The following is a 56682-nucleotide window of genomic DNA, read 5'->3' as shown; positions in this document are numbered from 1 at the left end:
CGCAGTAAGGTTAGTCCAATAATCTCTTAATGATTTGCTAAAATTACTAAATGTTATTTTAATGACTGTTATATATAGTACTTTTGTGGCGTTAAAAAAGGAGAATGGAAATAGAAACTACACTTTCTAGCAGCAAAAAAAATAAAGACTTAGCCCAAAAAACGGTCTACTCAATTCTTTTTTCAATCAGTTTTGCGCATTTGCTCAACGATTTAATCCAAGCGATTATTCCCTCGGTTTATCCCATTTTAAAACAAAATTATAATTTATCCTTTTCACAAATCGGTCTGATTACGTTTGCTTTTCAGTTAACCGCTTCTATATTCCAGCCTTTTGTGGGTTATTATACCGACAAACATCCGAAACCTTTTTCGCAGATTTACGGCATGTTGTTTTCCTTGGCGGGAATCATCTCCATTTCGTTTGCCAATAATTTCTATTGGATATTGCTATCGGTTATGCTCATCGGAACCGGTTCGTCTATTTTTCATCCTGAATCGGCACGAATTTCCAATTTGGCAGCCGGTGGCAGAAGAGGTTTGGCGCAATCTATTTTCCAAGTTGGCGGGAATTTCGGAACAGCACTCGGACCTTTATTAGTGGCCTTAATTGTTGTCCCGCATTCTCAAGTGTATATTCTTTGGTTTATCATTGCGGCGACTATCGGATTGGGTATTATCAGTAAAATTGCCTTTTGGTACCGAGACCATTTGATCAATCGCCAACCCAAAAAAGTAGTCTTTGCCGATTTCCAACGCTTGTCAAAAAGCAAAGTAAAATGGGCGATTGCGATACTTTTAATTGTCATTTTCTCCAAGTTTTTCTACTCAGCGAGTTTGTCAACTTATTACACGTTTTATGTAATGGATAAGTTCCATCTTTCCATCAAAGAAGCGCAATTTCATATGTTTATTTACTTGTTTGCTTATGCGGCCGGAACCATTCTTGGCGGACCTTTAGGCGATAAAATTGGAAGAAAATACGTGATATGGTTGTCGGTTTTTGGGGCAACGCCATTTGCATTACTGTTGCCTTATGTCAACTTGTTTTGGACCGATGTGTTGATGATCATCATCGGAATTATCATTTCTTCGGCTTTCCCGGCGATTTTGGTTTATGCCCAAGAATTATTGCCTAGAAAACTCGGCATGATTTCCGGTTTGTTCTACGGATTTGCTTTCGGAATGGGCGCTTTAGGTTCGGCTTTGCTGGGCACTTTGGCCGATTATACTTCAATTCAATATGTGTACCACGTGTGTTCTTTCCTGCCATTGATTGGGATTATTTGTTATTTCCTTCCGAATTTGAAGAAGAAATAGGAGCGAAGGGTTCGGGCATTTTTGGAAACCTTATTCCTGCTGTCCATTCTGCAAGGCGCCATTCCCATCAGGGCTAAATTGGATTTGTCTTTTTCTTTTGGAATCGCTACATTTACTTCTCAATTTTTACACCATGTCACTCCATCCCGAAATAATTCAAAAACTCACCATGATTGTTGGCGAAAACTATATTTACACCGACCAAGAAACCCGAAACCATTACGGTCACGACGAAACGGAAGACTATGTTTTTCCGCCAAGTGTTGTTGTGAAACCAGCGAATGCACAAGAGATTTCCGCTATTTTAAAAGTGGCCAACGATTATAAAATTCCAACTACGCCAATTGGGGCACGAACCGGTTTAAGCGGTGGCGCTTTAAGCATTTACCATGGCATCGGATTGTCCATGGAACGTTTGGATAAAATCATTGACATCGATGAGCAAAACCTACAAGTAACGGTTGAACCGGCTGTAATTACCCAAATTTTACGCGAAGCGGTTTCTGAAAAAGGGTTGTTCTATCCGGTTGACCCAAGTAGTATGGGTAGTTGTTGGATTGGTGGCAATATCGCCGAAAATTCAGGTGGTGCACGAGCTGTGAAATATGGCGTGACGAAAGATTATGTGCTCAATTTAGAAGTGGTTTTGCCCAATGGTGCCATCATTTGGACCGGAGCCAATACCCTAAAAAATTCTACCGGTTATAATTTGACCCAATTAATGGTTGGAAGTGAAGGAACACTTGGCGTAATTACCAAAGCCGTTTTAAAACTTTTACCTAAAAACAATCACAACGTTTTAATGTTGGTGCCGTTTTACAAAGCCAACGAAGCTTGTGAAGCCGTTTCAGCGATTTTCCGCGCCGGAATTGTACCAAGCGCTTTAGAGTTTATGGAACGCGATGCCATTGACTGGACACTGAAATACAATGACAACATCAATGTCAATGTCAATGAACAAGTTCAAGCGCATTTATTGATTGAAGTGGATGGGAATTATCCGGAGATTTTGATGCTGGAAGCCGAGAAGATTTTATCAGTAGTAGAACAATTTGAAATCGATGAAGTTTTATTTGCGGATACCGAAGATGAGAAAAATGCTTTGTGGAAAATGCGTCGTTCCGTGGCGGAAGCGGTGAAAGCCAATTCAGTTTACAAAGAAGAAGATACAGTTGTGCCTAGATTCATGTTGCCTGAGCTTTTATCAGGAATAAAAAAAATAGGCGAGAAGTATGGTTTTAAATCGGTTTGTTATGGCCATGCCGGTGATGGCAATTTACACGTGAACATCATCAAAGGTGATATGACGGATGACAATTGGCAAACACAAGTACCACTTGGAATTCGAGAGATATTTGAATTGACGGTTTCCTTAAAAGGCACTTTATCCGGTGAACACGGTATCGGGTTTGTTCAGAAGAACTTTATGGATATTGCTTTTAGCAGAACACATTTGGAACTAATGGAAAGCATCAAGCGCGTTTTTGATCCGAATAATATATTGAATCCCGGGAAGATTTTTCCGGATGAAGTTTAAGTTTTTGACCACTAAGGTCAATAAGAATACACAAAGAGCACAAGGTTATTGAAACTTTGTGCTCTTTGTGGTTTAAAAACTAATCTCTTTTTGGAGTTTGTTTTTTTACTCTTTTCTCCTCTTTTTTTTCCTTTGCGGTCTTCAGAGGTTCTTTTTTAGCCGCTTTCTGAACGTCTTTTCCTTTTGCCATGGTTATGTAGTTTTTAGTTTGGTATCAATTGATATAAGTAAAGGTAAAACTATTTATTTAATCCCAAAGCCGTTTTTACATTTTCATCAAAAATCGATTGAAAAGCGGTCAATTGTTCGGGATTATCAAAATTGAAAAATTTCCATTCTCCATTGGTAGTTTCATCCCAAACGGCCACATAAGTCGTCATTTTTTTGACATTAAAACTGTTTCTGTTGGGTTCAAAAGTAACGTCTTTAGTACTATTGACTTCCTGCAACCAGACTTTCTTCTCTGCGGCTTGTTCCGAAGTTAATTTGGTTTCAAAAAAGTAACGCTTAGGGATACGAATGCTGATAACACAAAACGATTTGCCGTTGATTTGTTTTATTTGACCATATTGAAGCGGAACACTCTGCAATTGGTACCGCAAACGGTATGTTTCATTTTCGTAATGCAGTTCGGTTTTTTCGAGCATAACTTCCTTGCCAATACTGGATACCATTGACGGATAAGACAATTTGACAATGGCTTCAAAATCCATTAAAAAGTTAGCTTCATAGAGTTTTTGTGCTGATACTTTCAACGTTTCGGTACTTTGCGAAAAGCTGTTAAAAGTGATGAAGAAAAACAGTAATGCGAGACGATTTAGTTTCATATTGGCTTTATCTTTAGTCAAATATAAAAAAATCCCCAACAGTATGAACCGTTGAGGATTGTTATATTATTACAATCTGCTAACTGAGACTGCGACTGTTAACTATTCATTCACCAAAACCCATTCGCCTGAAGCCAACATGCCTTCGGCTTTTTTGTATTTGGTAGTTTCCGTTTTACCACTCATCACGTGTTTGATAGTCACGGTGTCGTTGCGGTTGATTTTCGGAGTTTCTCTTACGATGGTTTCCGTTACTTGCGGACGTTGTTGCGCAGCTTGACTGGCTTCACGATTGCTGCTTTCGCTGCTTTGAATTTCGTCTTTGCTTTCGGTATAATTCTGTTTTTCTCGTACTTGACGCGCTTCCTGAATGTTCTGGTTTTGCTGAGGTAAATCGCCTTTGAACAAGAACGAAATCACTTCTTTATTCACACCATCTAACATCGAGCTAAACAATTTGAACGCTTCCAATTTGTAAATCAGCAACGGATCTTTTTGTTCGTGAACCGCTAATTGTACGGATTGTTTTAACTCGTCCATTTTACGTAAGTGCTTTTTCCAAGCTTCATCCACAATGGCCAAAGTGATATTTTTCTCGAAATCGGCTACCAATTGCGCACCATTAGATTCAAAGGCTTTTTTCAAGTCGGTTACCACATTCAACGTTTTTATTCCGTCTGAAAATGGTACAACGATGCGCTCAAATTTATTGCCTTCTTTTTGGTAAACATCCGCTACAATCGGGAATGCTTCGCGAGCACTTCTTTCTGTTTTTTCATTGTAATAGGCTAAAGCGACTTTATAAACTTTACCCGTAATCTCCATTTCAGATAGTTTCTCAAATTCGTTAGCCGAAATTGGCGACGTAATAGAGAAATAACGAATCAGTTCAAATTCGAAGTTTTTGAAATCATTTCTGCCTTTGTTTTCGCTTACGATTAATTCGCAAGTGTCATACATCATATTGGCGATATCCAGTTTCAAACGCTCTCCGTGCAAAGCATGACGACGACGTTTGTAAACTACTTCACGTTGGGCATTCATGACGTCATCATATTCTAACAAACGCTTACGAGTACCAAAGTTGTTTTCTTCGACTTTTTTCTGAGCGCGTTCAATGGATTTGGTCATCATAGAATGTTGGATTACTTCACCTTCTTTCAATCCCATTCTGTCCATGATTTTAGCTACTCTGTCGGAACCGAATAAACGCATCAAGTTGTCTTCCAAAGACACATAAAACTGTGAACTTCCCGGATCACCTTGACGACCGGCACGACCACGCAACTGACGGTCAACACGACGCGAATCGTGACGTTCCGTACCAATGATGGCTAAACCTCCGGCAGCTTTTACTTCAGGTGTCAGTTTAATATCGGTTCCACGACCGGCCATATTAGTTGCGATAGTTACTACGCCCGGTTTTCCGGCTTCGGCAACGATATCGGCTTCTTTTTTGTGCATTTTAGCATTTAATACGTTGTGTTCAACACCGCGCATTTTCAACATACGGCTCAATAATTCTGAAATCTCTACCGAAGTGGTTCCAATCAATACCGGACGACCGGCTTTTGACAACTCAGTAACATCTTCAATCACCGCGTTGAATTTCTCACGCACCGAACGGTAAATCAAATCTTCTTTGTCTTGACGTGCCATTCCTCTGTTGGTTGGAATTTCAACTACGTCTAATTTATAAATCTGCCATAACTCACCGGCTTCGGTAACGGCTGTTCCGGTCATACCGGCCAGTTTACTGTACATACGGAAATAATTCTGTAGTGTAATCGTAGCAAAGGTTTGTGTTGCGGCTTCAATAGTTACATTTTCTTTGGCTTCGATGGCTTGGTGTAATCCGTCGGAATAACGGCGACCATCCATTATACGACCGGTTTGTTCGTCAACGATAAGGATTTTGTTATCCATGATAACGTATTCGGTATCTTTTTCGAACAAAGTGTAGGCTTTCAACAATTGCGTCAGCGTGTGAATTCTTTCTGATTTTACCCCGAAGTCTTGGAATAATTTCTCTTTGGCTTCCGCTTCTTGGTCTTTTTCCAAGTTTTGTTTTTCGATATTGGCAATTTCAGTTCCGATATCCGGTAATACGAAGAAATCTTCTGAAGTATCTTTGGATAAGAATTTGATTCCGTTATCGGTCAATTCTACTTGGTTGTTTTTTTCTTCGATTACAAAATACATGGCTTCGTCTACTTCCGGCATTCTGCGGTTGTTGTCTGACATGTATTCGTTTTCAGTTTTTTGTAAAAGCGCTTTTATACCTTCTTCACTCAAAAACTTGATTAACGCTTTGTTTTTAGGTAATGAACGGTAAGCTCTCAACAATTGGAAACCACCTTCTTTCGTGTTTCCTTCTTTGATTAAACGTTTGGCTTCTGTTAAAAATCCGTTGGCCAATTGACGTTGTAAATTGTATAAGTTTTCAATTTTTGGTTTCAATTCGTTGAACTCGTGACGGTCACCATCGGGAACCGGACCGGAAATAATCAATGGCGTTCTCGCATCATCAATCAATACCGAATCCACCTCGTCAACAATCGCGTAGTTGTGTTTTCTTTGTACCAAATCTTCGGGAGAATGCGCCATGTTATCACGCAAGTAGTCGAAACCAAATTCGTTATTGGTTCCGTAAGTGATGTCGGCTTCGTAAGCTTTTCTACGAGCATCTGAGTTGGGTGAGTGATTATCAATACAATCTACAGTCAAGCCGTGGAATTCGAATAATGGTGCTTTCCAAGTACTGTCACGTTTGGCCAAATAGTCATTCACGGTTACTAAGTGAACACCGTTTCCGGTCAAAGCGTTTAAGTAGAGTGGAAGCGTCGCCACTAATGTTTTTCCTTCCCCGGTTTGCATCTCGGCAATTTTACCTTCATGTAATACGATACCACCAATTAACTGAACGTCGTAGTGTACCATATCCCAAGTGATTTCTTTTCCGGCAGCATTCCAGGAATTCGCCCAGATGGCTTTGTCACCGTCTAAAGTGATATAGGATTTTGTGGCAGAAAGCTCTCTGTCTTTTGGCGTAGCCGAAACGGTAACCGAAGTATTTTCTTTAAAACGACGTGCGGTTTCTTTGATTACTGCGAAAGCATCAGGAAGGATTTCGCTCAAAACTTTTTCAGTGATTTCGTAAGCTTCTTTTTCCAGAGCGTCGATGGCGATGTAGATATCTTCTCTTTGGTCGATGTCAACGGTATTTTCGGCCTCTATTTTTTTGGCTTCAATCTCGGCGTCTTGTTTGGCGCGAGCTTGTTTTATTTTTTCTTTGAACTCGGTTGTTTTGGCTCTTAGTTCGTCGTTAGACAAAGCAGCTAAAACCGGTTCTAAAGCTTTTATTTTAGTGATATAGGGTTGCGTTGCTTTGACGTCTTTTTGCGATTTGTCGCCTACAAAAGCTTTGATAATGCTATTAATGAAACTCATAATGGGTTTGTATTTTATGTTTTAATCCTTTGTAAAGGAGTGCAAATTTAAACAAAAAAAAAGCCCTAAACGGACTTTTTTCATTGTTGTGATTGTTTATTTTTTTAATATTCATCCTCGTTCCAAAGGTAATCTTCGTCTGTTGGATAATCCGGCCAAATCTCTTCCATTGATTCGTAGATTTCACCTTCGTCTTCTATGGATTGCAAATTCTCAACTACTTCTAGTGGAGCACCTGTTCGTATAGCATAGTCGATAAGTTCATCTTTGGTAGCTGGCCAAGGCGCATCGCTTAAATAGGATGCCAATTCTAATGTCCAATACATCTTCTGTCGATTTTAGTTTATGCAAAAATAAATTTTATACTGAAAAAGTCAAGTTTTTTTTGATTTATTTTTTAGTAAGTTTAAGAACGTCCTGTTTCAGTGCTCAGTCTCAGTCTCAGTTTGCAGAAACTGGCTACTGAACACTGCGACTGTTTACTTTCGCGGTATCCATTTCACTTCCTCCGCTTGAAGGTCAAAGGACAACTTCCGTGCCAAGACAAAAAGGTAGTCAGAAAGTCGGTTTAAGTACTTAATTACTTGCTCATCCGTAGGTTCTAATTCGTGTAAATGGGTAGCCAAACGTTCGGCTCTACGGCAGACACAGCGCGCAATGTGACAATATGACACAGTGGTATGGCCGCCTGGTAAGACAAAGTGTGTCATTTGTGGTAAAGCGGTATCCATGCTGTCAATTTCATTTTCTAAAAAGGCGATATCTTCTTCCGAAATTCGGTTGATGTTTAATCGAGGTTGGCCGTTTTTTAATATTTCTTTTTCGGGTGGTGTGGCTAAAATGGCGCCGACGGTAAAGAGTCGGTCCTGCACTTCAATCAAAACATTTTTGTATAAAACATTAATGTCTTGGTCGCGGATTAATCCGATGTGTGAGTTGAGTTCGTCAACGGTGCCGTAACTTTCGATACGGATATGGTGTTTCGGGACTCGAGTGCCGCCGAAAAGTGCGGTCGTTCCGGTGTCGCCGGTTTTGGTGTAGACTTTCATTTTTAAAGGTGCTAAGGTACTAAGGCGCTAAGGTACTAAGTTTTTGCATTGTTGACAAGGATACAAATGGATTACTCTTTAGCCCTGATGGGAATGGCGCCTTGCAGAATGGACAGCAGGAATATGGATTACCGATAAAGCCCGAGCCTTTCGCTCCTAACTTTACAAATGATCAACGTTTGGACTGTCACTTTCGATGATGCCGTCGCGTAATCGGATGATTCTGTGGGCATATTTGGCGATGTCTTCTTCGTGGGTTACCAAAATTACGGTGTTGCCGTTTTTATGGATGTCGTTGAAGAGGTTCATGATTTCGACAGAGGTTTTACTGTCGAGATTTCCTGTTGGTTCATCGGCTAAAATGATAGACGGCTTGTTGACTAAAGCTCTGGCAATCGCCACACGCTGGCGTTGTCCGCCCGAAAGTTGGTTGGGTTGGTGGTCCATTCTGTCGGCCAAACTTACTTGGGTCAATACTTCCGTGGCGCGCGCATTTCTTTCAGATTTTGAATAACCGGCGTAAATCATGGGCAAAGCTACATTGTCGAGTGCAGTAGTTCTTGGTAAAAGATTGAAGGTTTGGAACACGAATCCGATTTCTTTGTTGCGGATTTCGGCTAAATCGTCGTCGTGCATTTGGCTGACGTCATTTCCGTTTAATATGTAAGTTCCTGAGGTTGCTGAGTCCAAACAGCCTAAAAGGTTCATCAGCGTTGATTTTCCGGAACCTGATGGTCCCATTAGGGCAACATATTCGCCTTTGTTGATTTGTAAATCGATGCCTTTTAAAACGTAGATGGTTTCGCTTCCGAGTTGGAAATTGCGTTTTAAGTCCTTTATATTAATTAACGGATTTGCCATTGAAATGATGAATTACGAATTATGAATTACGAATATAAGTAATCTGCAACAAGGATTTGTTACAAATTTCAGGTGCGAATGACAAAATGTTCTTTCTCTTGTTCGGTTCTAAAGAATACCAATCCCCATTGAAAAGTATCAATTGTTACGGTAACTTTTGGATGGTTTTGGATGATTTCCCAAGCTTCTTCCATGTCTTTGCTCCAATGAATATCGTCGAAAATCCAAACGGTTTCGTTAGTTATTGTCGGAAGTAATAATTCGAAATAGTTTAAAGTAGCTTGTTTGGAATGGTTGCCGTCGAAGTAAATTAATTGATAATTGATAAATGACAATTGATAATTATTTAGATGGCTTGAAAATTCAGTATTGACACATTCAACATTATTGATATTGAATTTTTGCAATTGCCATTGACATTGATTGAGCGTATTTTCACAACCTTCCAAAGTGATAACTTTAGCTTTCGGATTTCCTAAGGCTAAAGCGGAAGTCGCTAAACCTAATGATGTTCCGATTTCCAAGATGTTTTCCGGTTGAAAATACTTCGTGATTCTGAACAATAATTCCGCTCGTTTCAAAGTAATTCCCGCTGTTTTAGCAATTTGGTTTATCGCTCTGGTGTTGCTTTTGAAAACCCTGGAACCGGCACCAAAATCAGTTACTTCGATAGTGTTTTTGTTTTCTAAAAGCGATTTTCTGTACTTTTTTAAAATCGAATATTCGGGATATTGTTGCTTGTCATAAAAACATTTCGTCACCAAATTAAAGACAAATGGTGAATGCACTCCGTGTTCGTTTTTGGAGTTCCAAAGGAAGTTTAAATATGACTTTATTTGCTGTAACATTTATTTTTTGTTACACAGAGATTCACGGAGTTTAAGTTAAGATACACAGAGTTTTTCTCTGTGAGACTCATTTTTTCTCTGTGAATCTCTGTGAAATAATTTACTCCATTTTGCTTGAAAGCTCAAACCAGCGTTCTTCTTTTTCTTCTAACTTTTGAATGATGGCTTGCAGTTCGTTGGCTTTTTTGGTGATGTCAGCATCGGCTACTTTGCCTTCGGCGAATTGGTTTTCGATTTGTTTTTTCTCGTATTCTAAGTCTTTTATTTCGCGTTCGATTTTGCTGAATTCCTTTTGTTCGTTGAAATTCAGTCCTGAAGACGTTGGATTGTTTTGTTTCCAATTCGTCTTTTCGGTGGAAACATTTGATAAAACTTTGGGCTCAGCCGAATCTTCATACGCTCTGAAATCGGAATAATTCCCGGGAAAATCTTCAATCTGTCCTTCGCCTCTGAAGATGAACAAATGGTCCACGATCTTATCCATAAAGTATCTATCGTGAGAAACCACTAATAAACAACCCGGATAATCCAATAAGAAACTTTCCAGTACATTCAACGTCACAATGTCCAAGTCATTCGTAGGCTCATCGAGAATCAGGAAGTTCGGATTCTGAATCAAAACCGTACACAAATACAGTCTTTTCAATTCACCACCGCTTAGTTTTTCTACGAAATCGTATTGTTTTTTGGCATCAAATAAGAAGCGTTCCAACAATTGCGAAGCCGAAATGATTTTTCCTTTCGTCAACGGAATGTATTCGCCGTATTCTTTGATGATGTCGATTACTTTTTGTCCCGGTTTTGGGTTGATACCGCTTTGGGTATAATAGCCAATTTTAATCGTGTCACCAATAATCACTTTGCCCGAATCGGGTGCCATGGTTTTGGTCAATATGTTTAAGAAAGTTGACTTTCCGGTACCGTTTTTACCAATTATTCCAATGCGTTCGCCACGTTGGAAGTCATAAGTAAAATTATCTAATATGGTTTTTTCCTTGAATTTTTTGTTCAGTTTGTACAGCTCAATAATCTTGCTGCCCATGCGTTCCATGTTGATTTCGAGCTCAACTACATTTTCTTTTCTTCGGCTTTCCGCTTTTTCTTTAATTACATAAAAGTCATCTTGGCGCGATTTTGATTTGGTCGTTCTTGCTTTCGGTTGTCTTCGCATCCAGGCCAATTCTTTGACGAAAAGGTTTTGCGCTTTGTCGATAGAAGAATTTTCCATGGCAATTCGCTCTTCCTTTTTCTGCAAATAGTAAGAATAATTGCCTTTGTATTGGTATAACTTTCCGTTGTCGAGTTCGATGATTTCGTTACAAACGCGTTCCAAAAAGAAACGGTCGTGTGTCACCATAAACAGCGTGATATTTTCTTTGGCAAAATAACTTTCCAGCCACTCAATCATCTCTAAATCCAAGTGATTCGTTGGCTCATCCAATATCAGTAAATCAGGACGATTGATTAAAATAATGGCCAATGACAAACGTTTCTTTTGTCCACCCGAAAGCGATTTTACTTTTAGTTTTAAATCGTCCAGTTTTAATTTGGATAGAATTTGTTTGAATTGTGTTTCAAAATCCCAAGCGTTATGGCGGTCCATTTCGTCAAAAGCCAATTGGTATTTTTCCTCGTCTTCCGGGTTTTCCAAGGCTTTTTCGTATTGTTCAATTACATGCAGGATTTCATTATCAGAAGCAAAAATACTTTCCTCAATCGTCAGTTCTTCCTGAAGTTGGTTGTTCTGAGAAAGAAATGCCATTTTCAACCCTTTTCGAATCACGATTTGTCCAGTGTCCGGTTCGTCTTCGCCATTAATCATTTTCATAATTTGGGTTTTTCCCGAACCGTTTTTGGCAATGAAGGCGATTTTTTGGTCTTTGTTGATGCCGAATGAAAGATTGGCAAACAAGGTTCTTTCGCCAAAGGACTTCGATATATTTTCTACTGAAAGGTAATTCACTTTTGAGGTATGAGTTTTAAATTAGGAGTTAGGAGTCAAATGAAAACTATAACTTTTCGGCAAAAGTAACTCAAATTTCTAACAATCTAAAAGCGCAGCCGTATCTAATAATCTAACAATCTATTATATTTGTCCAATGCAACTATCCGTCATCATCCTTAATTATAATGTGCGCTACTTTTTAGAGCAGTGTGTTTTGACTGTACAAAAAGCCATTCAAAACTTGGATGCCGAAATTATTGTCATAGACAACAACTCTTCCGATGATAGTTGCGCCATGATGAAGCAGCGTTTTCCGAATATCAAACTCATCGAGAACAAAGAAAATTCAGGTTTCCCAAAAGGCAATAACATTGCGGTTAAAGAAGCCAAAGGCGAATACATTTGCATCTTAAATCCGGATACGGTTGTAGCGGAAGATACGTTTGAAAAAATACTGAACTCCCAACTCGCAACTCCCAACTCGCAACTCGGTATAATCGGCTGCAAGCTAATAGATGGCACCGGAAACTTTCTACCTGAAAGCAAACGCGGCATTCCAACGCCTTGGGTTGCTTTTACTAAGATATTTGGTTTGTATAAAATCTTTCCAAAGTCAACATGGTTTAATCAATATTATGCCCAACATTTAGCCGAAAACCAAAGCGGGAAAGTCGATATACTCGTAGGTGCTTTTATGGTGATGAAACGCGAATTGTATAATGATTTAGGAGGTTTTGACGAAAACTGTTTTATGTATTCGGATGATATTGACTTGAGTTATAAGGCTTTACAAAAGGGGAAAACCAATTATTATTTCCATGAAACAACTGTAATCCATTACAAAGGAGAAAGTACTGTCCGTGACGGAACTTATATGAAAAGGTTTCAAGAGGCCATGAATTTCTTTTATAAAAAGCACTTTAAAGTGTCCTTTTTCTTTTCGTTGATTATGAAAATTGGTATCGTCTTCTTTTCATTTGTTAAAATGTTTCAAGGAAAATCACAACCAAAACTTACGCCTGAAAACTATCTTTTAGTTTCTGATAATGAAGCGTTAAAGGAAAAATTAGCTTTTAAATTGCAAAAAAGTATCGAAAGAACGCTTTTAGAAAACGGGAAAATAGTAATTTCGCAAACGATTTCGAAGACTAAGAATACTGAGGTCATTTTAGATACCAATTATACCGGTTTTAAAAATGCCATTGCTTTTTTGGAGGACAGCAAGAACAAGTCGTTTACTTTTAAATTGTTACCGGTAGAAAGTAATTTCATCATTGGAAGCAACAGTAGTAACGATAGAGGAGAAGTAATTAATTTATAGAAAAACACGAAAATCGCTTTTTCTTTTATTAATTTTGCAAGCGAAACAACAAAATACAACTTTAGATTATCAATATGGCAAAGTTTGAATTGAAATTGCCCAAAATGGGAGAAAGTGTTGCAGAAGCAACGATTACCAATTGGTTAAAAAACGTAGGCGAAAAAATCGACGCCGATGAAGCTGTTTTGGAAATCGCTACCGATAAAGTAGATAGTGAAGTGCCAAGCGAAGTATCAGGTGTTTTAGCCGAAATTTTATTCCAAGTGAATGATGTGGTAAAAGTGGGCCAAACCATCGCTATTATTGAAACCGAAAGCGGAAGCGTTGAAGCACCGAAAGCTGAGACTGTTGCTGCACCGGTTGCAGAAGTTGAAAAAACGATAGAAGTTGCAACAACTATAGCCGCTCCGGCGGATTTCAAATCGTCTGATAAATTCTTCTCGCCATTGGTAAAAAACATAGCTACCGCGGAAGGCATTTCATTAACTGAATTGGAAAACATGGCAGGTTCCGGAAAAGACGGACGCGTGACTAAAGAAGATATTTTAAAGTATATAGGCAATAGGCAAAAGCCATTAGCCACTAGTCAAACAGTTCAACCGACAACCGACAACCGACAACCGACAACTCAAACAGCTCCGGTTTCAGTAAACGGTGGCGACGAGATTGTGGAAATGGACAGAATGCGAAAGCTGATTTCAGGTTATATGGTCGCTTCGGTGCAAACCTCGGCGCACGTACAATCTTTTATTGAAGTCGATGTGACTAATATTGTAAAATGGAGAGACAGAGTTAAAAATGCATTCGAAAAACGTGAAGGTGAGAAGTTAACTTTCACCCCAATCTTTATGGAAGCCGTGGCGAAAGCGTTGAAAGATTTCCCGGGCATGAACATTTCCGTAGACGGAGATTTTATCATAAAAAGAAAAAATATCAATTTGGGAATGGCGGCTGCGTTACCAAACGGAAACTTAATTGTTCCGGTAATTAAAAATGCAGATCAGTTGAACTTAGTTGGTATGGCTAAAGCCGTAAACGATTTAGGAAACCGAGCCAAAGCCGGGAAACTAAAACCGGACGATACACAAGGCGGAACTTATACGGTAACGAACGTCGGAACTTTTGGTTCTGTATTTGGAACACCAATTATCAACCAACCGCAAGTAGGAATCTTAGCGTTGGGCGCGATTAGAAAAGTGCCTGCCGTTATTGAAACTCCGGAAGGTGATTTTATCGGCATCAGACAAAAAATGTTCTTGTCACACAGTTACGATCACCGAGTTGTAGATGGCGCGCTTGGCGGAAGTTTTGTAAAACGAGTAGCCGAATATCTAGAAGCTTTTGATGCTAATAGAGAATATTAAAAATAGAAAAACCCCGACTAATCAGTCGGGGTTTTTGTTTCTTCTTCTTTGGTTTCTTCAATAGGTTTTTCTTTTACTTCATTTTTTGGTTCTTCTTTGGCTTCCTCTTTCAAAGTAATGACAGTTTTGTCTTTAAAAAAGTATTCCCCTTTCTTATATACTTCTTCGCTAGCTAAAATGATTTCGTAGGTATAAACACCTTTGGGCAACTCATAAAAGCATTCTTTGCTGTCTTTTGGGATAACCAATTCTTTCTTAATTTCTTCACCATCTTCGGTCTGTCGCGTGATGACGATAGTGATTTTTTCAGTCATTTTGTTTTTAATACAAACACTTTCCACAGTCAAGCTGTTGGTGTGTTTCTTAGAAGAAGAAAAAAGGGTTATCAAACCACCTACTAAAATTTCGCCGCCTCTAACTAAAGCCGTAACGTCAGATTGAGCGTTGGATGTCATTGGCAATGCCAATAAAACAGCCACTAGAGTTTTGAGTTTTCCGGATGCTTTACGCTTAACAATTGCATTCATAATAAAGTTGTTTTAGAGATTACGTAAAGCTTTCCATAGTGTTTTTAAGTTTGAAATTAGTAAAGTAAAGTTGTCAATATTCTTGGTTGATTCCTAAAAGAAAACTGCTAATCTCCAAAAGAGAACCCATAATTTCTAAAAGTTTTATTATTACTATAACAAAGTCAATCATACAATAATTCTATAATTATCTCGTTATTAGTGTAGTTGTCTTACGGCGCTCATCATCTCAACCACTTTTAACCACTAACTTTTTTACTATGACCACCGGAACCAAAATCAGAACCCTTAGAGAGCAAAAAAAGATATCACAAGAAGCGTTAGCTTATTCAGTAGGAGTCAGCCAAGTGACTATAGGCAATTGGGAACAAGGTAAAAGTATAAAACACGAGTACATCAAAAGATTAGCCGAGGCGCTAGATATTTCCATCGATTATTTATTCGAAGAAAGTCAAAGCAAGAGTGTTCAAGCTACTTCAAAAGTTGATATTAAAAACGATGGTTTCGAGATAATCATTAAAGCGCCCAATCATTTCTTTGAAGATTTGCATAAAAAGATGGATTTACTGATTAATAAATTGGAGGCACCGAAATAGTTTTTTATTCAAATAATTATATATCAACCCTTTTACTTTTCGAAAGGGTTTTTTTATGGCTAAATCATAAATCTTTATTAAAATATCGATAAACGGTAACATCAATATTTTATATTTGTCTGCAATAAAAAATGACAATGGAATTAAAACTCAACAGACCTATTTGCTTCTTCGACTTAGAAACTACCGGAATTGAAGTAGCCAAAGACCGAATCGTAGAAATTTCGATTTTCAAAGTCTATCCCAACGGAAACAAAGAAAGCAAAACCTGGTTGGTGAATCCAACAATTCCAATTCCGTTTCAAGCGACGGCTATTCACGGTATTTCTAATGAAAAGGTGGCTAATGAACCCACTTTTAAAGAATTGGCCAATCAAATTCACAACATGATTAAGGATGCCGATTTGGCCGGATTCAATTCGGATCGATTCGATATTCCATTGTTGGCAGAAGAACTATTACGCGCCGAAGTCGATTTTGACATGAAAAACCGAGTGTCAGTCGACGTACAAACCATTTTTCACAAAAAAGAAGAGAGAACGTTAAGCGCCGCTTACAAATTTTATTGCAACGGAAGCCTTGAAAATGCGCACAGTGCTGAAGCAGACACGATGGCAACCTATGAAATTCTTAAAGCACAATTAGACCGTTACGAAGATTTAGAAAACGATATGAAAACGCTATCGGAATATACAACCCGTAAAAAATCGGTCGATTTTGCCGGCTTTATTGCGTTGAATGCCGAAGGACAAGAAATATTTACGTTTGGTAAACACAAAGGCGCATTAGTCGATGAGGTTTTAGACAAAGAACCGGGTTATTTCGGTTGGATACAAAATGCCGAATTTCCATTGTACACTAAGAAAGTATTGACCGGAATCAAATTAAGAAAATTAAACACAAAATAAATAAGCTCAGCCACTCAGTTGCTTAGCTACTCAGTTACTTTTAGAGATGAAAATAATCTGTATCGGAAGAAATTATGTCAACCACATTGCGGAGCTCAATAACGAGCGTCCCGATGAACCGGTGATTTTTTTAAAACCGGATACAGCGGTTATCCCCAATAAATCCCCTTTTGTAATACCTGATTTCAGTAATGAAATTCATCATGAAGTGGAGATTTTGGTCAAAATCAATAAAGTCGGTAAATACATTGACGCTAAGTTCGCTCACAAGTATTATGATGAGATAGGGCTAGGGATTGATTTTACGGCGCGAGATGTTCAGAACAAGTTGAAAGATAAGGGTTTACCTTGGGAAAAGGCAAAAGGATTTGACGGTTCAGCGATGATTGGTGCCTTTCTGCCGAAAAATAATTTTATTTCGGTGGAAAATATTACTTTTGAGTTAACTAACAACGGAAAAACCGTTCAAAAAGGAAATACAAGCCACATGTTGTGGAAAATCGATGAAATTATTGCTCACATTTCACAGTATTTCACCCTGAAAAAAGGAGATATTATATTTACAGGAACTCCCGAAGGAGTGGCCAAAGTGGCACCAAACGACATCCTTGAAGGATTCATAGAAGATAAAAAACTACTAAGATTACATATAAAATAATGGCTATAAACTACAACCTAGCGAAAGTTTACGCACTTTCAGACAACGATCCCGAATTCGTTATGCAAATCATCACTTTGTTCGTCACCGAAGTACCCGAAGACATGAAACAAATTGAATTGGGCATCAAAGAAAAAGACCATAAATTGGCTTACGCCTATGCGCACAAGATAAAACCAACGCTTGATTTATTGGGAATGTCTGTCGCCTTTGAAGAAATCCTCCAAGTAGAAGCTTGGACCAAAAGAGAAGGCAAACGCAAAGAAATCAACGACACTTTCGAAAGCATTCAAAGTCAAGTGGACAAAGCAATCAAAGAAATTAAGAAGGATTTCGAAGTATAAAAATCAGAAGCGAATGGTTGGGGAACTATCAGTTATGGCAGTTCCCGTTTTCCGTTTCAATCTCTTCGAGGATTTACACTCCAACCGGGGCTAATTAGTAATCGGTTTGTTTCTTTGTAAACTAAACATAAACCTCAATACCTTAGCGTCTCAAAACCTTAGCGCCTTTAAAATGAAAGCAACCATTGTCACCATCGGCGACGAGATCCTCATCGGCCAAATTGTCGATACCAATTCGGGTTACATCGCCAAAGCATTGGATAAAATTGGGGTACAAACCCAAGAAATGCTATCCATATCCGATGATAAACAGCACATTTTAGACACTTTTGCAGCTTTACAAGATAAAGTCGACTTGGTAATCATAACCGGCGGTTTAGGACCAACCAAAGACGATATCACCAAGCATACTTTTTGCGAGTATTTTGAAGATACTTTAGTTGAAGACAAAGCAGTTTTGGCCCATGTTACTGAAATTATAGAAGGCTTTTACAAACGACCGATTACTCAGTTAAATCGAGACCAAGCTTTAGTGCCTTCCAAATGTGAAGTGCTTTTCAATAAGATGGGAACTGCGCCCGGAATGTGGATGAAAAAAGGAAATACCGTTTACATATCGTTGCCCGGAGTACCATATGAAATGAAGTATTTGGTCGATTTCGAAATTGTTCCGAAAGTGGTTAAAGAATACAAACGACCCTACATTATCCACAAAACCATCATGACTTATGGAGAAGGCGAAAGCAGAATCGCAGAAAAAATTGAAAGCTGGGAAAACAACTTGCCCGAGTTCATCAAATTAGCGTATTTGCCAAGTCCGGGAAAAGTCAGGTTGCGCCTCACAGCACGTGGTTCAGACAAAGAAATATTAGAAAAAAAGATAGCCGAAAATGTAGCGTCATTAACTAAACTCATCAGCGATATTATCGTTGGCTTTGATGAAGACGAAACGATAGAAGTAATCATTGGCAGATTGCTTACCCAGCAAGGCAAAACCATTGCCACAGCCGAAAGTTGTACCGGTGGGAAAATAGCGCAAATGTTGTCTTCTGTTCCCGGAGCTTCACATTACTTTCTCGGAAGTGTGGTCAGTTATTCCAAAGAAACCAAAATAAACGTTTTGGGTATTGATGCTGAGTTGATTAATCAATACGATGTGGTTAGCGCAGAAGTCGCTTCGGCGATGGCGACGAGTATTCAAAAAATGATGAAAACCGATTATGCGTTGGCCACAACAGGCAATGCCGGACCAACTTCTGAACCCGGAAAAGCCGAAGTAGGAGTTGTTTTTATTGCTTTGGCTACGCCAAATGAAGTATTAGTTGCTGAGTTTAATTTTGGTCAACCTCGTGAAAAAGTGATAGATAGAACGGCAAATAAAGCACTGGAAATAGTGCAGAAAGAAATTTTAAAAAATCTGTAGTAATTATTTTGTTTCAATGATTTATTTTGCGTAAGTTTGCACCCTGATTTTGAATAACGATAAAAGAAAAGCATAATGTCAAGAGTTTGTGACCTTACAGGTAAAAGAGCGATGGTAGGAAATAACGTTTCTCACGCTATGAACAAAACTAAGAGAAAATTTTCTGTTAACTTAGTTAAAAAACGTTTCTATCTTGCGGAAGAAGACAGATGGATTACGTTGAGAGTAGCTGCGTCTACAATTAAAACAATCAATAAAAATGGATTGGCTGCTGTTTTGAAAAAAGCAAAAGTTGAAGGATTTATTAAATAATTCTATCCCAATAAAAATAAAGTAAGATGGCAAAGAAAGGTAATAGAATACAAGTTATTTTAGAGTGTACTGAGCACAAAGGAACAGGTTTACCTGGAACTTCTCGTTACATCACCAACAAAAACAAAAAAAACACTCCGGACAGATTAGAGATTAAAAAATTTAATCCAATCTTAAAGAGAATGACTGTTCACAAAGAGATTAAATAATTTAGAGATTTTAAATAGTAAAATTTCATAATAAACAATATAAGTCATGGCAAAGAAAACCGTTGCAACGTTACAAACATCTTCTAAAAGATTAACCAAAGCTATCAAAATGGTTAAATCTCCTAAAACAGGTGCATATACTTTCCAAGAAAGCATTATGACACCGGAAGAAGTTGATAGTTTCCTTAACAAGAAATAATCTAACAAACTCAATATATCAGAGCTACTTTCATTCGGAAGTAGCTTTTTTATTTTTATATTTGCTTCGCCAGTTCGCTTTCGCTCGGGTGTCAAACAAATTCGAATTTTCAATCCGTTTCCAATGAGTTTTTTCAAAAGAATATTTTCCTCAGAAAAAAAAGAGACTTTAGATAAAGGTCTAGAGCAAACCAAAACATCATTTTTTTCTAAATTAACCAAAGCCGTTGCCGGAAAATCTAAAGTAGATGATGAGGTTTTAGATAATTTAGAAGAAGTATTGGTCTCTTCTGATGTTGGTGTAAATACTACTTTAAAAATTATCGAAAGAATTGAAGAAAGAGTTTCCAAAGACAAATATCTTGGAACAGACGAATTGAATCAAATCTTGCGCGAAGAAATAGCCGCACTTTTATCGGAAACCAAATCCGGTGAAGAAACTGAGTTTACGATTCCGGCCAATAAAAAACCGTATGTTTTAATGGTTGTTGGCGTAAATGGCGTTGGCAAAACCACCACCATTGGAAAATTAGCGCACCAATTCAACAAAGCCGGTTACAAAGTAGTTCTTGGTGCAGCCGATACTTTCCGTGCGGCAGCGATTGACCAATTGCAAATTTGGGCCGATAGAGTAGGCGTTCCTTTAGTAAAACAGCAAATGGGAAGTGATCCTGCTTCGGTAGCTTTTGATACTTTACAAAGTGCCGTAACCCAAAATGCGGATGTTGTAATCATTGATACCGCCGGTCGTTTGCATAATAAAGTGAATTTGATGGCCGAATTAACCAAAGTAAAACGCGTGATGCAAAAAGTCGTAGACGATGCGCCACACGACGTTTTATTAGTATTGGATGGTTCTACCGGTCAAAACGCTTTTGAGCAAGCCAAACAGTTTACAGCGGCAACTGAAGTATCTTGTTTAGCCGTAACCAAATTAGACGGAACAGCCAAAGGTGGCGTAGTTATAGGAATTTCAGATCAGTTTCAAATTCCGGTAAAATACATTGGCGTAGGTGAAGGTATTGAAGATTTGCAAGTTTTTAATAAATTTGAATTCGTAGATTCGTTTTTTAAATAATAAATATGAATAAAGTTTTATCTTTCTTTAAAGAAACAGCCCCCATAAAATTAATCGCCATCAGTATTGGTATTGCGGCACTAAGTTATTTTATTGAAAAACCATTACCCAATGTTTTCATGGGATTGCGCTTAATCGCTTTCCTTTTATTTGTGTATGGCACTATTCGCCTGTTAAACAGAAAATAAATTATTCGTATAAATCATTGATTTTATCCCATAAATCATTATCAAATCCTGATAAAGCAAAGGTGGGATTGTCAGGGTTGGCAACGTCTCCCATCCTAATAATGACCATTTTCATACTGGGTACCACATAAATTTTTTGGTCATTTTTGCCCAAAGCTGCATACATATCGCTTGGCGCATTCGACATTAAAGTGCCGTTGAATTCAAACTGAAGTCCGGGTAATCGGTAAGTCGATTTACCATTCAACCACCACAAATAACCATAGGCCTCATTAATAGGTTGAGAAGTTGTAGAAGCTTGATTGAAGAAGTTTTCGCTAACTACTGTTGTCCCATCCCACTTACCTCTGTTCAAAGCCATTAACCCAAAACGTGCCATATTTCTGCTGGTACTCCAATAAACACTCAATCCATCACCGTTATCAATCCAAGCACCACCGGTCATTCCTAATTTATCTCTTAATTTTGTATTGAAGTAATTAGTCCAAGTTTGTCCACTAGCTTGTGCTACAACATCTTGTAATTTTACATATACATTATGATAGGCCCAACGAGTTCCGGCATCGGCCACATATTGCAGATTCGCAGGAGAAACATCATCACCTAAAGCATCATTCAATCCTGAATTCATCGACAGTAAGTTTTTACAAATAATTAGGTTTTCCTTAGCCAATGGCGCACTCGTCCAACCGGTTCCTAAATAATCCGAAACTTTATTGTTGATGTTGATTAATCCTTCATCTTGAGCAATTCCGGTAACTGTTGAAGTCAAAGTTTTTCCGGCACTTGCCCAATACCATGGAGTAGTGGCTGAATGACCATTGAAATAGTTTTCCATCACCATTCGACCGTTGACCAAAATGATAAACGATTTGGTGTTTTTCAGTTCCAAATAGTCTAATAAAGGTTGAACTGCATTTTGATTCCATCCCAAATCAGCTATAGATTTGGTTTCCCATGTATTACTGCCATCACTTGGTGGAAAATACATTTGTTCTGCAATAGGTTCGCCATCAGAAGAATCAGAACTACAATTCACCATAAAAAACGACACGAAAACTAGTAGGTATATCTTTTTCATATTTTTGAGATTTGTCATAGGACTTTAAAAGTAATAAATAGTTTAATGTTGATAATATTAATTTTAATTTCAATCGCTTTGTAAACTTAAAAATTTAAATTTGTAATAGAGTAAATAGCATCTTATCACTATGAAAAAAATCACGACACTTTTCCTCACTTTTTTAGTAATTTCTTGCCAAACAAATGTAAAGAAAGAAGATTTAAGTAAGCTAAATGGTTATTGGGAAATAAAGCAAGTGACTTTGGCCGACGGTGAAACCAAAGATTACAAAGTCAATGAAACCATTGATTTTTTTGAAGTAAAAGACAATGCCGGCTTCCGCCAAAAGGTAATGCCACAATTTGACGGCACTTTTAAAACTAATGGTATCAAAGAAAGGCTTAAAATCTTTACAGTAGACAATTCCTATTTTATAGAGTGTAAAACCGATTATGGGAAATGGAACGAAGAAATCATTACTATTGAAGACTCAACTTTGGTACTCAAAAATAAACAAAACCTAGTTTATACTTATAAAAAGTTCAAACCTTTTTCTTTAAAATAATGGCCAAAAGACTCAGCAACGAAAGCTCGATAGGTGACGTTTTAAAAGCGTTTATTGAAACCAACAAACTCCAAAACGGCATGGACAAAATTGACGTGCAGGAAGCTTGGAAATCGTTGATGGGCAATGGGGTCAACAGTTATACGAAAGAAGTGGTTTTAAAAGGTTCCACTTTATATGTTTCGCTGACTTCTGCCGTTTTGAGGGAAGAATTAAGTTACGGAAAGCAAAAAATTATCACTATGATAAACGAAGAATTGCGGAAAGAAGTAGTTAAAGATATAATCCTTCGTTAAGTATTGGTTTCCAAATCTTTAATATAGTCTTCATATTCGTAGAAAAAAACTTCAAACTGTGTCATCGTATCACTAAAGAAATCAAAAATCTCGGGCCAATAACTTTTGTTGTTTAGGCTTACGCCCAATTTTTCTACCCAAATCCGACTAATTACTTTACCGCTTTCTAAATAAAAATTGCGTTCCAAAATGGCTTCCGGAAGGTATTCTTCTTCCAAAATAGTTTTGAGTGACTCTATTTTTTCAAAATATATTTTGCGTTTTTCTTCGTCTTTGGGCTCAATGTCTAAAAGCACTTGCGCCTTTTTGTTATCGATGTAGAATTTGAAGGTAACATCTTTAATTTTAGTATCATACAACAACCATTTCCTGGGATAAGCTTCGGCAAATGCGGTCCAAAATTCTTTTTTGATGCGTTGGGCTTCTTCTTTGCTGTACATTTTATTGCTGTAAAAGTTGGTTTGCGTTATTTTTTTAAGGTAACTTTATATTTCTAAAACCAGGGATAATGCACTTCGAGGAGTTTTTAAAATACACGCCAAAAATACAAAATGTCGAGCTACCGGCAACGCAATCCCATGCAAAAATGGCACCGGCCAACCGATTAGACTTAATCAAAGCCATCGATTTTAGTAAAGTAACCCCAAAACAGGCAGCGGTTATGATGCTTTTTTACCCAAAAGCTTCGCAAACTCATTTGGCACTAATTCTGCGTACCAGTTATAACGGTGTACATTCTTCACAAATTGCTTTTCCCGGAGGAAAAGTTGAAGAATATGATACTGATTTAAGTCAAACAGCGCTAAGAGAAACCCATGAGGAAATCGGTATTCATCCTAATCATGTCAACGTGATTCGCGCTTTTACCGAAGTGTATATTCCGCCGAGTAATTTTATGGTGTATCCGTATTTAGGTTATAGCAATAGTGAATTGGAGTTTGTTTTGCAAGAAGACGAAGTCGCCGGGTTGGTTGAATTCCCATTTGCCGATTTTATGAATGATGAAATTATTGTCAATAACACTATGAAAACCTCTTACGCAGGCACTATTGAAGTACCCGGATTTCAGGTAAACGAGCATTTTGTTTGGGGTGCCACCGCCATGATGTTGAGCGAATTGAAAGATACTTTGAAATTGGTTTTATAAGTTTTAGTTTTTGTAGATTTGCGTTCCTAAAAAAACAAATTATGGGATTATTGAAACGAAATCCTTTTGGTCATATACTCTTTATCAAAAAATGGTTAATTCGCATCTTTGGAGTCTTGACTCACCGCAGGTATCGTGGATTTAACGAACTTCACATAGAAGGTTCGGAAATCATTAAAAACTTACCCGATAAAAACGTTCTTTTTATCTCTAATCACCAAACTTATTTTGCCGATGTTGTAGCCATGTTTCACGTGTTCAATGCCAGTCTTTCGGGGCGTGTTGACAATATTAAAAATGTGGGGTATTTGTGGCAACCTAAAATGAATATCTATTACGTAGCCGCTAGTGAAACGATGAAAGCCGGTTTGTTACCCAGGATTTTAGCTTATGTTGGTGCGATCACTGTAGAACGAACATGGCGCTCCGGAGGAAAAGATGTAACCGAAAAACGCGAAATCAATCCAAATGACACTGAAAACATTCGGATAGCGCTGGAAGACGGCTGGGTCATTACTTTCCCACAAGGAACGACAAAGTCTTTTAAACCGGTTAGAAAAGGAACCGCTCATATAATCAAGCAACACAAACCTATCGTTGTACCTATTGTAATAGATGGTTTCCGACGAGCGTTTGATAAAAAAGGATTAAGAGTCAAAAAGAAAAACATCTTGCAATCCTTCATCATTAAAGAACCTTTGGAGATTGATTATGACAACGAAACCATAGAGCAAATTGTAGAAAAGGTAGAATATGCCATTGAACAACATGCTTCCTTCTTAAAAGTAATTCCTGCCGAGGAAATTGCAGAACAAGAGCGTTTAAACAAACTCCGAAAATGGCAAGTGGATAAAGAAGATTTTAGTGAAGAATAAAAAAATCCCCTTGTAATGAGGGGATTTTTTTGTTGAGTAATGTAGTTGTTGCAAACTGCTGTTAGCAGCAGTACTTTTATCATCCTTTGTTTTTAGCAATAAATTCTAAAGCATAATCTTTGATTCCTGGGATTTCATCATGCACTAATTTTTCGCAAAGTAAAGTCAATCCGTTAGTATCATTATTGTCCATATAAAAACCATATAAGGCGTCAAATGCTCTTTCTCTATTGTATGAATCTTTATTATAAGCTAAAATCTCTTCTAATCTGTTCATTATGGTTTTCTGAACTTCTGCATCTTTAATTTTGATTTCACATGATATATCGCAGCCATAACCAATCATCTCATCACCTGAATTTAGTAAAGTTAAAATGTCATTGCGATTTCTTCCGTCTCTAAATTCATCATATAGACTATTTAAAAGTGTACCATCGTCGTTAGCTTTTAGAATTTCTAATATTTCGGTTATAATCATTTTATAAAAATTATTTCAAATCGTCTCGTTTGGTTTAAATCGTCTCGTTAAGAAAGTATTGCTGCTAACGTGCTGCCGCTTGGTAGTAGTGGAGACTTTTTAAATAATTAATTTTAAATATAATCAAATTTTGAACTTAGTACTTTCCGGCTAAGAAATGCAAAACCAGCCATGCTACCAAACGGCTGTTAGCAAACGTATTTTTAGTGATATGTTATATCTCTTTTGATAACATTATATAGTCTTCCACTTGAATTAAAACACTTTTGTTCAATCCAGTTTTTTCTACTATCGTAGACATATTCAAACCAACCTGTCAACTTTTTGGTTTCATCAAATATCTTTATCACATTTCCATTAACATCATAATCCAAAAACTTTTTGATTTTATATTTATACTTTCTGTCTTCGTTGAATTCTTCAGTATAATTTCTAGATTCGTCACTATATTTTAAATCTCGTAAATTAATTATAGAATCAGTGTTTTCATAATTTTCATAATGGACTAACCTGTTTTTTTTATCATAAATAAATTTCATTTTTCTTTGATATGAGCTGTCTGAATTTGCAGTTGTCAATAATTCAACATCCTTTTCTTGAGAATATTTGTAATACAATACGTTGTATGTTTTATGATAATACTTTATTAGGGTTGCATTTTTGTTGATGTATTTATAGTTCCATGAAGAAGTATCACCATATTTTTTTGAATCTCTATACTCTCTTATTATTCTATTGTCTTTATCATACTCATAAGTCCATACGGCAGAAATTGATATGGAATCTTTTAAATCGAAACTTAACTCAGTTTTCTTTTCCAAATATCCTGATTTGTTATATGTGGAGATATTATTCTTCATACTTAGGAAATCTGAAATTACAAGTGCATAAGTCGTGTCTTTTGTGTTATACCTAGCTTCATATTCAATATGCTTTAAATCCTTTACGTTTCCATTTAATTTCTGCCTTTTTAAATCATTCATATGTAATCGTTCTCGCATTTGACCATAGCAAAGCGAAATGAAAAACGTGAATGTTAAAATGAATATGTTTCGTGATGTCATAAATATGTTTGCTAACTAGTTTATAGATATGATAAAATCATACCTGTTATTCCGTTTTAGGGTGTAGTAGTATGCTTATACCTCAAATATAAATATTCCCTTTCAATCCCCAACTGTTTGGTAGCAAAAAATACTTTTTGTCTTGCTTTTTGATAGCGCCATAGTTTCAATCTCGAACAGAAAATATTTTTTTGATAATCTTGTTCGTAAATCTGAACAGAAAAAAAAATTTAAAAAAAATGTTCGGAAATCCGAACAAGAAATTATTTTTTGAAAATCTTGTTCGTGAATAATGGTTGTGGTTTATTCTATAGTTAAAAGGGATAAGCTATTACTAACTTATCCCTTTTAACTTATCCCTTATCCCTAAAACTAATTCACGGCTTCTACTTTAAAACCTGCTTTTCTAAGCAAGACAATCACGCCTTGTTCGCCACCAAGATGTGCAGCACCAACGCCAAAGAAAGTCGATTTGCTTTTGGCAATTTTATCTATTCGGCTTATCCAGTTATTGTTTCGATTGCTTAACATTACATCTGAATATTTAGAAGTCATTACATTTTCAGACTTTGCTGTAAAGTCAAACATAGCTTCTATATTTTCAGATTTGTATAGTGCCAACATTTCAGTCATTTCTTCAGTATCTCTTTTCAAATTACTCTTGGCGGTTTTGACCAATTCGTCCATTTGGTCTTGGTATGAGATTTTGTCAAATACTTCCATTTGTTCTGCTATCGATTCTAATCCGATGACTTCTTCGTTTTGGGCTTGGCTAATTTTCATTAGTTCTGCCTCGACAGATTGCATTTCACAAGCCAGCATTTTTGGGTACAACATGGCTGAAATCATAAATGGCTTAAAACTATTGAGTACTTCTGCAGGATAGCCCAATTGTGCTTTTAGAAATTCGTCAACGATTTTGAAGTCTTCTGTTGAGGCCAATGATTTCATCGTTACGCCATCTTTCATCATCATTTTACTGATCATTTCGTTCTGCATGTTAGGATCATCCATGTCCAGTTCTAAACACAGTTGTTCTGTAGTGTCCATGGCTTTTTTTACTTTATCCGATAAAGAAGCATCGCAAGTAATATGAATGGTTCCGAATAAATAAGAAGGTTTAGTAAGTCCGTTTCCGGAAATTTTCCACAATAGAGAATTTTCATTCGTTTGTGCATTGGCCATCCCGGTTAATAAGGCCAGCAGGAGTATGGTTGCTTTTTTCATCTTACAAATCGATTTTTTTAAGTTCTTTATAATTGCCTTGTAATTTTCGCAATAAAATGCCATATAATAAGCGATAGAATAACCAAAAAACACCCACTGTTAACAAGCAAGTAATCACAATAACACAAATGGTTTTAGAAAGGGTTATATAACTGTCTTCGTGAGCAATTTTATCTTTTAGGGCACTCATTTTAGGATTGTAAATGAACGCCATAACAAAGCCGAGGATGGTACTGATTAATATCATAATTAAGTTGTACCAAACATAGTATTGCACTGTTTTTCTTGCCCGTAAAATATCCTGCATTAATTGCTTGGTGGAAGTAATCGTAGAAATTTTAGCATAGTTTTGGTAAAAGGCATAGATAAAATAAACTACAACGGCATAATTAACATAAGTCAGTATTTTTAAGTAAAATGAAAAACTTTCTGCGTGTAAACTTTTTATCGCGTCGTCTGTATTGAATAAAATACTGACGGCAGCCCAAACGGCAAACTCCAATATGCTTATCACCAATATCCATTTAACAATAGAAGATGATTTCCTATGCAGCATTTTGTAAATATCGGTTTCAGTGACCTGTTCGAAGGAATGGGTGTCCTTTTTCCAGGCTTTTTTTAATAAATCCAACTCATCCATAATCCTTAGGGATTTAATATTTTTTTTAATTTTCCTTTTATTCTGTTCATTTTTACTCGGGCATTGACTTCGCTAATTCCCAATGTTTCCGATATTTCGGTGTAATCTTTATCTTCGAGATATAAAAACACCAAAGCCTTTTCAATATCATTCAACTGTTGCACCGCTTGGTACATCAATTTGATTTGTTCTTCCTCTTCAAAGTTGTAATCTTCTTGGCTTAAGAAATGTTTTTGTCCTTCGTAAGTAACCGTTGAAACCGTTCTGGTATTTTTTCGGTAGAGTGTTATAGCGGTATTCAAGGCTACACGATAAGCCCATGTGGAGAATTTAGAATCGCCTCTAAATTTCGGGAAGGCTTTCCAAAGCTGAATGGTAATTTCTTGAAACAAATCGTTGTGCGCATCATCACCATTGGTATACAACCGACATATCTTGTGGATGATGTTCTGGTTTTCCTTTAGCTGCTTTACAAATGATTGTTCTAAGTGGTCACTCATAGTCCGTTAGTAGTGTAAGCGTTTATTTTGTTACACTTAGTAAAACTACATTTTTTATAATACAAATTCAAGTTTCTAATTTCCCTATCTTTGTAGTCTAAATTACAAGCAGTCAAAATGAAAATAGGGCATTACAATACACTTACCATAGCAAGAGAAACCAAAGTGGGACTTTTTTTAACCGATGGAACAGCCGATGTGTTGCTTCCGGTAAAATATGTGCCGAAAGACTATGCTATTGGTGATGAAATCATAGTGTTTGTTTATCTTGACCATGAAGAAAGACCGGTAGCTACTACATTGGAGCCTTATATTTTAATGGATGAGTTTGGCTTGCTGCGAGTGAATTATGTGAACCAATTTGGTGCTTTTCTCGATTGGGGTTTAGAGAAAGATTTGTTCGTTCCTTTCAAAGAACAAGCCCGTCCGATGGAAAAAGGAAAACGCTATTTGGTATTTGCCTTTATCGATGAAAAAACCAATAGAATAATGGCTTCCAGTAAGACCAATCAGTTTTTAAGCAATGAAAATTTGACGGTTGCTGTTGGCGATGAGGTAGATTTAATCATTTCTCATATTACAGAACTCGGAATCAATGTTATTATCAACGATATTCACAAAGGATTATTGTACAAAGACCAGGTGTATGAAGACATCCGATTAGGAGATAGATTAACAGGTTACATTAAAAATATTAGACCTGACAACAAGATTGATGTAACTTTAAACAAATTCGGTTACAGTAATGTTGAACCCAATGCCGAGAAAATTCTATTCGAATTAAGAGCGAGTCGAGGCTTTTTAAGATTAACCGACAACAGCCATCCGGAAGACATTAAAACCGTCTTAAAGATGAGTAAAAAGACGTTTAAGAAAGCCATTGGTGCACTCTATAAAGAAAAACGCATCGAAATTAAAGAAGATGGTATCTATTTGGTTGACGAAATAAAAATCTAAATTTTATTCTTTGATTTCCAGTTCAGCCGGCAACGGAATTTCTTCTGTTTTTTTGGCAAATAAACTGCTGACCATATTCAAAGTGGCATAAGGTCTGTTCGAATATTTATTGCCCAAACAAATAACGGTCATAGTATCCTTTTTGACCGGAACAAATGAAGTGTTATTGCCATGCCACCAACCGTTGTGATAGACAAGCTTTTCCCCGTTGGCCAAATAACGCATGCGCATTCCTAAACCATAATCTTTTATAGGTTTGGCTACATTTACGGCACTATAACCATAATAAGCTTCCTGCAATAATTCCGGTTTGATAAAATCAGGAGAATAAGTAGCTAAATCAAATTTTACTAAATCTCTTGGCGTAGAATATATATTTTTGTCTCCATACAAATTGTCATATTGGTCCCAAGGAAAAATAGTACTGGCTCTATAGGATTTACAAACGGTATCTCTATCGGTTTCATAATTAAACACAAAAGTATTTTTCATCCCAAGGGGTTTGAAAATCAAGGTTTGCATAGCATCACGATAGTTTTGACCGGTAGCTCTTTCGATAATTAGGGCCAAAATCACATAATTTGTGTTGCAATAATCAAAACGGGCATTGTTGGCAAAAATGGGTTTAAACTTTTGTTTTATCATCAAATCCAATACATCCTTATTGGTCAGTACTTTTTTTCTGTTCCAAGCTTTTTTCATAATACCCGGAAAGTTGGAATAGTGTGGTAAACCGCTTCGGTGATTTAATAATGTTCGGATGGTTACGTTTTTATAAGGGAATTTCGGAATCCAATCGGTTACTTTTTGATCGAGTAATAGGTTGTCTTCCTGAACCAGTTTTAAGATGGCTGTTGCGGTCAATACTTTACTTACGGATGCCAAGTGAATCGATGTATTGGCATCTATTTTTCTACCGGTTTTGGTGTTAGCCAAACCTTGGTAATGCTCATAAATGATGCGACCATTTTTGGCTACAATAAAACTTCCGCTATAGTAAGGCGAATTGATAAACTTGTTGTAAAACGAATCAATTTTAAACTTTTTTTCAGAAATATATTTTTCTGAAACATCATTAAACTTAATCTTAAGCGGAATGGTTAACAAAGTACTATCCGAATTTTCATTTTTTTCCGAATGCGAATAGTGTATCCCGATCGTCGGACCTGAAAAATAAAATAAGCTGGTTAGAAAAAAGGATATTAGGGTAAACTTCATAATTGCAATAATACCAATATTTAATTGAAATTAAAACCCAAAATGTCTAAAATGGTGTTAATCTTTCCACCTTTTGTTAACAAAAAACCGCCTCGGATTGGAGGCGGTTTTAAGGAATTAAATTTTAACTTTTATAGGTAACATAAATAAGGTTCTAACAGGTTTTCCGTCTTTGAAACCCGGAGACCATTTTACTTTTGAAGCTTTTAAAAGTCGAATGGCTTCTCTCTCCAGTTTGTAGTCTGTACTTCGAACTGCTTTGATATCGGTTAGCGACCCGTCTTTTTCTATTACAAATGACATAATTACACTCAAGGTCACTTCTCCGTCTTCTTCAATTTCAGGTCGGCTAAAGTTATTGACCACATATTCGTAGAATTTTTTCATTCCGCCCGGATATAAAGGAAGTTTGTCTAAATTGTTAGTAGTTTCAATTGCATTTCCATCATTGCCCGGAAGGACAGTTGTGCCAATACTTCCACCGTTATTTTCCGGATTTGGTAGACCGGTACCGCCAACAGTTCCTTCGCTTGCCGGTGGTACATTTTTAACTTCATTGTTTGTTGGTACTACCTGTGACTGCTGCGTTTCGGCGACAACCATATTGGAAAGATTAGTTGGTTCAACATTACTTGGCGGCTGTTGATTTAAGGGTTTAATTTCCGGTTCTTTAATTTTCGGTTTTGAAGATAGATCAACAGGTGTGATTTGGTTGTCTTCAATTTCAATTATAGGTCCGTCAATTGGTGCATCATCAAAAGAAGTTAAGAATAATCCACCACCAATGACTCCTAAAAAAAAGGTGATGCCACTTAAAAATGCAATTAATGAAGTTTTGGAATTTTCTTGACGCAATTGGTAAGCGCCATAGGCTTTGTTTTTGCCTTCAAAAACCAGATCGATCCAGTTTTTTTCATAAATACTAACGTTTGACATAATAATATGGTTTTAGAGTTAAGTATTTATACTACATAAGCAAGGTGTTTAATGGTATAACGCAGGATAGGTCAAATTAGTATAAATAATGTTAACTATTTATTATAAAGAGGTTGCATTTCCCTAAAAGGTTGGGAAGACTTAACTAAAAATGATAAATAAAGGGATTATCTTTTGCTTTCGATGATTGCTGCCAATAGTTTTTTGGCGCGAAGCAATTTGATTTTAACATTACTCAAAGGTTCGTTGAGTTGTTCGGCAATTTCCTGATAACTCATCTCTTGAAAATAACGCAGTTGAATTACTTCTTGGTAATGTGGTTTTAATTCTTTGATGAATTGAAGTAGGCGGGACAGGTTTTGTTCGGTAATCAATTCGTCTTCTGCCGAAGGAGAACTGTCGGCAACGTTGTAAGCTTGTTGGTCTTCTTCATCAGTGATTTCTACAAAAACAGTCGATCGCTTTTTGCGAAGCATATCAATGTGTACATTTTTAGCAATGGCAATCAACCAAGTGTTGAATTGGAATTCAGGATTGTAGGTCGCAATTTTGTCAAAAGCTTTTGAGAAAGTTTCTATGGTAATGTCTTCCGAATCGGTTTCGTTTTCCGTGCGTTTCAGCATAAATCCATACACTTCGTTCCAATAATGGTCGAGCAAATAAGTAAAGGCAACTTGGTCACCTTTTTTTGCCATCTCTATGTATTTGTTTATTTCCAATGAACCGGTTTTGAGAATGTATTGGTAATAAACACATTCAATTGAGTGAAAATGAGAACAATTTCTATAATCGGAAACCAATACATCACATCTTTTTCTTTTAATTTACCGGCGGCAAATCCCATCGCTAACCAGGCAAATAAATAGCGGAAACCGATAATACTTACTACAGCAATCCATTGAAATTGAAAAACCAACAATACTATTGGCAACAACAAAAACAACAATTGTGAAGCATAAAAAACGCTCAATTGATTGCGGTCAAACATTTTATAGTGTTTCGCAGTGGATACATGGCGGCGTTTTTGGGTAAACCATTCTTTAAAGGAAGTTTTCGGTTCCGAATAAGTAAAGCTGTCCGGAAGATAACAAATGGCAGTATTCTCTTTGGTTGCCGCCTGATTGATAAACAAATCGTCATCACCGGAACGGATTTTCATATGATCCATAAAGCCACGAACTTTAAAAAACTCTTCGCGTTTGTAGGCCATATTTCGACCAACACCCATGTAAGGTTTTCCGATTTTGGCCCAAGAAAAATATTGGGTTGCCGTGAGTAAAGTCTCAAAACGGATGATTTTATTTAGAAAGGAATTGGCTATTTTTTCATACGCACCATAACCCAAAACAATATTCTTTTGAGCGGTAAATTGCGAACTCATGCTTGTAATCCAATCTTTGGAAGTTGGGTAACAATCGGCGTCAGTAAAAAGTAAGTATTCGTATTTAGCGGCTTTGATGCCAAGGGTTAAGGCGAATTTTTTATTGCCCCAAAACGCTTCGTTGTTTTCTACTTTGACCAATTTTACATTGGCATATTGTTTTTCAAATGCTTCAAAAATCTCTAAGGTATTGTCGCTCGAGGCATCGTCAATCAAAACGATTTCGAAAGTATGGTAATTTTGTTCTGCCAAAAGCGGGACAAATTGCTGCACGTTTTCTTCTTCATTTTTGGCACAAACAATCACTGAAATCGGAACTCTTTTCGGGGTTGCGGTTTGTGGTTTAGCAAAAGAAAATTTGCCAAATACTACAACATAATATAAGAATTGAACCACTACAACGGCGATGAATAGACAGAATAGAGCTAATAACATAGGCTTTTTTTGACTTTAAAAAGGTGTGCAAATGTAGTTATTCTAACCGCAATAATCAAGGGATTTTTAACAAATTCCTATCGGTTCTTTTTCATTTCATTGGCAATGGCAATGGCTTGATTGTCATTGGTTTTTTCGAGCTCGGTGATGATGTTTTGGTAGTTTTTATCGTCGCGGTTTTGTGATAATTTCTTTTGGGCTTCGATGCTTGTGATTTCGATTTCAAAAGCAATAATGCCTCGAGCTTCTCGCATGGTTTTTTCGGATAGGTTTTCAACGCGAATGGGTTTCTCGGATTTGGCTTCGTATTTATCGACCAACTTTTTAAGGAAATCTACAGCTTGTTCGTGGTTGTAAACCTTTACTTTTCCGTAAACATGTACGGCGAGATAATTCCACGTTGGTACATTTTCATGGTCATACCAAGAAGAAGAAATATAAGTATGGGCACCCGAAAAAATAGCTAAAACTTCATCATTATTTTTAAAACTTTCCGCTTGTGGATTGGCTTTAGAAATATGCCCGACTAAAATTTGTTTTCCTTCAGCATTGGTTTCCAAAATCAGTGGCGTGTGCGTTGCCCATAATTTTCCATTAGTTTGGTTGACCAAAATCGCAAAGCCGTTCTGATGAAGGAAGTTTTGAATGTCTTCTTGGTTTTCGTTTTTATATAAGTCGGGGATGTACATTTAAATTATGAATTACGAATTATGAATTACGATTTCTGGAAATTGTGACTGAACACTGATAACTAAATCACATTTACTTCGGCTTCAATCGCGATGCCGAATTCTTTTAAAATAGTGGCTTGTATGTCTTTGGAAACCGCCAGAATTTCTTGACCCGTTGCATTGCCATAGTTCACCAAAACCAAAGCTTGATTCTTATGGATTCCGGCATCCCCAAAGCGTTTTCCTTTAAATCCGGCACGTTCAATCAGCCAACCGGCAGGCACTTTAACTTCGGTTTCCGAAATCACATAATGCGGCATTTCGGGATGCAAATCCTTTGCTTTTTCATAAGCTGCTTTTGAAATAATCGGATTTTTGAAAAAACTCCCGCTGTTGCCCAATTCTTTCGGATCCGGCAATTTGCTTTGACGAATGGCAATTACGGCATTGGAGACATCTTTCAAGGTTGGTACAACTACGTTTTGTTTTTCCAATTCCTTAGTTATATCGCCGTAAGACGTATTGATTTTATGGTTTCGCTTGGTCAGTTTAAAAACAACTGAAGTAATGACGAATTGGTCTTTGGCTTCGTGTTTAAAAACGCTTTCTCTATAACCAAAATTACATGCTTCTTTAGTGAAAGTTTTAAGGTCTTGCGTGGCAATATTTACCGCTTCACAAGACACAAAAGTATCTTTAATTTCAGTGCCATAAGCGCCAATGTTTTGTACCGGAGTTGTGCCCACATTCCCCGGAATCAGTGACATATTCTCTAATCCGCCGAAGTTTTGATCAATCGTCCACAATACGAATTCGTGCCAGTTTTCGCCGGCCATACTTTCTACCCAAACGAAATCGTCATCTTCTTTTAAGATTCGTTTTCCTTTTAAATCAATATGAATCACTAAAGCATGAATATCTTGCGTTAACAACATATTACTTCCGCCGCCGAGTATGAATTTTTTCTCGTTGGCGTTTTCCTGTAAAACGGTTTTTAATTCTTCAACCGAATGAACGGCAATAAATTGTTGGGCTTTGGCTTCAATGCCGAAAGTATTGTATTTTTTCAGGGAGAAATTGGTCTGGATTGGCATCATTTAATTAGGCTTACTAGTTTACAAAAGTAAACAATCCATCATTTAAACGAATTTCTTTTGGTAGTTTTTTTGCCAAACATGGAACATGAAAAGCGGCATGATGTAAGGAATAATTTTGGTGTTTCCTTTTTGAATTTCTTTCACCATTTTGGAGCCATCAAGATTTTGCATAAATGGCAAGTCAAACATTTCGCTTTTAGCAAAACTGTTGAGTTCTTCCTTGAAAATAGGGTAATCCGTCAAGTATTTTCCCCATGGTGCGCTCAAACCAATCTTTCTGAAATCGATAATTTCTTTAGGTAATTTGTCTTCCATCGTGGTCTTGAGAATAAACTTTCCTTTTTTGCCGGTAAACATCCATTTACTGTCTAAGGTTCCTAAACCGGCTACTAATCTTTGGTCCAAAAACGGCTCACGACATTCGATGGAACTTCCCATGGTACAACGGTCGTTTCGGTCTAATAACGAACACAAATAGGTGTGTTGATCAAAATACAATGCCTGACGTTGCAAATCTTTGGGGTATAATTCTTTTGCTTCACTTAAGACTTGGTGGCGATAAGCATTTTCGGGTTTCTTTTTATTGCCGTAAAACAAATTAATGTCATTCGGATATACATTGGAACCATTGAATATCACTAAATCAGCCTCGTTGTTGATTTTGGAATAACGAAATAATTTATCGTAACGAGGTCTTTTATTAAAGGTTTCAAACTTAGAAATTTGCGAAATAACTTTGAGTAAAGAAGGATTTTTCAAGGCTTTATAACGTACATAACCGCCCATCAATTCATCGGCACCTTCGCCCGAAAGTAATACTTTTACTTTTGGTTTAGCTAATTTGGCAATAGCCAATAAATGCGGCTCGTTAAGGTGCATTATAGGTTCGTCTTGGAAATAAGTGGTCTCAAATAAATTTTGGTACAAATTTTCATTCTCCAGCTGGGTGTGGTTTAAGAAGTAATTGTATTCTTCTGTAATTTTTTTGGCCAAATGAAACTCATTGTGTTCAGCTTCCGAGAAACTGATATTGAATGCCTCAATGTTTTTAAAATTTTGATGGTATAATGCCGATAAAATTGAACAAGAATCTAATCCGCCACTAAGTAAAACCCCAACGGGAACATCACTCACCATTCGCAATTTCACCGAATCAAAGAAAGTTTCTTCAAACCATTTTTTGGGGTTGATGATTGGGATGTGGTTTTGGATTTGCTCTTTTAAATGCCACCATCTTGTTGTTACACTTTTGCCGTTTTCCTCCATTACCATATAATGTCCGGGAAGCAATTTTTTTACATGGTTGTACAATGTATTTTCACCGGCAACAAAACGGTTAAAAAAATATTCTTCCAGGCCGTTTTCTGAAATTTCTAATGGGACTCCGGCGGTAAAAAGAGCTTTCTGTTCGGAGGCAAAATAGAATGAGTTTTTGTGAATAGCGTAATACAAAGGTTTTACACCCATTCTGTCGCGACAAAGCGTTAACTTTTTCTCTAAAGTGTCCCAAATGGCAAAGGCGAACATACCATTCAAGCGATGCAGCATTTTCATACCATACAACTCATAAAGGTGCAGTAAAACTTCGGTGTCAGAACCTGATTTTAAAGCGATTCCTTTGCTTTTTAATTCGGGATAAAAGGATTGGTAATTGTAGATTTCACCATTAAAAACGATGATGTATCTGCCACTATCTGAGGTAAACGGTTGGTGACCGGCTGCTGAAGTATCAATGATGGAAAGTCTTCTGTGACCAAGACCAACATTGTTGTTGAGATAAATACCTTTGTCATCCGGACCACGATGCTCTAAGATATCTCGCATTTTTACCAATTGATTTTGGTCAACCGGTTTGTAGTCTAAATGTAAAATTCCGTTAATGCCGCACATAAATCTAGACAGTGATTGATTTAGCGGTGATCAAATCGTGGTATTTAAGAGCGATTTTCTTCATATTTTTTTCATAGTTGGCATTTTCTTCTACAAACGCTCTGTTGGCAATAATTGCCTTTCGGGTAAAATCTGTATTTTGAAAAGCCCACTCTAATTCTTGCGCTAATTTAAGGGCATTTTCGGAAGGCACAAGTATTCCGTTCACTTTTTGTTCTATCCAGTAACGATTGCCGGGTAAATCACTTACAATTGGGAAAGAACCACAAGCCATTGCTTCAAAAAGTGATGCCGAAACACCCTCGGTTGTGGGCATACTGATATAGAAATTAGATTTTTGCAAAAAGGTAGGGATATCGTTGTTATCAATTCTGCCTGTAAAGGCTACTTCTTTATCGATATTTAATTCTTTGGCTAATGTTTGTAGTTTTTTCAATTCAATACCATCTCCGATTACGGTCAAATTGAAAGGAATATTTTTCTGTTTCAATAAGGCAAAAGCATTTAAAATTAAATCATGTTGGTATTCTGCATTAAGCGACCGCGTGATGATGGCATTAATTTTTTGGTTATTAGTGGCATCATTGAATTGAAATAAATCCAAGTTGATTCCTTTTGGCAGTACCATTACTTTCGACATATCGACACCGCTTTCAATCATATGATTGGCCATGACGCTTCCCCAGGCATGTATTAAATCGGCCTTACTGTAAGCATACTTTTGAATGATTTTTTTAAACGGATATGACAAAGAATTGATAGGCCATAAATCGGTTATGCCTTGTTGAGCAATCGCTATTGGTCTAATTCCGGATAATGCTGCTAAGTACCCATAACTGGTTGTTCTTTCAGCGATGACCATATCGGCATTGAACTTTTTTACGATGCCTTTGATGGTTAAAAACGCTTTGGTTAATTCCAGTATTCTGATAAGTCTGTAAATGCCGTGGTTTTTGGTTTGCAGTTCCCAAGTTACAATTTCAAACTCGCCAAAATCCTTCAGGCCATTCATCCAAGTGACAGCATCTGCTCGATAAGTTTCACCCAAGAAAAGTATTCTTTTTTTTGCCATCGATTTAGTCTTCGGTTTCCAAAGCTCGGTTTAAAAAGTCATTTAAAGGTTTCAAAGCGATTAGTTTTTGAGCCACCATTTTACTAAAATCTTTGTCGGTAAAAAGGGCATCGTCAATTTTGGCGGAAGCCGTATAACTTTTCAGTTTTAAAAATTCTATAGCCGGATGATTCGGGTCGAAATCTTTAGGTGCTTTTTTTAATGTGTTGCTTTCCTCACGTGTTAGGTTAGAAAACTCTGTCTTGAAATTTTTGTCTTCAACGATAGCTTCCAAATCCTCGTGGAAATAAGCTATTTCTTTTCGTATTCTTTTCAATTCATCCGGTTCCGGACACCAAACACCACCGGCGATAAAGGAATTTCCTTTTTCAAAATGAATATAATAGCCCGGACTGTTTTTTCGGAATTTATTTTGGGTAAACCATACGCCCATATTGGTTTTGTATGGCGATTTGTCTTTGGAAAAACGAATATCTCGATTGATGCGAAACGTACAGTTTTTGATTTCCAGCGGTTCCAAAGTTTTGTCCAAGGGTTTCATTTCCGCCAAAAGCGAGGCAATGTAATTGTGATAATCTTTCTTGTAGTTCTCATACCTCTTTTTATTGGCATGCATCCAATCGGTAGTATTGTTCGCTATTAAATCTTCGAGAAACTGAAGGGCGTCTTTGGTTATCATACTACAAGTGTTTTCTGAGTTCTTCTTCGGTGATGTAACCTATATTTCGCCAAACTTCTTTTCCGTTGTCGTATACAATTATGGTTGGCAAGCCATCAATTTTCATTCCGTCGACTAAAGCTTTATTTTCATCAGCATCTAATCTGACAATTTTTATTTGGTCTTTCAGTTCTTCTTGTAATTTCAACACGTAAGGTTTCATTTTTTGGCAAGGACCGCACCAAACTGCCGTGAAATTAACCAATACTTTTTTGTCGGAAGTAATTAGTTTTTGATAGTCTTCAGAGGTCATTCCGGTTTTCACATTCTGAGTAGTTTGTGAAGTCTTCGGTAGGTTGTTGGCCGACCATTTCATGATACCACCTTCTAAATTATAGATTTCTTTGAACCCCATTTCCGCTAATTTATCAGCCGCTTGCGCACTTCTTCCGCCTACTTTGCAATACACAAAAATAGGTTTGTTTTTATCGTATTGTGCAACTTTTGTAGCAAAATCAGCACTATTTATATTGACATTATTGGCGTTTTCAAGATGCTCAACTTCATATTCTTGAGGTGTTCTAACATCTAACAACTGGGGTTTCTCGGTTGTTTTTAGTTTTTCGGCGTAAGTTTTTGGATCTAATGTTTGAATGTTTTTTGCCGTTTGCCCTTGACAACTTAAGAAGAGGCAGCTCAACAATAGCAACAAAAATAATTTGGATTTCATATTTAGCAATTTTTCAGCTAAATTACAAAATAGAACAACACTACAAATTAAATATTTTATAACTCTGATGGGTTGTTTTTACGATATTTTCTGTCCGTTCCGGATGGGTATCTGAAATAAATAATTGTCCGAATTCTTCATTGTTGACCATTGCGATAATTTTGCTCACGCGGAATTCATCCAGTTTGTCAAAGATGTCATCAAAAAGTAAAATTGGTTTTTCACCGCTTTGTTTTTTGACAAAATCAAATTGGGCCAATTTCAATGCGATTAAAAAAGATTTTTGTTGGCCTTGAGAACCAAACTTTTTAATTGGATAATTATCGATTTCAAAAGACAAATCGTCTTTGTGTACGCCAACCGATGTGTATTGTAAAGCCCTGTCTTTGCTGAGGTTTTCTTCTAATAAAGTTAAAGTGTCTTTTTCAAATAAATCACTTTGGTAAACCAATTGTACCGTTTCGGCTGAATTCGAGATTTCCTGATGGTATTGGTTGAAAATCGGAATAAACTCGGTTAAGAAATTTTGTCTTTTTTCAAAAATAGCTTTACCCAAAATATCCAACTGTTCATTGTATATACTCAAGGTGTCTTTTTCGAACAGGTGATTTAAGGCAAAATACTTTAGCAAAGCATTGCGCTGGCTGATGATTTTTTGGTATTGGATGAGTTGTTGCAAATAAGCATTGTCCAGTTGAGAAATCACACTATCCATAAACTTTCTGCGGGTTTCACTGCCTTCAATGATTAAATCTCTATCGGCCGGAGAAATAATCACCAAGGGAATAAAACCGATATGGTCTGAGAATTTTTCGTAGAGTTTGCTGTTGCGTTTCAGGATTTTTTTTTGGCCTTTTTTCAGACTGCACAGAATTTGTTCGGAGCGATCGTTTTTTTCGAATTCGCCGTCCACTACAAAAAACTCTTCGCCGTGTTTGATGTTTTGCACCGCTAACGGATTGAAATAGCTTTTACCATTGGCCAAATGATAAATGGCATCTAATAGGTTGGTTTTTCCGATGCCGTTTTTCCCAACGAAACAATTGATTTTGACATCAAATTCGAAGGTGGCATCTGAAAAATTCTTGTAATTGAGTACTGATATTCGTTTTAAAAACAATTTGGTTTTGTTTGAAATTAGTGTTTAAACTCCTTATTTATAAGCCGAATAGGGTTATTTATTACAGTTATTCCCATTCCTTAAAGTAAAGAGGTGTAAATTATTCAAAAATATCGACAAAAATAGCTTTTAAATATGAATAAAAATTTTATTTTTGCGCACACTAAATTAAAAATAGATGGCAACTTTTAACAAAAGAGGATATAGATCACCAAAAGAAAAAGAAGAGAAATTAGACAATAATTTTATCGAAGATGTAAATGTTGATGCTAAAGACAGTACAACAGCAAAAGCTTTCGATACTTTAGATGAGTCAGCTTCAAGAGCAGAGGATTTTATTGCGAAAAATCAAAAAGTGATTTTAGGTTTGCTTGCTACCGTTGTATTAGCTGTTGTAGGTTATTTTGCTTACGAAAAATTTATTGCTGAGCCAAACCAACAAAATGCAGCAGATGAGTTATTTACAGCACAACAAAACTTCCAAAAAGCAGTTGATGGTGATGTAAAAGCAGATTCATTATTTAATTTGGTATTAAATGGTTCAGAAGGTAAATTTGGGGTAATCAAAATTGCTGAAGAATATTCAGGAACTGATGCTGCTAATCAAGCTAACTATATGGCTGGTATAGCTTACCTTAATACAGGTAAATATGCTGAAGCAATAGCTAGTTTAGAAAAGTTTTCTTCGAAAGATGTAACTTTGAGTGCTTTAGCCATAGGTGCTATCGGTGATGCATATGCACAACAAAACAAACAAAAAGAAGCTTTAGATTTTTATGTAAAAGCTGCAGATGCTAATCTAACTAATGATTTTACTCGACCAAGGTTTTTATTAAAAGCAGGAAAAACGGCTCTAGCTTCAGGGAATAAAGCGGAAGCTTTAAAATATTTTACTGAAATCAAAGACAATTTCGATACGACTCCGGAAGGACAACAAATCGATGCTTTGATCGGTCTAGCACAATAAATCAGAAAAAAGTATTTAAAAAAAGGATTAAGGATGGTATCTTTAATCCTTTTTTATTTTAAACAATACATTATGGCAACAGCAAATAAAAACTTATCCAACTATGATAAAAACGCATTGCCAAACGCGAAGGACTTTCGGTTTGGAATAGTGGTTTCAGAATGGAACGATCACATTACTAACGGTTTGTTTAACGGTGCTGAAGCCGCTTTACTAGACTGTGGCGCTTTGCCGGATAATATCATTCGTTGGAATGTACCCGGAAGTTTTGAATTGGTTTACGGCGCACAAAGAATGATTGTTACCCAAGAAGTCGATGTGGTGATTACTATTGGCTGTGTGATTAAAGGCGAAACGATGCATTTCGAATTTGTATGCGAAGGTGTAACCCAAGGTATTAAAGATTTGAATGTACAAACCGATGTGCCCGTTATCTTTTGTTTGCTTACCGATAACAACGAACAACAATCTATCGACAGAAGTGGTGGTGTTCACGGGAACAAAGGAACGGAAGCTGCTATCGCCGCGATAAAAATGGCTGACTTAAGGAGAAAGACAATGTAGTTTTATTCCTTTTCAATATAAAATCGAAGCCTATTCCATTGTGAATAGGTTTTTTATTTTTAGCCAATTATTAACTAAAAATCCCAATAGTTTTTCGTTAAATTTGCTAACTTCGGTTACCCAAAAACTGAAACCTTTACAAAACACTGAATACTAAAGAATGTCGAGCATAATTCAATTACTTCCTGATCATGTTGCCAATCAAATTGCCGCCGGCGAAGTGGTCCAAAGACCGGCGTCGGTAGTCAAAGAACTATTGGAAAATGCAGTCGATGCCAAAGCCACCGATATCAAACTCATCATCAAAGATGCCGGAAAATCATTGGTACAAGTCATAGACAATGGGTTAGGAATGAGTGTCACCGATTCGCGATTGTGTTTCGAACGTCATGCGACTTCTAAAATCCGTCAAGCGGAAGATTTATTTTCTTTACACACCAAAGGTTTTCGAGGAGAAGCTTTGGCTTCTATTGCGGCGATTGCGCATGTGGAAATGAAAACCAAACAAGATCAAGAAGAATTAGGGATTCACATTATCATTGAAGGCAGCAAATTTGTGTCACAAGAACCGGCAGTTTTGCCCAAAGGCACTTCGTTTGCGGTGAAGAATTTGTTTTTTAATATTCCGGCCAGAAGAAACTTTTTGAAGTCGGAAACCGTTGAACAACGCCACATTGTGGATGAATTCCAGCGTGTTGCCATGGCGCATCCAAACATTCATTTTACGATGTACCACAACGGCAGTGAAATGTTCAACTTACCGATTTCCAATTTCAGACAACGCATTGTCAATATATTTTCGGGTAAAACCAATGAAAAATTGGTGCCTGTAAAGGAAGATACCGAAATCGTAAACCTACAAGGCTTTATTGGTAAGCCCGAATTTTCAAAGAAAAACCGAGGCGAGCAATTCTTCTTTGTCAACAATCGATTTATCAAAAGCGGTTATTTGCATCATGCGGTAATGGCGGCTTATGAAGGCTTGTTAAAAGACGGTGCGCAACCAAGTTATTTTTTATACTTAGACGTTCCGCCACACACAATTGATATCAACATTCATCCAACCAAAACGGAAATTAAGTTTGACGATGAACATGCATTATATGCGATTTTACGTTCGGCCATCAAACACAGTTTAGGACAATTTAATGTTGCGCCGGTATTGGATTTCGACCGTGACCCGAATTTAGACACACCTTATCAATACCAAAATAAAGACGCCGAATATCCTACGATTCAAGTCGATAGAAGTTATAATCCGTTTTCGGAAGACAAACAGCCGAGTAAATCTTTTGCTTCGTCTTCCAATTATAAAAAAACCGAAGCGCAACCGAGTTGGGAAAGCTTGTATGTGGGTTTAAAGCAAGCCGGACAAGAGATTGCCGAAATGACTTTTGAAAATAATGAGGCGGTGACTTCTTCTTTATTCGAAGAAAATGAAATTGAGCAGGAAGTCAAGCGCACTTACCAAATCCATAAAAAATATATAGTCAGCCCAATCAAATCGGGAATGGTGATTATCAATCAAAAACGAGCGCACGAAAGGGTTTTATACGAAGAATTTCTAACGAGCATGACCGTTAAACAAGCTTCGAGTCAGCAATTGCTGTTTCCGCTGCAGTTGTTTTATTCTTCAGACGAAGTGGAATTGTTAGCCGAATTAAAAACGTCCTTGGAAAACACGGGTTTTGTTTTTGAAGCTATCGAAGAAGACAATGTGCTCATTTCGGGTTTGCCTGTCAATGTGACCGAAAGTGAGATTTCTATTGTTTTGGAAGAGTTGTTGAGTGATTTACAAGACGGCATTCCGGACAATAGTTTTTCTCAAAATGACACCATTGCCAAGTCGATGGCCAGGAGTTTGGCGATTAAAACCGGAACGTATTTAACCGAAAAAGAACAAGAAAATTTGGTGCACAATCTGTTTGCTTGCAAAGAACCGAATGTGTCGCCGTTTCAAAAACCAACTTTCATCACGATGAGTGTGGAAGATTTAGATAAAAAATTCAGCTTATGATGCGAATGACCGAAACTGTAAAGCAGTTACTGATTATCAATATTATATTTTATATTGGGTCCAATTATGTAGGCGATGTGGCTTACCAATTGTTTTCTTTGTATTATCCTGAGAACCCTAGTTTTAGGTACTGGCAACCCTTGACGAGTATGTTTATGCATGCTAAAATACCCAACTTTATGCATATTCTTTTCAATATGTTTGCTTTGTATTCTTTTGGAAGTGCCTTGGAGCATTATTGGGGTTCAAAAAAATTCTTATTCTTTTACATTTCTTGTGGAATAGGTGCTTCTTTATTATACATGGGAATGAATTATTATACTTTTCACCAAGGTGTAAATTTATTAGTTGAAAATGGTCAAGACCAAGCTTATGTTTTAAAAACTTTGGCAGAAGGAAAATACGATACCAATTGGGAGAACATTATTCCTTTAAGCGATTTCAGTAACATGATGTCAAGTTATTTAGTTCCTGCGGTTGGCGCTTCCGGAGCCATTTATGGTTTATTAACGGCTTTCGCTTTTATGTTTCCTAATGCTGAATTAGGGATTATGTTTATTCCGATTCCAATTAAAGCTAAATATTTCGTGCCTGGATTATTGGCGGTCGATTTATTTTTAGGATTCAAAGGCAGTTCAATATTCGGTAGTGGCGGAACCGGTGTGGCTCACTTTGCCCATGTCGGCGGTGCTTTAACCGGATTTATAATGATGTGGTATTGGAAGAGGAATTCATTCAATAAAAATCGTTGGGATTAAAATTAGTGGTCAGTGTTCAGTAGGATAGTATTAAGATTATGAGTATAATTGAGGATATAAAATTTCAATACAAAATAGGCGGCATTGCCAATAAAATGATTTATTGGAATGTTGGGATTTTCTTGTTGTCTATACCGTTTTTCTATCAATTTAAACAGGGCGTTTTTGATTATCCGAGTTGGCTAGCTGTTTCTTCTGAACCTTTGGCTATTGTATACAAGCCGTGGACTTTATTGACGTATGCCTTTTTCCATGACGGATTTCTGCATTTGTTTTTCAATATGATGGTATTGAATTTTGCCAGTCGATTATATCTGACTTTTTTTACGCAAAAACAATATCTGGGATTGTATCTTTTAGGGGCAATTTTTGCCGGAATAGTATATGTTTTAAGTTTTTATCTGTTTGGACAATCCTGGATTATGGTTGGTGCTTCGGCAGCCATCATGGCTTTGTTGGTCGCTACAACGACTTATCAGCCTTTAATGGAAATTAGATTGTTGTTGATTGGCAATGTCAAACTTTGGCACATTACTGGCGTTATTTTGTTATTGGATTTATTGCAAATACAATTAGGGAATACCGGCGGACACATTGCGCATTTGAGTGGCGCCTTTTTTGGTTATATTTACATCAAGTTGTTGCAAAACGGTACCGATTTAAGTCGGATAGTGAGTTCCGTAATTGATTTTTTTGCTAATTTATTCAGCCCAAAGAAAGCTACACCCTTTAAAAAAGTACACGTCAACCCCAAAAAGCCTACGGTTAAAAGAGAAAGTAAAATTGTTGCCAAAGACAAAACCCAGCAACAAATTGATGAGATTTTAGATAAAATCAGTCAATCGGGTTATGACAGCCTAACTGCTGAAGAGAAAGAGTTTCTTTTCAAAGCCGGGAAATAAATTGTAAATGAAGAAACTATCGTGGTTTAACAAAGTGGTTTTTGGATTTAATATAGTAGTGACTGTATTGACCTTTATTGCCTATGTGTTGCCTTTTTTAGCCCCTAAGTTGTTTCCGCTACTTTCGGTCTTAACCTTGATTTTACCACTTTTCTTAATCATAAATGCTTTGTTTTTTATTTATTGGTTACTTCAATTAAAAAGACAAGTGATGCTTTCAGGATTGGTTTTATTATTGGGCATTACCTTTATCAATAAATTCTATAAGTTTTCTTCCAATGACTTGCCGGAAGAAGAGAAAGATTTTACCGTAATGAGCTATAATGTACGCTTGTTTAACTTGTTTGATTGGCTTCCGAATGAACATATCGGTGATACCATTTTGTCTTTTATCAATGAACAAAATCCGGATATTCTTTGTATACAAGAATATTCAGAGAATGCCAAAGTAGATTTAAGAGTATACAAATACAAAGCGGTTTTCATGGAAGGCAAACAAATTAAAACCGGTCAAGCTATATTTTCTAAGTTTCCCATATTCAATCAAGGCGATTTTAAAATTCCCGAAGCGGGAAACAATATTATTTATGCCGATATCAAAAAGGGAAAAGACACTATTCGTGTTTATAATATCCATTTACAATCGATAAAAATTTCTCCGGATGTCAATGAAATAGAGGAACATGTTGAAGTGATTAATCAAAATAAATCGCAACAACTTTTTGGCAGGATTAGGGATGCTTTTAAAAAGCAAGAACAACAAGCAGCCATCTTAGTGCGCCACAAAAAGGCGTGTCAATATCCGGTGATTATATGTGGTGATATGAATAATAGTGCTTTTTCGTATATCTATCGTACCATTAAAGGTGATTTGAACGATTGTTTTGAAGAAGCCGGAAATGGGTTTGGTCAAACGTACAAATTCAAATATTATCCGGCGCGAATCGACTATATTTTTGCCAATAAAAAGATGAAAGTAAAGAGTTTTAATAGTTTCTCTAAGTTTGAGAATTCCGATCACTTTCCTATAATGACCAGACTTTCTTTTGCCGAGTAATTATAATGGTTGCTTCTGAAGATAATCCAATGCGTATCGGCCTTCATTGAACAATAAATCCAAAATACTTAAGTTGTTCAAATAGCCGTGTTTTTCTCCAAAAACTTGTGTATATGGCGCAAACTCAGAAACGTCTTTTTTACCATTAATTAAGTTTCTGAAATCAATTTTATCGGTCACTTCATGAAAATATTCTGAGGTTTCGTTGTAGTCGAATTCGAGTCCGAGACATTTGGAGACCACCGACATCGTTTCAAAATTTAAATCCATCAAGAATTCGTGTTTCTTTTCGAATATCGGACGAATAGCATCTTCAAAATATTCGAAGAAAGGCGACGTTCTATAGGCTGCTTCGAGTGATTTAAAGTGTTGTTTCTGCCAATCAAAAGCGGTTTCCAATTGCACCTCTTTGGTCTTTTGATGGGCTGTTTTACTGTGTTTAATAGGAATGTTGAGCAACTGAATTCCATTCGGACTGTAAATGTACATTCTGTTCCTGTTAGTCTGTTTCTGAAAATTGTCATCCATTTCAAATGTCACCAAATCACTTTGAGTCATGGCCACAAAATGACTAACGGATGGAAAATAGCTGGGATGGATTAGGATGTTTTTCATTTGGATTAGGTTGCGAGTTTCGGGATGCAAATCAGTTTTATCTCGGAACTCGGAACTTTTAACTATGCTTTTGCTTTTCTCTTTTTCCAGAAATAATCACCTAATACATACAAAGCCACTAACCCTAAAAAGTATTTAAGATAGGATTCCGGTTGGCCTTCGCCACTAACAGTAGTGAATAGTCGGTCCCAACGAATTTTGTTCAATCCACTTCCGTTTGTATCCCAACTCATCCAAATAAAAACAGGTTTCCCAACAACATGGTCTTCCGGTGTATAGCCGTAATATCGTGCGTCTAAGGAATTATTTCTGTTGTCTCCCATCATCCAATAGTAGTTTTGTTTGAAGGTATAAGAAGTCGCAATTTGGTTGTTGATGTAAATAGCATTGCCTTTTACTTTCAAATCATTTTTCTCGTATTCTGAAATAATGATTTTGTAGAACGGTAATGTTTGTAAGTTTAAAGTAACCGTTTTTCGGGCTTCCGGAATGTATATGGGGCCAAAATTATCACTGTTCCAAGTATTAGTCACAGAAGGTTTTCCATCAGGGAAATCAGGAAAAATTCCATCTTCGGCACCCTTTTTTAAATATCGGTTTACCGAAGCAACTCTTGAATCGCTCTTAAGTTTATCGGATAGTTCTTGTGTTAGGTTAGCCTGAAAATATCTTTTGGAATAATTCAGTTCCATTTTTTGCTTTAACTCTTCATCGATGGCTCCAATGATGAATATATCGGTTGAATCTCTAGCTATTTCGGTTAAATCATACCCTTCATTCACAAGGTATTGCTTCACCACAGTATTGTCCCATAACTTGGATTGAATTTTGAGCGGGACATTAAATTCTTTGATGTCGTATTGGTTAAGAAATTCTTGCGATAGGTCTTCTTTTAATTTGATTTCAAAATTAAATTGTGGCTTTGCTCGCTCTGGTAATCGTAATTCTTTACCATTGATAAATACAACACCATTTTTGATTTGCAAGCTGTCACCCGGAATTCCGACACAACGTTTTACATAATTGGTTTTTTTGTCTGTAGGCTTACTATATCTTCTGTCAGCTGGCTTGTACATGTGAAATAAAGTATCTCTTGGCCAGTTGAAAACAACAATGTCGCTATTTTCTATTTTTTCAAACCCTGGAAATCTGAAAAAAGGAAGTTGTAATTTGTTTTTCCATGATTCAGGATTAGCATCGTCATACAAGTAAGATTTAGTTTTTATAAAAGGCAATGTGTCGTGCACCATCGGTGCGGCTACCGAAGTCATTGGTGTTCTGGCGCCATAATGAAACTTACTTACAAAAAGAAAATCTCCAATTAACAATGATTTTTCCAATGAGGAAGACGGAATTACAAAAGGTTGCATCACATAAGTATGCACTAAAGTAGCTACTACAATGGCAAAAAGGATAGAGCTGATGGTATCTCCGGTTTTAGTGCTTGCTACTAAACTACGGTCACTTATGTAAGTTACTTCTTGGGTGTAATTAATGTAATAAATATAAAGGCCAAAGGTGAAAATTCCTAACCAAGTATCAGCAGTTGATTTTCTGCCAAAACTTCTCAAAGTTTCTACCCAAACTACCGGAAACATGATTAAATTGATGATGGGCACAAATAGGAGTAAGGTCCATAAAGTCGGACGACCAATGATTTTCATCAAAACAATCGCATTGTAAACCGGCACAAAAGCTTCCCATCTTTTTCTTCCTGCTTTTTCGTATAATTTCCATGTACCTAAACCGTGTACGACTTGAACAATCAAGAAAAACACTAACCATTGGTATGTTGACATAATGTTGGGTTTAAAAGTTTATTTGCTATAAGTTTATCAAACCAAGCTTTTGTTACAATTTTATTATTTCAAATCGAGTACATCTTTCATAGAAAACACTCCTTTTTTTCCGATAATCCATTCGGATGCCATAACAGCTCCTAAAGCAAAGCCTTCGCGATTGTGCGCAACGTGTTTGATTTCGATAAAATCGACATCCGAACTATAGTAAACACTGTGCGTTCCGGGAACGTTTTCTATACGTTTGGCTTCGATATGAATTTGGTTTTCAGCAGCAGTGTCTTCTGTCCAAGAAGCATAAGCTGAATTCTCGATAACACCTTTCGCTAATGAAATTGCCGTTCCGCTGGGAGAATCGAGCTTTTGGGTGTGGTGAATTTCTTCCATCGACACTTTGTAAACCGAAGAAAATTTCGCCATCATTTTGGCCAAATAATCGTTGAGTTCAAAGAATAAATTGACGCCCAAACTAAAATTGGAACCGTATAAAAAAGCCCCATTTTTCTCTTGGCATATTTTCACAACATCTTCATAGTGTTCTAACCAACCTGTAGTACCACAAACCACCGGAATTCCTTGGTTGAAAGCAGTAGAGATATTTTGAACGGCTACCATTGGCACACTAAAATCGATAGCAACATCAGCATTTTCTAATCCTTCATAGGTATTGGATTCGTCTTTTTTCAACACGATTTCGTGCCCTCTTTCTAAAGCGATTCTTTCAATCACTTTCCCCATTTTTCCGTATCCGAGAAGTGCAATTTTCATTAGAATTTGTAATTTAAAGTTAGGCCAATATTGGGTTTAGCCGTAAATTCATTTTGGTAAACATCCGGAGCAACCGAAAGTTTGTCGCTGACATTAAATTGGATTAAATGGGCGTCAACATTGGCATCAACAATATTTAAGACATAAAAACCTATGGTTACCAACAGCGATAAGTCTCTGTTTCGTTGGTAAAAACGTTGGGCTTGTACCAAACGAGAATCGTCAAGATATTGGTACTGGTCATCATTAAAACCAGCCAATCTTCTTTTGTAAGCATCTCGATAACTGTGGTATTTTTTGTTATTGTCAAGGTAGAAATACATACTCGTTCCGATAGCGCCGTAAACGATGGGTATTTTCCAGTATTTCTTGTTGTAAGCCTGACCTAAACCCGGTAATATAGCTGAGTAAAAGGCAGCTTTTGCAGGAGTTAAAGGATCAATTTCCTTCATTTTAGTGGTATCGGTAACTACTAAACCGTTAATCACTTCTTGTGAAAAAAGGCTATGATTTCCCAACAGCATAAAAAGAAAAAGTATGTACAGTAGTTTATTCACTAACCTTTGATTAATTTAATAATGCGGTTAAAATCTTCTTCTGAGTGAAAAGGAATGGTGATTTTTCCTTTACCGTTTCCGGCAATTTTAACGTCGATTTTGGTACCAAAGAAATTGGTTATGGCTTTTTTCTGGTCTTCGGCAATGGCAAAACCGTCTCCTTTTTTGGCTTTAGCCGAAGCGGGTTTCAAACTGTTTTGGTAATTTTTCACCAAGGCTTCCGTTTCACGAACGGAAAGGTTTTGGCTGACAATTTTTTGGTAAATATCGGTTTGAACGTCTTGATTTTCGATATTGATAATGGCACGACCATGTCCCATACTGATAAATCCATCTCTTATACCGGTTTGGATAATCGGGTCTAATTTCAACAATCTTAAGTAGTTAGTGATTGTAGATCGTTTTTTTCCAACGCGCTCGCTCATTTGTTCTTGGGTCAATTGAATTTCGTCAATTAATCTTTGATAAGACAAGGCAATCTCAATAGGATCTAAATCATGACGTTGGATGTTTTCTACCAAAGCCATAATTAACGACTCATTGTCATTGGCAATTCTGATGTATGCCGGAACGGTTGTTAATCCTACTAATTTAGAAGCGCGCAAACGGCGTTCTCCCGAAATCAATTGGTATTTATTAAAATCTAATTTGCGAACGGTAATCGGTTGGATAAGCCCTAATTCCTTAATAGATGAAGCTAGTTCTTGTAAAGATTCTTCATTGAAATTGCTTCTCGGCTGAAACGGATTGATTTCAATCGATTCAATGTCTAGTTCGATAATATTACCCACTACTTTGTCGGCATTTTTATCATTCACCGATTTGATATCATTTTCAGGATCTTTCAATAGGGCAGATAATCCTCTTCCTAAGGCTTGTTTTTTTATCGCTTTTGCCATGGCTTAATTGCTGTTTTTCTTGATAATTTCTTGTGCCAAACTCAAGTAGTTTGTGGCACCTCTGCTAGTAGCATCAAAGTTAATGATACTTTCACCAAAACTTGGCGCTTCACTCAATTTTACATTGCGTTGGATAATGGTTTTAAAAACCATGTCATTGAAATGTTTTTGAACTTCTTCTACTACTTGGTTAGACAAACGCAAGCGGGAGTCATACATAGTCAGTAAAAGTCCTTCAATATCTAAGTTGGGATTGTGTATTTTTTGGACACTTTTTATCGTATTCAATAATTTCCCTAGGCCTTCTAATGCAAAATATTCACATTGAATCGGAATTACCACACTATCAGCAGCTGTTAAAGCATTTAAAGTCAATAAACCTAGTGAAGGAGCACAATCAATGAGTATATAATCGTATTGGTCTTTGATACTTTCCAAAGCCTGTTTCAGCATGTACTCGCGGTTTTCTTTGTCAACCAATTCGATTTCGATAGCCACCAAATCAATATGCGCCGGAATAACCCAAACATTAGGTGCTGAGCAAGAGATTATTGCTTCTGCCGGTGTATTGCTGTGTTCTAAAATTTGGTAGGTTCCAATTTCAACATTTTCAACATCGATACCCAAACCTGAACTCGCATTCGCTTGAGGATCGGCGTCAATTAATAACACTTTTTTTTCTAAAACACCTAGTGATGCGGCAAGATTAACTGAAGTTGTTGTTTTCCCGACACCACCTTTTTGGTTGGCAATTGCAATGATTTTACCCATTTATATATGATCAATTTTGAGCCGTAAAAATACGATTAATTATGGGTTTGTCAAGGCTTATTTGTTAACATTTAGGTAAAGTTTTGAGACTAGTGTTCAGTGTTCAGTAATTAGTCTTCAGTAGGCTGATTAAACGAAATTTAGACTTGTTTTTTTAACTTACTGAGCACTGCTACCTGAACACTGAACACTTTTACTTATTCCCTTTATTCTTAATCATCGCTTCCAACATGTCCCACATTTCTTGGGGAATTTTTTCTAAAATATTGAATTGTCCTGCGCCTTGCAGCCATTCGCCACCATCGATAGTTACGACTTCACCATTGATGTAAGCAGAGAAATCGGAGACCATATATGCAGCTAAATTGGCTAACTCTTGGTGGTCACCAACTCTACGCAAAGGGACTTTTTTAGCCATGTCAAATTTTTCAGCTAAATCGCCCGGTAATAATCGGTCCCAAGCGCCTTTGGTTGGAAATGGTCCCGGAGCAATGGCGTTCATACGGATGCCATATTTGGCCCATTCAACGGCTAAACTACGAGTCATGGCTAAAACACCGGCTTTGGCAGTTGCGCTTGGTACCACATAACCCGAACCTGTCCAAGCATAAGTGGTAACAATATTCAATACATTACAATTGGTTTGTTTAGTATTGATCCAATGTTTACCAAATGCCAACGTGCAATTTTTTGAGCCTTTTAAAACAATATCAATAATGGTGTCAAAAGCATTAGCCGATAATCTTTCGGTAGGCGATATGAAGTTTCCGGCAGCATTGTTCAATAAAATATCAACTTTGCCAAAGGTTTTTAAAACGTTAGCCAACATCGCTTCAACTTGGTCATAATGACGCACATCGCACTGTAAGGGTAAACATTTTCCATCGGTTTCGGCTTCTAATTCGGTTGCCGTGGTTTTTAGTTTTTCAATATCTCGAGAAGTAATGGCGACTTTGGCACCTAATTCTAAAAAGTATTTGGTCATGGCTTTGCCTAGTCCACTACCACCACCGGTTACTACAATAACTTTGTCTGCCAAGGCATTATCGCGAAGCATTTTTGCTGAAAAATCCATAAAGTTTATTTTTTTAGTAAAGATATAAACTTCGTCTTCAGAAAAAAAATAAACCGGATTGAAGTGACGATTTTCAATCCGGTTCATTAAATTAACGGGTTACTTTTATTTTTTGATGAACTTTTGGATAATACTTTCTTTTTTTGTGTTGACTTGCAAAAAGTACATTCCCGAACTTAACGAACTTACATCCATGGTATAGAGGTAGTTGGCTATATCGGTGGTTGTGTTTTGAGCTACTATTTTTCCTTGAAGATTGATAATCTTGTAGTTAATCCAATCACTTTGTAGATGCCCCGGAATGATATTAATTTCATTGTCGGCTAGAGTCGGATACAACTTAAATTCATTTAGATTTGTGTTTTCATCAATGCTTAAGGCAGCAAAATTGGTCACCACATTATCCACTATTAATCGGCTGCCAAAAGTTGGCGTTGAACCAGATTTAGCCATTGAAAATGTGATGGTCATAAAACTTTTAATAGCATTAGAGGTGAAAGTAATCGGCATATAAATGTATTCATATTGACTATTGGTTCCGATGATATCTACTTCGGCATCACCCATCAATTCCCCATTTGTGTCAAAAACTTCAATTTTGGCTTCCCCTATGTCATTGCCCACAGGTAAAAATTTATAGTAAAAACCAATCATATACACTTGAGCACCTTCGGCTATTGGGATTCCGGCATTCCAACCCGGGGAATCTTGCGTTTCATCACTAAAAATAGTTGCGCTTCCCGGAATTACAACATTTTGTGTTGAGTTGAAAGCATTGGATATTTCCATGGCATATTGACCGTTTTGTGCCTCAGTTGTTGCATAAACCATTGAAGGAATACTGGTAGTGTATTGAATTGTGGCAGAAGTTGTTTCGCCGCTTGGGATATCTATTATTACCGGTTGCGCAAAATTCATTCCCCAATTGCTAGGTAAAAGATTGGGTTTTATATTTTCAAAATTTCCGTTGATTACTTGGGCATTTACAGCTGAAGTGAGCAATAAAACCAAACTTAAAAAAAGATAAAGTTGTTTCATAATTGATTTTTTGATTGATAGAAACGTTTTACAAGCATTTCTAAATTCAAAAATACTGATAAGATTTCAATGGCACACAAAATTTAGGTAAACAATAGGTAAACAAGCCGCTATTCTGTCTTAATTTTTATACAGTTAATATGAAATCGGTCAAATTTTCCTCAGTACTTAATTGCAGTTTTTTTCTCAATCGGTGACGTGCTGTTTTGACACTATCCGGAGAAATATTGAGTATGGACGCCATTTCTTTAATCGAAAGGTTTAGTTTGATTAATGCACAAATTTTCAAATCATTCGAACTGATATCCGGATATTTTTGTTTCAAACGGGTATAGAAGTTTTTGTTTACACTTTCAAAATAGTGGTCAAAGTCACGCCAGTTGTTGTCTTGAATGGTATATTTACTGACAAGCTTTTTGAGTTCGCTTTCCGAATAGGGTGCTTTTTTATTGATGATGTTTTTGATTTCATCCAAAATCTCATTCTTCTCAATCATTTGAATCGTTACGGCACTTAGTTGGCTTTCTTTGTGCTCAATATCGTTATGAAATTGTTGTTCTTTTAAGCTTTTTTGCTCCTCCATTAAGGCCACTAATTCTTCTTTGGTTTTTAGCAATTGCTTGTCGCGTTTGTTGATTCTTTTCAGAAATAAATACAAAATCGTAAAGATTAAAATCAACAATACCAATAACGTAATCAAAAGATAGTTGGTCAATTTTGACACTTCTTGCTCTTTGGAAATCAATTCGAGTTTTCTGTTTTTTTCCGATACTTCAAATTGTACTTCCAAACTTTTAACGATTTGTTCTCTTTCGAAAGAATAAAAACGGTCTTTAATTTGGATGACCTCTTCTTGTAATTGACTCACTTTTAGGAAATCGTTTTGCTTCTTTTTTAGTTCAATTAAACCTTCTATAGTTTTGATTTCAAATGATTTATCAGTTAAAGGTATAGCTATGATTCTGGCTTTATCAAGATAATTTTCGGGTACAATTAAATTGTTTCCAAAATCCATATACCATTTTCCCAATGCAATCAAAGCATGAACCTGAGCTTGTTTATTCTCGGTTTTTTCGCCTAGTTCAAGTGCTTTTTTGAAGTAGTTTAGACTGCTCTGTCTTTGGTTTTTTTGCTTTGCCAATTCTCCGAATTTAAGATAAGCTGTCGGTAAATAAGCGGTAATGTTTAGTTTTTCGAATTGTTCTAATGCCAATTTGAAATATTTTTCAGAAGTTTTAGTTTCATTTTCCAGTTCAAATAAACTTCCTAAACTACTGTAAGCCAATCCCAAAGTTCCGGTGCTGTCTTTTTTGTCTTGGAGTTCGGTAACGACTTCCATACTCAGTCGCTTGGCATCTTCATACTTTTTTTGTCTACTGTAAATCGTACTGATGAGCTGCAAACATTTGTATCGGCCTAATTTAGCTTCTTCAGCGTTGGTTTTCTCCAGTTTTTTGTATTGGTCTAAAGACTGTGTGGCAAATTGAAGTCCTTTTTCTAAACTGGAACCATATGAGCAAATACCCAGATAAAACAACGCATCGGCTTTGTCTTTGGTGTTTTTCTCTTTAGTGGCTTTTTCATTGGCTTCCCAAAAATGTTTGAAAGCTTCAGTTTCGTTATCTTTGACAAGTTCGGCCCAACCTTTTTGCAACAATTGGTTTGATGATGTTTGGGTATAACCAACACTAACTAAGCCAATCGCGATTAAAGTCAAAAAGGATTTCCGTAAATTCATATTCCAAAAATAGATTTTTTTGAGTTTACTTACTTTAAAATGAGGTTGACTTGTAGTAAACAACTATAATTTTAGTAAACGTTCTGCTGCTTTTTGAAGCGTTTCCTCATCTTTAGCAAAGCAAAAACGAATGCATTTAAGGTCATTGCCTTGGGCATAAAAAGTAGAGATAGGA

61 protein-coding genes (1 of these 61 cut by a window edge) are annotated in these 56682 nt (G+C 36.8%); 25 read left to right on the top strand and 36 right to left on the bottom strand.

Annotated elements, in window-relative coordinates; genetic code table 11:
* Positions 1-104 precede the first annotated feature (104 nt).
* Both ICG50_RS07105 and ICG50_RS07100 read left to right on the top strand, forming a co-directional pair.
* Positions 105-1319: an MFS transporter gene (locus ICG50_RS07105; protein WP_187660211.1), complete on the top strand. Its 1215-nt coding sequence runs from the start codon at positions 105-107 to the stop codon at positions 1317-1319.
* 133 nt (positions 1320-1452) lie between these two features.
* On the top strand, positions 1453-2856 hold the full coding sequence (locus ICG50_RS07100) for an FAD-binding oxidoreductase (RefSeq protein WP_187660210.1): 1404 nt from the start codon (positions 1453-1455) through the stop codon (positions 2854-2856).
* 239 nt (positions 2857-3095) lie between these two features.
* Here the strand turns inward: ICG50_RS07100 and ICG50_RS07095 are convergent, their stop codons facing one another.
* The 7 genes from ICG50_RS07095 to ICG50_RS07065 form a co-directional block, all read right to left on the bottom strand.
* Positions 3096-3683, bottom strand: a complete 588-nt coding sequence (locus ICG50_RS07095) for a hypothetical protein (protein ID WP_187660209.1) — start codon at positions 3681-3683, stop codon at positions 3096-3098.
* Positions 3684-3785: 102 nt separating this feature from the next.
* Positions 3786-7133, bottom strand: coding sequence for a preprotein translocase subunit SecA (secA, locus tag ICG50_RS07090; RefSeq protein ID WP_187660208.1), 3348 nt, complete (start codon positions 7131-7133; stop codon positions 3786-3788).
* Positions 7134-7237: 104 nt separating this feature from the next.
* Complete coding sequence (locus ICG50_RS07085; protein WP_002986941.1) at positions 7238-7459, bottom strand: DUF2795 domain-containing protein; 222 nt, start codon at positions 7457-7459, stop codon at positions 7238-7240.
* 153 nt (positions 7460-7612) lie between these two features.
* Positions 7613-8182 carry a cob(I)yrinic acid a,c-diamide adenosyltransferase gene (locus ICG50_RS07080; RefSeq protein ID WP_187660207.1) on the bottom strand — a complete coding sequence of 190 codons (570 nt, stop codon included), beginning with the start codon at positions 8180-8182 and terminating at the stop codon, positions 7613-7615.
* A 162-nt stretch (positions 8183-8344) separates the two neighbouring features.
* Positions 8345-9043: an ABC transporter ATP-binding protein gene (locus ICG50_RS07075; protein ID WP_187660206.1), complete on the bottom strand. Its 699-nt coding sequence runs from the start codon at positions 9041-9043 to the stop codon at positions 8345-8347.
* A 68-nt stretch (positions 9044-9111) separates the two neighbouring features.
* Complete coding sequence (locus ICG50_RS07070; protein WP_187660205.1) at positions 9112-9891, bottom strand: O-methyltransferase; 780 nt, start codon at positions 9889-9891, stop codon at positions 9112-9114.
* A gap of 100 nt (positions 9892-9991) precedes the next feature.
* Positions 9992-11854, bottom strand: a complete 1863-nt coding sequence (locus ICG50_RS07065; protein WP_187660204.1) for an ATP-binding cassette domain-containing protein — start codon at positions 11852-11854, stop codon at positions 9992-9994.
* Positions 11855-11990: 136 nt separating this feature from the next.
* Here ICG50_RS07065 and ICG50_RS07060 point away from each other — a divergent pair, with 136 nt between their 5' ends.
* Positions 11991-13157 (top strand): glycosyltransferase family 2 protein, encoded by a 1167-nt coding sequence (locus ICG50_RS07060; RefSeq protein WP_187660203.1) that lies wholly within the window; start codon positions 11991-11993, stop codon positions 13155-13157.
* 74 nt (positions 13158-13231) lie between these two features.
* The gene (locus ICG50_RS07055) at positions 13232-14521 is read left to right on the top strand and encodes a dihydrolipoamide acetyltransferase family protein (RefSeq protein ID WP_187660202.1); all 1290 of its coding nucleotides are present in this window, start codon (positions 13232-13234) and stop codon (positions 14519-14521) included.
* Between the two features lie 17 nt (positions 14522-14538).
* Here the strand turns inward: ICG50_RS07055 and ICG50_RS07050 are convergent, their stop codons facing one another.
* On the bottom strand, positions 14539-15048 hold the full coding sequence (locus ICG50_RS07050; RefSeq protein WP_187660201.1) for a hypothetical protein: 510 nt from the start codon (positions 15046-15048) through the stop codon (positions 14539-14541).
* Between the two features lie 260 nt (positions 15049-15308).
* On the opposite strand from ICG50_RS07050, the gene ICG50_RS07045 reads away from it, so the two are divergent.
* From ICG50_RS07045 to ICG50_RS07000, 10 genes are all read left to right on the top strand, one after another.
* Positions 15309-15644 carry a helix-turn-helix domain-containing protein gene (locus ICG50_RS07045; protein ID WP_187660200.1) on the top strand — a complete coding sequence of 112 codons (336 nt, stop codon included), beginning with the start codon at positions 15309-15311 and terminating at the stop codon, positions 15642-15644.
* A gap of 137 nt (positions 15645-15781) precedes the next feature.
* On the top strand, positions 15782-16552 hold the full coding sequence (locus ICG50_RS07040) for a 3'-5' exonuclease (protein ID WP_187660199.1): 771 nt from the start codon (positions 15782-15784) through the stop codon (positions 16550-16552).
* Between the two features lie 46 nt (positions 16553-16598).
* Positions 16599-17210, top strand: coding sequence for a fumarylacetoacetate hydrolase family protein (locus tag ICG50_RS07035; protein ID WP_187660198.1), 612 nt, complete (start codon positions 16599-16601; stop codon positions 17208-17210).
* Complete coding sequence (locus ICG50_RS07030) at positions 17210-17554, top strand: Hpt domain-containing protein (RefSeq protein WP_187660197.1); 345 nt, start codon at positions 17210-17212, stop codon at positions 17552-17554. The genes ICG50_RS07035 and ICG50_RS07030 overlap by 1 nt, the downstream gene beginning before the upstream one ends.
* Before the next feature lie 172 nt (positions 17555-17726).
* The gene (locus ICG50_RS07025) at positions 17727-18977 is read left to right on the top strand and encodes a CinA family nicotinamide mononucleotide deamidase-related protein (protein ID WP_187660196.1); all 1251 of its coding nucleotides are present in this window, start codon (positions 17727-17729) and stop codon (positions 18975-18977) included.
* 75 nt (positions 18978-19052) lie between these two features.
* Positions 19053-19289 carry a 50S ribosomal protein L28 gene (gene rpmB / locus ICG50_RS07020; RefSeq protein ID WP_121313180.1) on the top strand — a complete coding sequence of 79 codons (237 nt, stop codon included), beginning with the start codon at positions 19053-19055 and terminating at the stop codon, positions 19287-19289.
* Positions 19290-19315: 26 nt separating this feature from the next.
* Entirely contained in the window at positions 19316-19498 is a 183-nt protein-coding gene (rpmG, locus tag ICG50_RS07015) for a 50S ribosomal protein L33 (RefSeq protein WP_035126304.1), read from the top strand.
* 46 nt (positions 19499-19544) lie between these two features.
* The gene (locus ICG50_RS07010; protein ID WP_121313181.1) at positions 19545-19697 is read left to right on the top strand and encodes a DUF4295 domain-containing protein; all 153 of its coding nucleotides are present in this window, start codon (positions 19545-19547) and stop codon (positions 19695-19697) included.
* A 123-nt stretch (positions 19698-19820) separates the two neighbouring features.
* Positions 19821-20774 carry a signal recognition particle-docking protein FtsY gene (gene ftsY / locus ICG50_RS07005; protein WP_187660195.1) on the top strand — a complete coding sequence of 318 codons (954 nt, stop codon included), beginning with the start codon at positions 19821-19823 and terminating at the stop codon, positions 20772-20774.
* Positions 20775-20779: 5 nt separating this feature from the next.
* On the top strand, positions 20780-20962 hold the full coding sequence (locus ICG50_RS07000) for a hypothetical protein (RefSeq protein ID WP_187660194.1): 183 nt from the start codon (positions 20780-20782) through the stop codon (positions 20960-20962).
* A 1-nt stretch (position 20963) separates the two neighbouring features.
* Here ICG50_RS07000 and ICG50_RS06995 read toward each other — a convergent pair whose 3' ends face one another.
* Positions 20964-22043, bottom strand: coding sequence for a serine hydrolase domain-containing protein (locus ICG50_RS06995; protein ID WP_187660193.1), 1080 nt, complete (start codon positions 22041-22043; stop codon positions 20964-20966).
* A gap of 130 nt (positions 22044-22173) precedes the next feature.
* Here ICG50_RS06995 and ICG50_RS06990 point away from each other — a divergent pair, with 130 nt between their 5' ends.
* Both ICG50_RS06990 and ICG50_RS06985 read left to right on the top strand, forming a co-directional pair.
* On the top strand, positions 22174-22590 hold the full coding sequence (locus tag ICG50_RS06990) for a hypothetical protein (protein ID WP_187660192.1): 417 nt from the start codon (positions 22174-22176) through the stop codon (positions 22588-22590).
* A complete protein-coding gene (locus tag ICG50_RS06985) occupies positions 22590-22886 on the top strand; it encodes a DciA family protein (RefSeq protein WP_187660191.1) in 297 nt (98 codons plus the stop codon). The genes ICG50_RS06990 and ICG50_RS06985 overlap by 1 nt, the downstream gene beginning before the upstream one ends.
* On the opposite strand, the gene ICG50_RS06980 is transcribed toward ICG50_RS06985, so the two are convergent.
* Positions 22883-23326, bottom strand: coding sequence for a DUF4268 domain-containing protein (locus tag ICG50_RS06980; protein WP_187660190.1), 444 nt, complete (start codon positions 23324-23326; stop codon positions 22883-22885). The genes ICG50_RS06985 and ICG50_RS06980 overlap by 4 nt on opposite strands.
* Positions 23327-23394: 68 nt before the next feature.
* Here ICG50_RS06980 and ICG50_RS06975 point away from each other — a divergent pair, with 68 nt between their 5' ends.
* Positions 23395-24033, top strand: a complete 639-nt coding sequence (locus ICG50_RS06975) for an NUDIX hydrolase (protein WP_187660189.1) — start codon at positions 23395-23397, stop codon at positions 24031-24033.
* Positions 24034-24074: 41 nt separating this feature from the next.
* The gene (locus ICG50_RS06970; protein ID WP_187660188.1) at positions 24075-24908 is read left to right on the top strand and encodes a lysophospholipid acyltransferase family protein; all 834 of its coding nucleotides are present in this window, start codon (positions 24075-24077) and stop codon (positions 24906-24908) included.
* Between the two features lie 79 nt (positions 24909-24987).
* Here the strand turns inward: ICG50_RS06970 and ICG50_RS06965 are convergent, their stop codons facing one another.
* From ICG50_RS06965 to ICG50_RS06945, 5 genes are all read right to left on the bottom strand, one after another.
* Positions 24988-25386, bottom strand: a complete 399-nt coding sequence (locus ICG50_RS06965; protein WP_187660187.1) for a hypothetical protein — start codon at positions 25384-25386, stop codon at positions 24988-24990.
* 203 nt (positions 25387-25589) lie between these two features.
* The gene (locus ICG50_RS06960; RefSeq protein ID WP_187660186.1) at positions 25590-26369 is read right to left on the bottom strand and encodes a hypothetical protein; all 780 of its coding nucleotides are present in this window, start codon (positions 26367-26369) and stop codon (positions 25590-25592) included.
* A 453-nt stretch (positions 26370-26822) separates the two neighbouring features.
* Positions 26823-27677 (bottom strand): TraB/GumN family protein, encoded by an 855-nt coding sequence (locus tag ICG50_RS06955; protein ID WP_187660185.1) that lies wholly within the window; start codon positions 27675-27677, stop codon positions 26823-26825.
* A gap of 1 nt (position 27678) precedes the next feature.
* Positions 27679-28317, bottom strand: coding sequence for a hypothetical protein (locus ICG50_RS06950; RefSeq protein ID WP_187660184.1), 639 nt, complete (start codon positions 28315-28317; stop codon positions 27679-27681).
* A 5-nt stretch (positions 28318-28322) separates the two neighbouring features.
* Positions 28323-28817, bottom strand: a complete 495-nt coding sequence (locus ICG50_RS06945; protein WP_187660183.1) for an RNA polymerase sigma factor — start codon at positions 28815-28817, stop codon at positions 28323-28325.
* A 117-nt stretch (positions 28818-28934) separates the two neighbouring features.
* Here ICG50_RS06945 and ICG50_RS06940 point away from each other — a divergent pair, with 117 nt between their 5' ends.
* Positions 28935-29774 (top strand): CvfB family protein, encoded by an 840-nt coding sequence (locus ICG50_RS06940; RefSeq protein WP_187660182.1) that lies wholly within the window; start codon positions 28935-28937, stop codon positions 29772-29774.
* 3 nt (positions 29775-29777) lie between these two features.
* On the opposite strand, the gene ICG50_RS06935 is transcribed toward ICG50_RS06940, so the two are convergent.
* The 11 genes from ICG50_RS06935 to recF all read right to left on the bottom strand — a co-directional run bounded on the left by ICG50_RS06935 (position 29778) and on the right by recF (position 40982).
* A complete protein-coding gene (locus ICG50_RS06935) occupies positions 29778-30992 on the bottom strand; it encodes a serine hydrolase domain-containing protein (RefSeq protein WP_187660181.1) in 1215 nt (404 codons plus the stop codon).
* Between the two features lie 117 nt (positions 30993-31109).
* Positions 31110-31928, bottom strand: a complete 819-nt coding sequence (locus ICG50_RS06930; protein WP_187660180.1) for an energy transducer TonB — start codon at positions 31926-31928, stop codon at positions 31110-31112.
* 167 nt (positions 31929-32095) lie between these two features.
* The gene (locus ICG50_RS06925) at positions 32096-32647 is read right to left on the bottom strand and encodes an RNA polymerase sigma factor (RefSeq protein ID WP_187660179.1); all 552 of its coding nucleotides are present in this window, start codon (positions 32645-32647) and stop codon (positions 32096-32098) included.
* Entirely contained in the window at positions 32638-33744 is a 1107-nt protein-coding gene (locus ICG50_RS06920; RefSeq protein WP_187660178.1) for a glycosyltransferase, read from the bottom strand. The genes ICG50_RS06925 and ICG50_RS06920 overlap by 10 nt, the downstream gene beginning before the upstream one ends.
* Positions 33745-33821: 77 nt before the next feature.
* Positions 33822-34433: an FMN-binding negative transcriptional regulator gene (locus ICG50_RS06915; RefSeq protein ID WP_187660177.1), complete on the bottom strand. Its 612-nt coding sequence runs from the start codon at positions 34431-34433 to the stop codon at positions 33822-33824.
* A gap of 62 nt (positions 34434-34495) precedes the next feature.
* Complete coding sequence (gene murB, locus ICG50_RS06910) at positions 34496-35509, bottom strand: UDP-N-acetylmuramate dehydrogenase (protein ID WP_187660270.1); 1014 nt, start codon at positions 35507-35509, stop codon at positions 34496-34498.
* 45 nt (positions 35510-35554) lie between these two features.
* A complete protein-coding gene (gene asnB, locus ICG50_RS06905; protein ID WP_187660176.1) occupies positions 35555-37402 on the bottom strand; it encodes an asparagine synthase (glutamine-hydrolyzing) in 1848 nt (615 codons plus the stop codon).
* A gap of 4 nt (positions 37403-37406) precedes the next feature.
* A complete protein-coding gene (locus ICG50_RS06900) occupies positions 37407-38474 on the bottom strand; it encodes a glycosyltransferase (RefSeq protein WP_187660175.1) in 1068 nt (355 codons plus the stop codon).
* A 4-nt stretch (positions 38475-38478) separates the two neighbouring features.
* Positions 38479-39153, bottom strand: a complete 675-nt coding sequence (locus ICG50_RS06895; RefSeq protein WP_187660174.1) for a DUF2461 domain-containing protein — start codon at positions 39151-39153, stop codon at positions 38479-38481.
* Between the two features lies 1 nt (position 39154).
* Entirely contained in the window at positions 39155-39862 is a 708-nt protein-coding gene (locus tag ICG50_RS06890; RefSeq protein WP_187660173.1) for a thioredoxin domain-containing protein, read from the bottom strand.
* Positions 39863-39902: 40 nt separating this feature from the next.
* On the bottom strand, positions 39903-40982 hold the full coding sequence (gene recF, locus ICG50_RS06885; protein ID WP_187660172.1) for a DNA replication/repair protein RecF: 1080 nt from the start codon (positions 40980-40982) through the stop codon (positions 39903-39905).
* A gap of 178 nt (positions 40983-41160) precedes the next feature.
* On the opposite strand from recF, the gene ICG50_RS06880 reads away from it, so the two are divergent.
* The 6 genes from ICG50_RS06880 (at position 41161) to ICG50_RS06855 (ending at position 47247) form a co-directional block, all read left to right on the top strand.
* Positions 41161-41949 carry a tetratricopeptide repeat protein gene (locus ICG50_RS06880; protein ID WP_187660171.1) on the top strand — a complete coding sequence of 263 codons (789 nt, stop codon included), beginning with the start codon at positions 41161-41163 and terminating at the stop codon, positions 41947-41949.
* A 72-nt stretch (positions 41950-42021) separates the two neighbouring features.
* Positions 42022-42513 (top strand): 6,7-dimethyl-8-ribityllumazine synthase, encoded by a 492-nt coding sequence (ribH, locus tag ICG50_RS06875; RefSeq protein ID WP_187660170.1) that lies wholly within the window; start codon positions 42022-42024, stop codon positions 42511-42513.
* Between the two features lie 160 nt (positions 42514-42673).
* Positions 42674-44530 (top strand): DNA mismatch repair endonuclease MutL, encoded by a 1857-nt coding sequence (gene mutL / locus ICG50_RS06870; RefSeq protein ID WP_187660169.1) that lies wholly within the window; start codon positions 42674-42676, stop codon positions 44528-44530.
* On the top strand, positions 44527-45288 hold the full coding sequence (locus ICG50_RS06865; RefSeq protein ID WP_187660168.1) for a rhomboid family intramembrane serine protease: 762 nt from the start codon (positions 44527-44529) through the stop codon (positions 45286-45288). The genes mutL and ICG50_RS06865 overlap by 4 nt, the downstream gene beginning before the upstream one ends.
* A gap of 38 nt (positions 45289-45326) precedes the next feature.
* Positions 45327-46190: a rhomboid family intramembrane serine protease gene (locus ICG50_RS06860; RefSeq protein WP_187660167.1), complete on the top strand. Its 864-nt coding sequence runs from the start codon at positions 45327-45329 to the stop codon at positions 46188-46190.
* A gap of 7 nt (positions 46191-46197) precedes the next feature.
* Positions 46198-47247, top strand: coding sequence for an endonuclease/exonuclease/phosphatase family protein (locus tag ICG50_RS06855; protein WP_187660166.1), 1050 nt, complete (start codon positions 46198-46200; stop codon positions 47245-47247).
* On the opposite strand, the gene ICG50_RS06850 is transcribed toward ICG50_RS06855, so the two are convergent.
* From ICG50_RS06850 to ICG50_RS06805, 10 genes are all read right to left on the bottom strand, one after another.
* Positions 47248-47862 carry a WbqC family protein gene (locus ICG50_RS06850; protein WP_187660165.1) on the bottom strand — a complete coding sequence of 205 codons (615 nt, stop codon included), beginning with the start codon at positions 47860-47862 and terminating at the stop codon, positions 47248-47250.
* A 62-nt stretch (positions 47863-47924) separates the two neighbouring features.
* The gene (lepB, locus tag ICG50_RS06845; RefSeq protein WP_187660164.1) at positions 47925-49661 is read right to left on the bottom strand and encodes a signal peptidase I; all 1737 of its coding nucleotides are present in this window, start codon (positions 49659-49661) and stop codon (positions 47925-47927) included.
* A gap of 63 nt (positions 49662-49724) precedes the next feature.
* On the bottom strand, positions 49725-50429 hold the full coding sequence (gene dapB / locus ICG50_RS06840; protein ID WP_187660163.1) for a 4-hydroxy-tetrahydrodipicolinate reductase: 705 nt from the start codon (positions 50427-50429) through the stop codon (positions 49725-49727).
* Positions 50429-50986: a DUF5683 domain-containing protein gene (locus ICG50_RS06835; protein ID WP_187660162.1), complete on the bottom strand. Its 558-nt coding sequence runs from the start codon at positions 50984-50986 to the stop codon at positions 50429-50431. The genes dapB and ICG50_RS06835 overlap by 1 nt, the downstream gene beginning before the upstream one ends.
* Positions 50986-51885: a ParB/RepB/Spo0J family partition protein gene (locus ICG50_RS06830; RefSeq protein ID WP_187660161.1), complete on the bottom strand. Its 900-nt coding sequence runs from the start codon at positions 51883-51885 to the stop codon at positions 50986-50988. Before ICG50_RS06830 ends, ICG50_RS06835 begins: the two co-directional genes overlap by 1 nt.
* A 3-nt stretch (positions 51886-51888) precedes the next feature.
* Positions 51889-52656, bottom strand: a complete 768-nt coding sequence (locus ICG50_RS06825; RefSeq protein WP_187660160.1) for a ParA family protein — start codon at positions 52654-52656, stop codon at positions 51889-51891.
* 193 nt (positions 52657-52849) lie between these two features.
* Positions 52850-53731, bottom strand: coding sequence for an SDR family oxidoreductase (locus ICG50_RS06820; RefSeq protein WP_187660269.1), 882 nt, complete (start codon positions 53729-53731; stop codon positions 52850-52852).
* 105 nt (positions 53732-53836) lie between these two features.
* Positions 53837-54769 carry a T9SS type A sorting domain-containing protein gene (locus tag ICG50_RS06815; protein WP_187660159.1) on the bottom strand — a complete coding sequence of 311 codons (933 nt, stop codon included), beginning with the start codon at positions 54767-54769 and terminating at the stop codon, positions 53837-53839.
* Positions 54770-54896: 127 nt separating this feature from the next.
* Positions 54897-56507: a hypothetical protein gene (locus ICG50_RS06810; protein ID WP_187660158.1), complete on the bottom strand. Its 1611-nt coding sequence runs from the start codon at positions 56505-56507 to the stop codon at positions 54897-54899.
* 63 nt (positions 56508-56570) lie between these two features.
* On the bottom strand, positions 56571-56682 hold the end of the coding sequence (locus ICG50_RS06805) for a methionine aminotransferase (protein ID WP_187660157.1). It continues 1016 nt past the right edge of the window; the window shows 112 of its 1128 coding nt (coding positions 1017-1128); its start codon lies off the right edge, out of view; its stop codon occupies positions 56571-56573.

The sequence above is a fragment of the Flavobacterium buctense genome, from assembly GCF_014486695.1.
GTDB classification, from domain to species: Bacteria; Bacteroidota; Bacteroidia; order Flavobacteriales; family Flavobacteriaceae; genus Flavobacterium; species Flavobacterium buctense.
This window is presented reverse-complemented; position numbering and strand designations above follow the sequence as displayed.

What these genes read in the sequence shown, in the direction of transcription:
- ICG50_RS07105 (WP_187660211.1), top strand. Translation starts at nt 105, where the DNA reads ATGGAAATAGAAACTACACTTTCTAGCAGCAAAAAAAATAAAGACTTA.
- ICG50_RS07100 (WP_187660210.1), top strand. Translation starts at nt 1,453, where the DNA reads ATGTCACTCCATCCCGAAATAATTCAAAAACTCACCATGATTGTTGGC.
- ICG50_RS07095 (WP_187660209.1), bottom strand. Translation starts at nt 3,683, where the DNA reads ATGAAACTAAATCGTCTCGCATTACTGTTTTTCTTCATCACTTTTAAC.
- secA (WP_187660208.1), bottom strand. Translation starts at nt 7,133, where the DNA reads ATGAGTTTCATTAATAGCATTATCAAAGCTTTTGTAGGCGACAAATCG.
- ICG50_RS07085 (WP_002986941.1), bottom strand. Translation starts at nt 7,459, where the DNA reads ATGTATTGGACATTAGAATTGGCATCCTATTTAAGCGATGCGCCTTGG.
- ICG50_RS07080 (WP_187660207.1), bottom strand. Translation starts at nt 8,182, where the DNA reads ATGAAAGTCTACACCAAAACCGGCGACACCGGAACGACCGCACTTTTC.
- ICG50_RS07075 (WP_187660206.1), bottom strand. Translation starts at nt 9,043, where the DNA reads ATGGCAAATCCGTTAATTAATATAAAGGACTTAAAACGCAATTTCCAA.
- ICG50_RS07070 (WP_187660205.1), bottom strand. Translation starts at nt 9,891, where the DNA reads ATGTTACAGCAAATAAAGTCATATTTAAACTTCCTTTGGAACTCCAAA.
- ICG50_RS07060 (WP_187660203.1), top strand. Translation starts at nt 11,991, where the DNA reads ATGCAACTATCCGTCATCATCCTTAATTATAATGTGCGCTACTTTTTA.
- ICG50_RS07055 (WP_187660202.1), top strand. Translation starts at nt 13,232, where the DNA reads ATGGCAAAGTTTGAATTGAAATTGCCCAAAATGGGAGAAAGTGTTGCA.
- ICG50_RS07050 (WP_187660201.1), bottom strand. Translation starts at nt 15,048, where the DNA reads ATGAATGCAATTGTTAAGCGTAAAGCATCCGGAAAACTCAAAACTCTA.
- ICG50_RS07045 (WP_187660200.1), top strand. Translation starts at nt 15,309, where the DNA reads ATGACCACCGGAACCAAAATCAGAACCCTTAGAGAGCAAAAAAAGATA.
- ICG50_RS07040 (WP_187660199.1), top strand. Translation starts at nt 15,782, where the DNA reads ATGGAATTAAAACTCAACAGACCTATTTGCTTCTTCGACTTAGAAACT.
- ICG50_RS07035 (WP_187660198.1), top strand. Translation starts at nt 16,599, where the DNA reads ATGAAAATAATCTGTATCGGAAGAAATTATGTCAACCACATTGCGGAG.
- ICG50_RS07030 (WP_187660197.1), top strand. Translation starts at nt 17,210, where the DNA reads ATGGCTATAAACTACAACCTAGCGAAAGTTTACGCACTTTCAGACAAC.
- ICG50_RS07025 (WP_187660196.1), top strand. Translation starts at nt 17,727, where the DNA reads ATGAAAGCAACCATTGTCACCATCGGCGACGAGATCCTCATCGGCCAA.
- rpmB (WP_121313180.1), top strand. Translation starts at nt 19,053, where the DNA reads ATGTCAAGAGTTTGTGACCTTACAGGTAAAAGAGCGATGGTAGGAAAT.
- rpmG (WP_035126304.1), top strand. Translation starts at nt 19,316, where the DNA reads ATGGCAAAGAAAGGTAATAGAATACAAGTTATTTTAGAGTGTACTGAG.
- ICG50_RS07010 (WP_121313181.1), top strand. Translation starts at nt 19,545, where the DNA reads ATGGCAAAGAAAACCGTTGCAACGTTACAAACATCTTCTAAAAGATTA.
- ftsY (WP_187660195.1), top strand. Translation starts at nt 19,821, where the DNA reads ATGAGTTTTTTCAAAAGAATATTTTCCTCAGAAAAAAAAGAGACTTTA.
- ICG50_RS07000 (WP_187660194.1), top strand. Translation starts at nt 20,780, where the DNA reads ATGAATAAAGTTTTATCTTTCTTTAAAGAAACAGCCCCCATAAAATTA.
- ICG50_RS06995 (WP_187660193.1), bottom strand. Translation starts at nt 22,043, where the DNA reads ATGAAAAAGATATACCTACTAGTTTTCGTGTCGTTTTTTATGGTGAAT.
- ICG50_RS06990 (WP_187660192.1), top strand. Translation starts at nt 22,174, where the DNA reads ATGAAAAAAATCACGACACTTTTCCTCACTTTTTTAGTAATTTCTTGC.
- ICG50_RS06985 (WP_187660191.1), top strand. Translation starts at nt 22,590, where the DNA reads ATGGCCAAAAGACTCAGCAACGAAAGCTCGATAGGTGACGTTTTAAAA.
- ICG50_RS06980 (WP_187660190.1), bottom strand. Translation starts at nt 23,326, where the DNA reads ATGTACAGCAAAGAAGAAGCCCAACGCATCAAAAAAGAATTTTGGACC.
- ICG50_RS06975 (WP_187660189.1), top strand. Translation starts at nt 23,395, where the DNA reads ATGCACTTCGAGGAGTTTTTAAAATACACGCCAAAAATACAAAATGTC.
- ICG50_RS06970 (WP_187660188.1), top strand. Translation starts at nt 24,075, where the DNA reads ATGGGATTATTGAAACGAAATCCTTTTGGTCATATACTCTTTATCAAA.
- ICG50_RS06965 (WP_187660187.1), bottom strand. Translation starts at nt 25,386, where the DNA reads ATGATTATAACCGAAATATTAGAAATTCTAAAAGCTAACGACGATGGT.
- ICG50_RS06960 (WP_187660186.1), bottom strand. Translation starts at nt 26,369, where the DNA reads ATGAATGATTTAAAAAGGCAGAAATTAAATGGAAACGTAAAGGATTTA.
- ICG50_RS06955 (WP_187660185.1), bottom strand. Translation starts at nt 27,677, where the DNA reads ATGAAAAAAGCAACCATACTCCTGCTGGCCTTATTAACCGGGATGGCC.
- ICG50_RS06950 (WP_187660184.1), bottom strand. Translation starts at nt 28,317, where the DNA reads ATGGATGAGTTGGATTTATTAAAAAAAGCCTGGAAAAAGGACACCCAT.
- ICG50_RS06945 (WP_187660183.1), bottom strand. Translation starts at nt 28,817, where the DNA reads ATGAGTGACCACTTAGAACAATCATTTGTAAAGCAGCTAAAGGAAAAC.
- ICG50_RS06940 (WP_187660182.1), top strand. Translation starts at nt 28,935, where the DNA reads ATGAAAATAGGGCATTACAATACACTTACCATAGCAAGAGAAACCAAA.
- ICG50_RS06935 (WP_187660181.1), bottom strand. Translation starts at nt 30,992, where the DNA reads ATGAAGTTTACCCTAATATCCTTTTTTCTAACCAGCTTATTTTATTTT.
- ICG50_RS06930 (WP_187660180.1), bottom strand. Translation starts at nt 31,928, where the DNA reads ATGTCAAACGTTAGTATTTATGAAAAAAACTGGATCGATCTGGTTTTT.
- ICG50_RS06920 (WP_187660178.1), bottom strand. Translation starts at nt 33,744, where the DNA reads ATGTTATTAGCTCTATTCTGTCTATTCATCGCCGTTGTAGTGGTTCAA.
- ICG50_RS06915 (WP_187660177.1), bottom strand. Translation starts at nt 34,433, where the DNA reads ATGTACATCCCCGACTTATATAAAAACGAAAACCAAGAAGACATTCAA.
- murB (WP_187660270.1), bottom strand. Translation starts at nt 35,509, where the DNA reads ATGCCAATCCAGACCAATTTCTCCCTGAAAAAATACAATACTTTCGGC.
- asnB (WP_187660176.1), bottom strand. Translation starts at nt 37,402, where the DNA reads ATGTGCGGCATTAACGGAATTTTACATTTAGACTACAAACCGGTTGAC.
- ICG50_RS06900 (WP_187660175.1), bottom strand. Translation starts at nt 38,474, where the DNA reads ATGGCAAAAAAAAGAATACTTTTCTTGGGTGAAACTTATCGAGCAGAT.
- ICG50_RS06895 (WP_187660174.1), bottom strand. Translation starts at nt 39,153, where the DNA reads ATGATAACCAAAGACGCCCTTCAGTTTCTCGAAGATTTAATAGCGAAC.
- ICG50_RS06890 (WP_187660173.1), bottom strand. Translation starts at nt 39,862, where the DNA reads ATGAAATCCAAATTATTTTTGTTGCTATTGTTGAGCTGCCTCTTCTTA.
- ICG50_RS06880 (WP_187660171.1), top strand. Translation starts at nt 41,161, where the DNA reads ATGGCAACTTTTAACAAAAGAGGATATAGATCACCAAAAGAAAAAGAA.
- ribH (WP_187660170.1), top strand. Translation starts at nt 42,022, where the DNA reads ATGGCAACAGCAAATAAAAACTTATCCAACTATGATAAAAACGCATTG.
- mutL (WP_187660169.1), top strand. Translation starts at nt 42,674, where the DNA reads ATGTCGAGCATAATTCAATTACTTCCTGATCATGTTGCCAATCAAATT.
- ICG50_RS06865 (WP_187660168.1), top strand. Translation starts at nt 44,527, where the DNA reads ATGATGCGAATGACCGAAACTGTAAAGCAGTTACTGATTATCAATATT.
- ICG50_RS06860 (WP_187660167.1), top strand. Translation starts at nt 45,327, where the DNA reads ATGAGTATAATTGAGGATATAAAATTTCAATACAAAATAGGCGGCATT.
- ICG50_RS06855 (WP_187660166.1), top strand. Translation starts at nt 46,198, where the DNA reads ATGAAGAAACTATCGTGGTTTAACAAAGTGGTTTTTGGATTTAATATA.
- ICG50_RS06850 (WP_187660165.1), bottom strand. Translation starts at nt 47,862, where the DNA reads ATGAAAAACATCCTAATCCATCCCAGCTATTTTCCATCCGTTAGTCAT.
- lepB (WP_187660164.1), bottom strand. Translation starts at nt 49,661, where the DNA reads ATGTCAACATACCAATGGTTAGTGTTTTTCTTGATTGTTCAAGTCGTA.
- dapB (WP_187660163.1), bottom strand. Translation starts at nt 50,429, where the DNA reads ATGAAAATTGCACTTCTCGGATACGGAAAAATGGGGAAAGTGATTGAA.
- ICG50_RS06830 (WP_187660161.1), bottom strand. Translation starts at nt 51,885, where the DNA reads ATGGCAAAAGCGATAAAAAAACAAGCCTTAGGAAGAGGATTATCTGCC.
- ICG50_RS06825 (WP_187660160.1), bottom strand. Translation starts at nt 52,656, where the DNA reads ATGGGTAAAATCATTGCAATTGCCAACCAAAAAGGTGGTGTCGGGAAA.
- ICG50_RS06820 (WP_187660269.1), bottom strand. Translation starts at nt 53,731, where the DNA reads ATGGATTTTTCAGCAAAAATGCTTCGCGATAATGCCTTGGCAGACAAA.
- ICG50_RS06815 (WP_187660159.1), bottom strand. Translation starts at nt 54,769, where the DNA reads ATGAAACAACTTTATCTTTTTTTAAGTTTGGTTTTATTGCTCACTTCA.
- ICG50_RS06810 (WP_187660158.1), bottom strand. Translation starts at nt 56,507, where the DNA reads ATGAATTTACGGAAATCCTTTTTGACTTTAATCGCGATTGGCTTAGTT.